Origin of the sequence: Mesorhizobium sp. M1088, from assembly GCF_040318575.1 — a bacterium.
GTDB lineage: Bacteria > Pseudomonadota > Alphaproteobacteria > Rhizobiales > Rhizobiaceae > Mesorhizobium.
Genome location: NZ_JAMYMO010000009.1, coordinates 1 through 53,717, shown reverse-complemented (window position 1 = coordinate 53,717; position 53,717 = coordinate 1). Strand labels below are relative to the sequence as shown.

The 53,717-nt window shown below is 63.4% G+C and carries 65 protein-coding genes and 1 tRNA gene (1 of these 66 running past the window's edge); 25 read left to right on the top strand and 41 right to left on the bottom strand.

What is annotated here, in order from left to right; genetic code table 11:
- From NKH49_RS13965 to gcvA, 7 genes are all read right to left on the bottom strand, one after another.
- Window positions 1-510, bottom strand: partial view of a mannitol dehydrogenase family protein gene (locus NKH49_RS13965; RefSeq protein ID WP_352615073.1) — the start only. The gene continues 969 nt to the left of window position 1, outside the view; only the first 510 of its 1,479 coding nucleotides appear in the window; the start codon lies at window positions 508-510; its stop codon lies beyond the left edge, outside the window.
- Between the two features lie 70 nt (window positions 511-580).
- On the bottom strand, window positions 581-1,351 hold the full coding sequence (locus NKH49_RS13960; RefSeq protein WP_352449477.1) for an L-iditol 2-dehydrogenase: 771 nt from the start codon (window positions 1,349-1,351) through the stop codon (window positions 581-583).
- Window positions 1,348-2,352, bottom strand: a complete 1,005-nt coding sequence (locus tag NKH49_RS13955; RefSeq protein WP_023676991.1) for an ABC transporter ATP-binding protein — start codon at window positions 2,350-2,352, stop codon at window positions 1,348-1,350. Before NKH49_RS13955 ends, NKH49_RS13960 begins: the two co-directional genes overlap by 4 nt.
- Window positions 2,353-2,403: 51 nt before the next feature.
- Window positions 2,404-3,228 (bottom strand): carbohydrate ABC transporter permease, encoded by an 825-nt coding sequence (locus tag NKH49_RS13950; protein ID WP_023676992.1) that lies wholly within the window; start codon window positions 3,226-3,228, stop codon window positions 2,404-2,406.
- Between the two features lie 208 nt (window positions 3,229-3,436).
- Window positions 3,437-4,309, bottom strand: coding sequence for a carbohydrate ABC transporter permease (locus tag NKH49_RS13945; RefSeq protein WP_031195183.1), 873 nt, complete (start codon window positions 4,307-4,309; stop codon window positions 3,437-3,439).
- A 114-nt stretch (window positions 4,310-4,423) separates the two neighbouring features.
- Window positions 4,424-5,734: an ABC transporter substrate-binding protein gene (locus tag NKH49_RS13940; RefSeq protein ID WP_352615079.1), complete on the bottom strand. Its 1,311-nt coding sequence runs from the start codon at window positions 5,732-5,734 to the stop codon at window positions 4,424-4,426.
- Between the two features lie 214 nt (window positions 5,735-5,948).
- Window positions 5,949-6,860, bottom strand: a complete 912-nt coding sequence (gene gcvA / locus NKH49_RS13935) for a transcriptional regulator GcvA (RefSeq protein WP_352578172.1) — start codon at window positions 6,858-6,860, stop codon at window positions 5,949-5,951.
- Between the two features lie 110 nt (window positions 6,861-6,970).
- On the opposite strand from gcvA, the gene NKH49_RS13930 reads away from it, so the two are divergent.
- Window positions 6,971-7,156 carry a hypothetical protein gene (locus NKH49_RS13930; protein WP_023676996.1) on the top strand — a complete coding sequence of 62 codons (186 nt, stop codon included), beginning with the start codon at window positions 6,971-6,973 and terminating at the stop codon, window positions 7,154-7,156.
- Window positions 7,157-7,231: 75 nt separating this feature from the next.
- Here the strand turns inward: NKH49_RS13930 and NKH49_RS13925 are convergent, their stop codons facing one another.
- Window positions 7,232-8,191, bottom strand: coding sequence for a sugar-binding transcriptional regulator (locus NKH49_RS13925; protein ID WP_352926327.1), 960 nt, complete (start codon window positions 8,189-8,191; stop codon window positions 7,232-7,234).
- A gap of 359 nt (window positions 8,192-8,550) precedes the next feature.
- Here NKH49_RS13925 and NKH49_RS13920 point away from each other — a divergent pair, with 359 nt between their 5' ends.
- Window positions 8,551-9,183, top strand: a complete 633-nt coding sequence (locus tag NKH49_RS13920) for an HAD family hydrolase (RefSeq protein WP_352615083.1) — start codon at window positions 8,551-8,553, stop codon at window positions 9,181-9,183.
- 21 nt (window positions 9,184-9,204) lie between these two features.
- Here the strand turns inward: NKH49_RS13920 and NKH49_RS13915 are convergent, their stop codons facing one another.
- The 8 genes from NKH49_RS13915 to ureC form a co-directional block, all read right to left on the bottom strand.
- Window positions 9,205-9,972, bottom strand: coding sequence for a class II aldolase and adducin N-terminal domain-containing protein (locus NKH49_RS13915; protein ID WP_352615085.1), 768 nt, complete (start codon window positions 9,970-9,972; stop codon window positions 9,205-9,207).
- 82 nt (window positions 9,973-10,054) lie between these two features.
- Window positions 10,055-10,696 carry an urease accessory protein UreG gene (ureG, locus tag NKH49_RS13910; RefSeq protein WP_352615087.1) on the bottom strand — a complete coding sequence of 214 codons (642 nt, stop codon included), beginning with the start codon at window positions 10,694-10,696 and terminating at the stop codon, window positions 10,055-10,057.
- Complete coding sequence (locus NKH49_RS13905; RefSeq protein ID WP_352539915.1) at window positions 10,693-11,133, bottom strand: DUF3995 domain-containing protein; 441 nt, start codon at window positions 11,131-11,133, stop codon at window positions 10,693-10,695. Before NKH49_RS13905 ends, ureG begins: the two co-directional genes overlap by 4 nt.
- Complete coding sequence (locus tag NKH49_RS13900; protein ID WP_502907879.1) at window positions 11,130-11,825, bottom strand: urease accessory protein UreF; 696 nt, start codon at window positions 11,823-11,825, stop codon at window positions 11,130-11,132. The genes NKH49_RS13905 and NKH49_RS13900 overlap by 4 nt, the downstream gene beginning before the upstream one ends.
- Window positions 11,812-12,387 carry an urease accessory protein UreE gene (locus tag NKH49_RS13895; RefSeq protein ID WP_352615091.1) on the bottom strand — a complete coding sequence of 192 codons (576 nt, stop codon included), beginning with the start codon at window positions 12,385-12,387 and terminating at the stop codon, window positions 11,812-11,814. Before NKH49_RS13895 ends, NKH49_RS13900 begins: the two co-directional genes overlap by 14 nt.
- Window positions 12,388-12,445: 58 nt before the next feature.
- Window positions 12,446-13,039: a hypothetical protein gene (locus NKH49_RS13890; protein ID WP_352474742.1), complete on the bottom strand. Its 594-nt coding sequence runs from the start codon at window positions 13,037-13,039 to the stop codon at window positions 12,446-12,448.
- A gap of 114 nt (window positions 13,040-13,153) precedes the next feature.
- Window positions 13,154-13,930 carry a hypothetical protein gene (locus NKH49_RS13885; RefSeq protein WP_352615093.1) on the bottom strand — a complete coding sequence of 259 codons (777 nt, stop codon included), beginning with the start codon at window positions 13,928-13,930 and terminating at the stop codon, window positions 13,154-13,156.
- Between the two features lie 8 nt (window positions 13,931-13,938).
- Entirely contained in the window at window positions 13,939-15,651 is a 1,713-nt protein-coding gene (gene ureC / locus NKH49_RS13880; RefSeq protein ID WP_502895709.1) for an urease subunit alpha, read from the bottom strand.
- A gap of 176 nt (window positions 15,652-15,827) precedes the next feature.
- Here ureC and NKH49_RS13875 point away from each other — a divergent pair, with 176 nt between their 5' ends.
- Both NKH49_RS13875 and NKH49_RS13870 read left to right on the top strand, forming a co-directional pair.
- Window positions 15,828-16,211 carry a hypothetical protein gene (locus NKH49_RS13875; protein ID WP_352615095.1) on the top strand — a complete coding sequence of 128 codons (384 nt, stop codon included), beginning with the start codon at window positions 15,828-15,830 and terminating at the stop codon, window positions 16,209-16,211.
- Window positions 16,212-16,337: 126 nt separating this feature from the next.
- On the top strand, window positions 16,338-16,832 hold the full coding sequence (locus tag NKH49_RS13870; RefSeq protein WP_023677007.1) for a hypothetical protein: 495 nt from the start codon (window positions 16,338-16,340) through the stop codon (window positions 16,830-16,832).
- 26 nt (window positions 16,833-16,858) lie between these two features.
- Here NKH49_RS13870 and NKH49_RS13865 read toward each other — a convergent pair whose 3' ends face one another.
- The 5 genes from NKH49_RS13865 to NKH49_RS13845 are packed head-to-tail and all read right to left on the bottom strand — an operon-like array spanning window position 16,859 to window position 19,229.
- On the bottom strand, window positions 16,859-17,164 hold the full coding sequence (locus tag NKH49_RS13865) for an urease subunit beta (RefSeq protein WP_023677008.1): 306 nt from the start codon (window positions 17,162-17,164) through the stop codon (window positions 16,859-16,861).
- Window positions 17,165-17,171: 7 nt separating this feature from the next.
- Window positions 17,172-17,765: a HupE/UreJ family protein gene (locus NKH49_RS13860; RefSeq protein WP_352615150.1), complete on the bottom strand. Its 594-nt coding sequence runs from the start codon at window positions 17,763-17,765 to the stop codon at window positions 17,172-17,174.
- Window positions 17,766-17,800: 35 nt separating this feature from the next.
- Window positions 17,801-18,058 (bottom strand): DUF1272 domain-containing protein, encoded by a 258-nt coding sequence (locus NKH49_RS13855; protein WP_352492190.1) that lies wholly within the window; start codon window positions 18,056-18,058, stop codon window positions 17,801-17,803.
- An 18-nt stretch (window positions 18,059-18,076) separates the two neighbouring features.
- A complete protein-coding gene (locus NKH49_RS13850; protein ID WP_023677011.1) occupies window positions 18,077-18,379 on the bottom strand; it encodes an urease subunit gamma in 303 nt (100 codons plus the stop codon).
- A 28-nt stretch (window positions 18,380-18,407) separates the two neighbouring features.
- The gene (locus NKH49_RS13845; protein WP_502907878.1) at window positions 18,408-19,229 is read right to left on the bottom strand and encodes an urease accessory protein UreD; all 822 of its coding nucleotides are present in this window, start codon (window positions 19,227-19,229) and stop codon (window positions 18,408-18,410) included.
- A gap of 223 nt (window positions 19,230-19,452) precedes the next feature.
- Between NKH49_RS13845 and NKH49_RS13840 the strand changes: the two genes are divergently transcribed.
- From NKH49_RS13840 to NKH49_RS13825, 4 genes are all read left to right on the top strand, one after another.
- The gene (locus NKH49_RS13840) at window positions 19,453-19,707 is read left to right on the top strand and encodes an acyl carrier protein (protein WP_023677013.1); all 255 of its coding nucleotides are present in this window, start codon (window positions 19,453-19,455) and stop codon (window positions 19,705-19,707) included.
- Window positions 19,708-19,711: 4 nt separating this feature from the next.
- Window positions 19,712-20,920, top strand: coding sequence for a beta-ketoacyl-[acyl-carrier-protein] synthase family protein (locus tag NKH49_RS13835; protein WP_352474750.1), 1,209 nt, complete (start codon window positions 19,712-19,714; stop codon window positions 20,918-20,920).
- A gap of 136 nt (window positions 20,921-21,056) precedes the next feature.
- Complete coding sequence (locus NKH49_RS13830) at window positions 21,057-21,761, top strand: glutathione S-transferase family protein (protein ID WP_352615099.1); 705 nt, start codon at window positions 21,057-21,059, stop codon at window positions 21,759-21,761.
- 124 nt (window positions 21,762-21,885) lie between these two features.
- Window positions 21,886-22,185, top strand: a complete 300-nt coding sequence (locus tag NKH49_RS13825; RefSeq protein WP_352926321.1) for a hypothetical protein — start codon at window positions 21,886-21,888, stop codon at window positions 22,183-22,185.
- 43 nt (window positions 22,186-22,228) lie between these two features.
- Here NKH49_RS13825 and NKH49_RS13820 read toward each other — a convergent pair whose 3' ends face one another.
- Complete coding sequence (locus tag NKH49_RS13820) at window positions 22,229-22,849, bottom strand: nucleoside triphosphate hydrolase (protein WP_352474754.1); 621 nt, start codon at window positions 22,847-22,849, stop codon at window positions 22,229-22,231.
- A 76-nt stretch (window positions 22,850-22,925) separates the two neighbouring features.
- A complete protein-coding gene (locus NKH49_RS13815) occupies window positions 22,926-24,032 on the bottom strand; it encodes a hypothetical protein (RefSeq protein WP_352926318.1) in 1,107 nt (368 codons plus the stop codon).
- Between the two features lie 247 nt (window positions 24,033-24,279).
- Here NKH49_RS13815 and NKH49_RS13810 point away from each other — a divergent pair, with 247 nt between their 5' ends.
- Window positions 24,280-25,170, top strand: coding sequence for a D-alanyl-D-alanine carboxypeptidase family protein (locus NKH49_RS13810; RefSeq protein WP_352615103.1), 891 nt, complete (start codon window positions 24,280-24,282; stop codon window positions 25,168-25,170).
- A gap of 33 nt (window positions 25,171-25,203) precedes the next feature.
- On the opposite strand, the gene NKH49_RS13805 is transcribed toward NKH49_RS13810, so the two are convergent.
- Complete coding sequence (locus NKH49_RS13805; protein ID WP_352474758.1) at window positions 25,204-26,010, bottom strand: AraC family transcriptional regulator; 807 nt, start codon at window positions 26,008-26,010, stop codon at window positions 25,204-25,206.
- A gap of 202 nt (window positions 26,011-26,212) precedes the next feature.
- Between NKH49_RS13805 and NKH49_RS13800 the strand changes: the two genes are divergently transcribed.
- From NKH49_RS13800 to NKH49_RS13780, 5 genes are all read left to right on the top strand, one after another.
- Window positions 26,213-27,133, top strand: a complete 921-nt coding sequence (locus NKH49_RS13800) for a zinc-binding dehydrogenase (protein ID WP_352501145.1) — start codon at window positions 26,213-26,215, stop codon at window positions 27,131-27,133.
- 163 nt (window positions 27,134-27,296) lie between these two features.
- Window positions 27,297-27,373, top strand: a tRNA-Arg gene (locus NKH49_RS13795).
- A gap of 257 nt (window positions 27,374-27,630) precedes the next feature.
- A complete protein-coding gene (locus NKH49_RS13790) occupies window positions 27,631-28,620 on the top strand; it encodes a DUF2332 domain-containing protein (protein ID WP_352615105.1) in 990 nt (329 codons plus the stop codon).
- Window positions 28,621-28,894: 274 nt separating this feature from the next.
- A complete protein-coding gene (locus NKH49_RS13785; protein ID WP_352474763.1) occupies window positions 28,895-29,104 on the top strand; it encodes a hypothetical protein in 210 nt (69 codons plus the stop codon).
- Between the two features lie 38 nt (window positions 29,105-29,142).
- Window positions 29,143-29,376 (top strand): hypothetical protein, encoded by a 234-nt coding sequence (locus tag NKH49_RS13780; RefSeq protein WP_352474765.1) that lies wholly within the window; start codon window positions 29,143-29,145, stop codon window positions 29,374-29,376.
- 106 nt (window positions 29,377-29,482) lie between these two features.
- On the opposite strand, the gene NKH49_RS13775 is transcribed toward NKH49_RS13780, so the two are convergent.
- Both NKH49_RS13775 and NKH49_RS13770 read right to left on the bottom strand, forming a co-directional pair.
- On the bottom strand, window positions 29,483-29,797 hold the full coding sequence (locus tag NKH49_RS13775; RefSeq protein WP_352474772.1) for a hypothetical protein: 315 nt from the start codon (window positions 29,795-29,797) through the stop codon (window positions 29,483-29,485).
- 74 nt (window positions 29,798-29,871) lie between these two features.
- Window positions 29,872-30,390: a metallophosphoesterase gene (locus NKH49_RS13770; RefSeq protein ID WP_352615152.1), complete on the bottom strand. Its 519-nt coding sequence runs from the start codon at window positions 30,388-30,390 to the stop codon at window positions 29,872-29,874.
- 257 nt (window positions 30,391-30,647) lie between these two features.
- Between NKH49_RS13770 and NKH49_RS13765 the strand changes: the two genes are divergently transcribed.
- Both NKH49_RS13765 and NKH49_RS13760 read left to right on the top strand, forming a co-directional pair.
- Window positions 30,648-30,977: a hypothetical protein gene (locus tag NKH49_RS13765; RefSeq protein WP_352615107.1), complete on the top strand. Its 330-nt coding sequence runs from the start codon at window positions 30,648-30,650 to the stop codon at window positions 30,975-30,977.
- A 101-nt stretch (window positions 30,978-31,078) separates the two neighbouring features.
- A complete protein-coding gene (locus tag NKH49_RS13760) occupies window positions 31,079-31,627 on the top strand; it encodes a DNA-3-methyladenine glycosylase (RefSeq protein ID WP_352615109.1) in 549 nt (182 codons plus the stop codon).
- A gap of 36 nt (window positions 31,628-31,663) precedes the next feature.
- Here the strand turns inward: NKH49_RS13760 and NKH49_RS13755 are convergent, their stop codons facing one another.
- Window positions 31,664-31,930 (bottom strand): DUF3606 domain-containing protein, encoded by a 267-nt coding sequence (locus NKH49_RS13755; protein WP_352455899.1) that lies wholly within the window; start codon window positions 31,928-31,930, stop codon window positions 31,664-31,666.
- Window positions 31,931-32,063: 133 nt separating this feature from the next.
- Here NKH49_RS13755 and NKH49_RS13750 point away from each other — a divergent pair, with 133 nt between their 5' ends.
- Both NKH49_RS13750 and NKH49_RS13745 read left to right on the top strand, forming a co-directional pair.
- Window positions 32,064-32,618, top strand: coding sequence for an EF-hand domain-containing protein (locus NKH49_RS13750; RefSeq protein WP_352926398.1), 555 nt, complete (start codon window positions 32,064-32,066; stop codon window positions 32,616-32,618).
- 170 nt (window positions 32,619-32,788) lie between these two features.
- Window positions 32,789-33,130, top strand: a complete 342-nt coding sequence (locus NKH49_RS13745) for an antibiotic biosynthesis monooxygenase family protein (RefSeq protein ID WP_352539894.1) — start codon at window positions 32,789-32,791, stop codon at window positions 33,128-33,130.
- A gap of 26 nt (window positions 33,131-33,156) precedes the next feature.
- Here NKH49_RS13745 and NKH49_RS13740 read toward each other — a convergent pair whose 3' ends face one another.
- The 11 genes from NKH49_RS13740 to NKH49_RS13690 all read right to left on the bottom strand — a co-directional run bounded on the left by NKH49_RS13740 (window position 33,157) and on the right by NKH49_RS13690 (window position 45,297).
- On the bottom strand, window positions 33,157-33,990 hold the full coding sequence (locus tag NKH49_RS13740) for an SMP-30/gluconolactonase/LRE family protein (RefSeq protein ID WP_352615115.1): 834 nt from the start codon (window positions 33,988-33,990) through the stop codon (window positions 33,157-33,159).
- Window positions 33,991-34,001: 11 nt separating this feature from the next.
- Window positions 34,002-35,777, bottom strand: coding sequence for a CoA-transferase (locus NKH49_RS13735; protein WP_352836138.1), 1,776 nt, complete (start codon window positions 35,775-35,777; stop codon window positions 34,002-34,004).
- Window positions 35,774-36,562, bottom strand: coding sequence for an enoyl-CoA hydratase/isomerase family protein (locus NKH49_RS13730; RefSeq protein ID WP_352615119.1), 789 nt, complete (start codon window positions 36,560-36,562; stop codon window positions 35,774-35,776). The genes NKH49_RS13735 and NKH49_RS13730 overlap by 4 nt, the downstream gene beginning before the upstream one ends.
- A gap of 2 nt (window positions 36,563-36,564) precedes the next feature.
- Window positions 36,565-37,770, bottom strand: coding sequence for a CaiB/BaiF CoA transferase family protein (locus NKH49_RS13725; RefSeq protein WP_352615121.1), 1,206 nt, complete (start codon window positions 37,768-37,770; stop codon window positions 36,565-36,567).
- An 18-nt stretch (window positions 37,771-37,788) separates the two neighbouring features.
- Entirely contained in the window at window positions 37,789-38,574 is a 786-nt protein-coding gene (locus NKH49_RS13720; RefSeq protein WP_023677038.1) for an SDR family NAD(P)-dependent oxidoreductase, read from the bottom strand.
- A gap of 1 nt (window position 38,575) precedes the next feature.
- Entirely contained in the window at window positions 38,576-39,571 is a 996-nt protein-coding gene (locus tag NKH49_RS13715; RefSeq protein WP_352501149.1) for an ABC transporter permease, read from the bottom strand.
- A gap of 30 nt (window positions 39,572-39,601) precedes the next feature.
- Window positions 39,602-41,134, bottom strand: a complete 1,533-nt coding sequence (locus tag NKH49_RS13710; RefSeq protein ID WP_352615123.1) for a sugar ABC transporter ATP-binding protein — start codon at window positions 41,132-41,134, stop codon at window positions 39,602-39,604.
- Window positions 41,124-42,107: an ABC transporter permease gene (locus tag NKH49_RS13705; protein ID WP_352926312.1), complete on the bottom strand. Its 984-nt coding sequence runs from the start codon at window positions 42,105-42,107 to the stop codon at window positions 41,124-41,126. Before NKH49_RS13705 ends, NKH49_RS13710 begins: the two co-directional genes overlap by 11 nt.
- Before the next feature lie 141 nt (window positions 42,108-42,248).
- The gene (locus tag NKH49_RS13700) at window positions 42,249-43,280 is read right to left on the bottom strand and encodes a sugar ABC transporter substrate-binding protein (protein ID WP_352473034.1); all 1,032 of its coding nucleotides are present in this window, start codon (window positions 43,278-43,280) and stop codon (window positions 42,249-42,251) included.
- Between the two features lie 23 nt (window positions 43,281-43,303).
- Window positions 43,304-44,155, bottom strand: coding sequence for an IclR family transcriptional regulator (locus NKH49_RS13695; protein WP_352615125.1), 852 nt, complete (start codon window positions 44,153-44,155; stop codon window positions 43,304-43,306).
- On the bottom strand, window positions 44,155-45,297 hold the full coding sequence (locus NKH49_RS13690) for an ABC transporter substrate-binding protein (protein ID WP_352615127.1): 1,143 nt from the start codon (window positions 45,295-45,297) through the stop codon (window positions 44,155-44,157). The genes NKH49_RS13695 and NKH49_RS13690 overlap by 1 nt, the downstream gene beginning before the upstream one ends.
- 609 nt (window positions 45,298-45,906) lie before the next feature.
- Here NKH49_RS13690 and cyoA point away from each other — a divergent pair.
- Genes cyoA through cyoD form a run of 4 tightly spaced genes read left to right on the top strand, consistent with a single transcriptional unit; the run spans window position 45,907 to window position 49,911 of the window.
- Window positions 45,907-46,830 (top strand): ubiquinol oxidase subunit II, encoded by a 924-nt coding sequence (cyoA, locus tag NKH49_RS13685; RefSeq protein WP_352539884.1) that lies wholly within the window; start codon window positions 45,907-45,909, stop codon window positions 46,828-46,830.
- A gap of 2 nt (window positions 46,831-46,832) precedes the next feature.
- The gene (cyoB, locus tag NKH49_RS13680; RefSeq protein ID WP_352615131.1) at window positions 46,833-48,839 is read left to right on the top strand and encodes a cytochrome o ubiquinol oxidase subunit I; all 2,007 of its coding nucleotides are present in this window, start codon (window positions 46,833-46,835) and stop codon (window positions 48,837-48,839) included.
- Entirely contained in the window at window positions 48,836-49,486 is a 651-nt protein-coding gene (gene cyoC, locus NKH49_RS13675) for a cytochrome o ubiquinol oxidase subunit III (RefSeq protein ID WP_352615133.1), read from the top strand. The genes cyoB and cyoC overlap by 4 nt, the downstream gene beginning before the upstream one ends.
- The gene (gene cyoD / locus NKH49_RS13670) at window positions 49,483-49,911 is read left to right on the top strand and encodes a cytochrome o ubiquinol oxidase subunit IV (RefSeq protein ID WP_352473039.1); all 429 of its coding nucleotides are present in this window, start codon (window positions 49,483-49,485) and stop codon (window positions 49,909-49,911) included. The genes cyoC and cyoD overlap by 4 nt, the downstream gene beginning before the upstream one ends.
- Window positions 49,912-49,989: 78 nt before the next feature.
- On the opposite strand, the gene NKH49_RS13665 is transcribed toward cyoD, so the two are convergent.
- Complete coding sequence (locus tag NKH49_RS13665) at window positions 49,990-50,187, bottom strand: hypothetical protein (RefSeq protein WP_352615135.1); 198 nt, start codon at window positions 50,185-50,187, stop codon at window positions 49,990-49,992.
- Between the two features lie 46 nt (window positions 50,188-50,233).
- Window positions 50,234-50,701 carry a YbhB/YbcL family Raf kinase inhibitor-like protein gene (locus tag NKH49_RS13660; protein WP_352615137.1) on the bottom strand — a complete coding sequence of 156 codons (468 nt, stop codon included), beginning with the start codon at window positions 50,699-50,701 and terminating at the stop codon, window positions 50,234-50,236.
- A gap of 342 nt (window positions 50,702-51,043) precedes the next feature.
- Between NKH49_RS13660 and NKH49_RS13655 the strand changes: the two genes are divergently transcribed.
- From NKH49_RS13655 to NKH49_RS13645, 3 genes are all read left to right on the top strand, one after another.
- Window positions 51,044-52,237 carry a DUF3182 family protein gene (locus NKH49_RS13655; RefSeq protein ID WP_352615139.1) on the top strand — a complete coding sequence of 398 codons (1,194 nt, stop codon included), beginning with the start codon at window positions 51,044-51,046 and terminating at the stop codon, window positions 52,235-52,237.
- Between the two features lie 99 nt (window positions 52,238-52,336).
- Entirely contained in the window at window positions 52,337-52,708 is a 372-nt protein-coding gene (locus tag NKH49_RS13650) for a SpoIIAA family protein (protein WP_352615141.1), read from the top strand.
- Window positions 52,709-52,725: 17 nt separating this feature from the next.
- A complete protein-coding gene (locus NKH49_RS13645) occupies window positions 52,726-52,941 on the top strand; it encodes a hypothetical protein (RefSeq protein WP_352473044.1) in 216 nt (71 codons plus the stop codon).
- Between the two features lie 39 nt (window positions 52,942-52,980).
- Here the strand turns inward: NKH49_RS13645 and NKH49_RS13640 are convergent, their stop codons facing one another.
- Entirely contained in the window at window positions 52,981-53,304 is a 324-nt protein-coding gene (locus tag NKH49_RS13640; RefSeq protein ID WP_352539878.1) for a hypothetical protein, read from the bottom strand.
- Window positions 53,305-53,717: the final 413 nt, after the last annotated feature.

The window sequence follows — 53,717 nt, the reverse complement described above, 5'->3', positions numbered from 1 at the left end:
GAGAACGAGGCCGAAGACGGTCTTCGGCGTCGCCCCCGGCTCAGCGTCGGCAACGATGTCGGGATGTGTCGGATTGAAGACGCCGGATGCCGGATCGATGAAATAGCCGCCCTCGGTTATGGTCAGGGAAACGATCTTGATCGCCGGATCGGCAAGCCGCTCGACGATTGCGGCCGCATCGCCCGGCACCAGGAAGTCGATCATGACGCCGGTGACGCGCGCGCTCATATGGCCGCTGTCCTGCTCGACCACGGTGGTCAGCCAGTCCTGCTCCTGCAACTTGCCGCGGCCGACCTTCTCGCCTTCGAAGACGCCGGCGCCGACAATGGCCCAGTCGTGGCCGACACCCGAATTGAACAGGTCGTCGAGATAGACGGCCTGGTGCGAGCGATGGAAATTGCCGACGCCGAAATGCACGATGCCGGCCTTGAGCGCGGCGCGATCGTATTTCGGGCCGGCGACCTTGGGCGGCAGCTTGGCGAGGATGGAAGAAGAGAGTTTCACGGTCATCTGCTTTACCCTTTAGCGGGACGGCTCTTCCCCCCGTGGAGGAGACGGGGGGAAGAGCGCCTTCGCCCCCTCAACTCATCCACTGGCCGCCATCGACATTATAGGTCTGGGCGACGATGTACTCGGCCTCATCGCTGGCCAGGAACACCGCCATGCCGGTGAGGTCTTGCGCCGTGCCCATGCGGCCATAAGGCACGGCTTCGCCGACCAGCCTCTTCTTCTCGCCCCTCGGCCGGTTCTCGAACTTGGCGAACAATGCATCGACATGGTCCCAATGCTCGCCGTCGACGACACCCGGGGCGATGGCATTGACGTTGATGCGGTGTTTGATCAGGTCGAGCCCTGCCGACTGGGTGAGCGAGATGACCGCGGCCTTGGTGGCGCAGTAGACGGCAACCACCGCCTCGCCGCGGCGCCCGGCCTGGCTTGCCATATTGATGATCTTGCCGCCCTTGCCGCGGGCAATCATAGAACGTGCGGCGGCCTGCAACGTAAACAGCGTGCCGGCGACGTTGACCGAAAACAATTTGTCGTAGCTTGTCTTGGTGATCTCGACGATCGGCGCCAAGTCGAACAAAGCAGCGTTGTTGATCAAGATATCGAGGCCGCCGGCCCTGGCTTCGACCGCCTTGACGGCCTCATCGATAGACGCGAGATCGGTGACGTCGAGCTTTACCGCGTAGGCATTGCGGCCGATTTCCGAAGCCGTCTTCTCGGCGGCTTCGAGATTGATGTCGCCAATCGCGACCGTCGCCCCTTCGCGCATGTAGGCTTCGGCAAACGCCCTGCCGATGCCGCGCGCCGATCCGGTAATCAGCGCCGATTTACCCCGGAGCCTCATTGCAGCATCGCCTTCCCGTCGGCGCCGAAACGATGCAGCTTGGCCTTTTCCGGCGTCAGGTAGATCGTGTCGCCGTGATGGGCGGCCAACTCGCCGTCGGCACGCACCGTCAGCTGCCCGACACCATCCGCCTGGACGTGCAAAAACGTGTCGGAGCCGAGATGCTCGGCAACCCCGACCGTCGCCTTCCAGTCGCCTGACGTCTTCGAAATGTTCATATGCTCCGGGCGGATGCCGACTGTCTTGGCGCCATATTTGGCGGCCGGCGCGCCTTCGATCAGGTTCATCTTCGGCGAACCTATGAAGCCGGCGACGAACAGGTTCTTCGGTGTCTTATAGAGCTCCATCGGCGAGCCGACCTGCTCGATATTGCCGGCATTGAGCACGACGATCTTGTCGGCCATGGTCATCGCCTCGATCTGGTCGTGGGTGACGTAGACCATGGTGGTCTTGAGCTGGTGATGCAGCTCGCTGATCTCCAGCCGCATGGTGCCGCGCAGCGCCGCGTCGAGATTGGACAAAGGCTCGTCGAACAGGAAGGCCGACGGCTGGCGCACGATGGCGCGGCCGATGGCGACGCGCTGCCGCTGGCCGCCGGAGAGCTGGCCGGGGCGGCGGTCGAGGTAGTTGGTGAGGTTCAGGATCCGCGCGGCGTCCTTCACCTTCTTGTCGATGGTCGCCTGGTCCTCGCCCGCCATCTTCAGCGGGAAGGCGATGTTCTTGGCCACCGTCATGTGCGGGTAGAGCGCATAGGACTGGAACACCATAGCCAGCTTGCGCTTGGCCGGCGCCTCGCCGGTGACGTCGCGACCATCGATGATGATGGTGCCGCCGCTGGTATCCTCGAGGCCGGCGATCAGACGCAACAGGGTGGATTTGCCGCAGCCCGACGGGCCGACGAAGACGACGAACTCTCCGTCCTCGATGACCAGATCGAGGCCGGGGATGATGGACGTCGCCCCGAAGGATTTGGAGACGTTCTTGAGCGTGATGTTTCCCATGGTTTCCTCCCCCGAAGGGCTATCTTTTCGTTTTGCGTCAGGCAATGCCCGCTACTTTACCGCGCCGAATGTCAGGCCTCGAACCAACTGCTTCTGGCTGAACCAGCCCATGATCAGGATCGGCGCGATCGCCAGCGTCGAGGCGGCCGAAAGCTTGGCCCAGAACAGCCCCTGCGGGCTGGAGAAGGAGCTGATGAAAGCGGTGAGCGGCGCGGCCTCGGTGGTGGTCAGCCGGATCGTCCAGAACGCCTCGTTCCAGGCGAGAATGATGTTGAGCAGCATGGTCGAGGCGATGCCGGGGACCGCCATCGGCGTCAGCACGTAGATTATCTCGTTCCAGAGCGATGCGCCGTCCATGCGCGCCGCTTCCAGGATCTCGCCCGGTATCTCGCGAAAATAGGTGTAAAGCATCCAGACCACGATCGGCAGGTTGATCAGCATCAGCATGACCATCAGGCCGATGCGGCTGTCGAGCAGACCGGTATCGCGGAAGATCAGATAGATCGGAAACAGAACGGCGACGGCCGGCATCATCTTGGTGGAAAGCATCCACATCAGGATGTCCTTGGTGCGTTTGCCCGGCGAAAACGCCATCGACCATGCCGCCGGTATGGCGACGAGCAGAGCCAGGATGGTCGAGCCGACCGACAGGAACACCGAGTTCAGGAAGAATTTGAAATAGCCGTTCTGCGCCTGGACCTCGGAATAGCTCTCCGTGGTTCCCGACGGGAACAGGTTGAAGCCCTGGATAGCCTCCTGCTCCGACTTGAACGAGGTGATGATCGTATAGAGGATCGGGAAGAAGATCAGCAGCGCGACGATCCAGGCGGCCGCGGTAGCAATCGTCTTGTGCTGGGTGGTGACTGCACGTGCCATGGTCAGGTCCTCCCTATCGGCGATGTTGGCGGCAGGGTCGACCCCCACTCCGGTTTGCTGCGCAAACCACCTCTCCCCCCGATCGACGGGGTAGAGGAAGAGCGCGGTTTCGATGCAGGCCTTTCCTCTACCCCGGGCAGGGGGAGAGCTGTCCCGCGCAGCGGGACGGAGTGGGGGTGGTTCAGCGCACGTGCCATCTTATCCTCCCTTATTTATCCAGGTTCTTGCCGACGGCGCGCATGGCGAAGAAGGCAACGATGTTGGCGAGAATGACGGCAATGATGCCGCCGGCGGACGCCTGGCCGATTTTGAACTCCAGCAATGCCTTCTGATAGACGAGGAAGGGCAGGTTGGTGGAGGCGTAACCCGGGCCGCCATTGGTGGTAACGAGGATCTCGGCATAGACCGACAGCAGGAAGATCGTCTGGATCAGGATGACGACGGTTATGGCGCGCGACATATGAGGCAGCGTCAAATAGATGAAGCGGCTGATGAAGCCGGCGCCGTCCATTTCGGCGGCTTCCTTCTGCTCGCCGTCGAGCGACTGAAGCGCGGTCAACAGGATCAGCGTAGCAAACGGCAGCCATTGCCAGGCGACGATGATGATGATCGCCAGGAGCGGGTGCTGCCCGAACCAATCGATCGGCTGCCCGCCGAAGAAGCGCGCAATATCGGCGAAAACCCCGTACTGCGGATGCATGATCATGTTCTTCCAGACCAGTGCTGCCACCGGTGGCATGACGAAGAACGGCGAGATGACAAGGATGCGGACGATGCCCTGTCCCCACATCGGCTGATCGAGCAGAAGGGCGAGCAGAATACCGCCGATCACCGTGATCAAAAGCACGCTGACGACGATGGTGAGCGTGTTGAGGATCGACTGCAGGAATGCCGGGTTGGAATAGAACAGCGCGTAGTTCGAAAACCCGACGAAGCCGTCGCGCATCGGATTGAGCGGGTTGTATTGCTGGAAGGAAAACCACAGCGTGAATGCCAGCGGCACAATCATCCAGACCAGCAGCAGCACCACGGATGGCGCCATCATGAAACGGGCAAGCGAACGGGTCTGCTGAGTAGCCATGACGGTCACCCTTCGAGGTCGGCCAATTTTTTCAGCGGTGTGAAAGCTGGCCGCCCGAACTGGGATTCGGGCGGCCGTTGCCGGTCGCCATTGGCAACCGGCATCGGGAGGAGCTTACTTGATGTAACCGCCCTCGGTCATCGTCGCGGTGGCGGCGTCCTGCGCCTGCTTCAAGGCATCGTCGACGCTCGACTGGCCGGCAAGTGCCGCCGAGAAGAGCTGGCCGACGGTGGTGCCGAGACCCTGGAACTCAGGAATGGCGACGAACTGGACGCCGACATAAGGCACCGGCTTGACGGTTGGGTGCGTCGGATCGGCGGAGTTGATCGAGTCCAGCGTCATCTTGGCGAAAGGTGCTGCCTTCTGGTATTCGGGATTGGCATAGAGCGACGAGCGCGTTCCCGGCGGAACGTTGGCCCAGCCTTCCTTCGAGGCGACGAGCTCGGCATAGTGCTTGCTGGTTGCCCAGGATACGAACTTTTGAGCGGCGTCGGCCTTCTGCGTGCCGGCGGGGATGGCTAGCGACCATGCCCACAGCCAATTGCCGCGCTTGCCGAGGCCATTGTCCGGCGCCAGCGCATAGCCGACCTTGTCGGCGACGGTGGAATTCTTCGGGTCGGAAACGAAGGAGGCAGCGACGGTAGCGTCGATCCACATGCCGCATTTGCCCTGCTGGAACAACGCAAGGTTTTCGTTGAAGCCGTTGGACGACGCGCCCTCGGGGCCGTCGGCCTTCATCAGGTCGACATAGAACTGCAGCGTGTTCTTCCATTCGGGCTGGTCGAATTGCGGCTTCCAGTTCTCGTCGAACCAGCGCGCGCCGAATGAGTTCGACATGGCGGTCAGGAAGGCCATGTTCTCGCCCCAGCCGGCCTTGCCGCGCAGGCAGACGCCGTTCACGCCGTTGGCGCGGTCGGTCATCTTGTCGGCGGCCTGCTTGATGAAGTCCCAGGTCGGTGCATCGGGCATCTTGAGCCCGGCCTTGTCCATCAGGTCCTTGCGGTACATGACGAAGGAGCTTTCGCCGTAGAACGGGGCTGCGTAGAGCTTGCCGTCGACCGACAGGCCGCCGGCTATGGCCGGGATGATGTCCTTGACGTCGTAATCGTCGCCGAGCTTGTCGAGCGGCAAGAGCCAGTTCTGCTTGGCCCAGATCGGCACTTCATAGGTGCCGATGGTCATCACGTCGTACTGGCCACCCTTGGTGGCGATGTCGGTGGTGACGCGCTCGCGCAGAACGTTTTCTTCGAGCGTAACCCACTGCAGCTGAATGTCGGGATTTTTGGCAGTGAAGTCGTCGGTCAGCTTCTGCATGCGGACCATATCGCCATTGTTGACCGTGGCGATGGTGATGGATTCGGCATCCGCGGCGAAAGCGAGGGCGCTGGCCGAGAACAGGCCTAGGGTGAACGTGCGAAGTTTCATCAAAATTCCTCCCATAAACCAAGATGAGCATTTGCCTTGGCTGTGAGCAATTACTCACTTGCGATGAATTATGTCAAGACAGATTCGTTGCTGCAGCGCAGCACGCCGGGGTCTCGTGCAGCGGCAAGCCTGGGACGTTTGCGGCATGTCTGACGAAGGATTCGGCCGGGCTGATTGGGCCCGGCGCTTGCTATCGGGCTTGCTGGGGTTCAGCCTACTGGCAAGCGATCTCGCTCAGGATCCAATCGCGGAAGGCGCGGATCTTCGGCACGTTGCGACGTGCCGTCGGATAGACCAGCCAATAGGCGTGGCCGTCGTCACCGACCAGATCAAAGGGCTGGATCAGGCGGCCGTCGGCAAGTTCGGTCTTGAACAGCGCCTTGGTAACGATCGCCACGCCGTGGCCGGCAATCGCGGCATTGGCCTCGTAGGCCTGCGCGCCCATGCTGGTGCCGGGACGCTTGGCCAGTTCCTCGACCGGCAGGCCGGCGGCGGCAAACCAGTCCCGCCACCAGATGTCACCCGGGTCGAGGATCGGCAGCCGCAGCAGGTCGGCCGGCTCCTTGACGCCGCCGATGCTTGCCGCGAGCTTTGGACTAAGGACCGGCGTGAAATCGGCCCTGAAAAGCATATGGGTCTCGACGCCCGGCCAATTGCCGCCGCCGGAGCGGATGGCGATGTCGATATCCTCTCTGGCAAAGTCGACAACCCTGTTCGAAGTATCGACGCGCACCGCCAGCGACGGATGCGCGACCTGGAATGAACCGAGATGCTGCGCCAGCCAGTTGGAGGCAAATGTCAGCAGCGTCGAAACGCAAAGCAAGCCGTCGGCGCCGGTGCGCGCGGCGGCATAGGCGCCGCTCAACAGCGCGAACGCCTCGCTGACCGCGGGCGCCAGGCGCTGGCCGGGTTCGGTCAGCACGATCTGTTTTGGCTGGCGCAAGAATAGGGGCGCGCCGATGCGCTCCTCCAGAAGCTTGATCTGATAGCTTGCCGCCGCCTGCGTCATGCCAAGCTCCTGGGCGGCCTTGGTGAACGAGAGATGCCGCGCCACCGCCTCGAACACCCGGATCGCCTGAAGCGGAGGAAGCTGCGAAACCAGCTGTCGTGAATTGAGCTCCGGCATAAGCCCTCCTTATGGGCAGTGATCGACGTTTGATTGGCGGCACCGGCCGGTCCTACCGATATTCCGTATTGAAGATCAATTACGCCTAGAGATAGCGAAGGCTGACGATCATGACCACAATACAGGAAAAGCTGCTTCTTGCTCCAGCCCATGGCTGGTTTTCACAGTTGGCGCGGGGATTGGCAAGGCACGCGGCGCGGAAACGGGCCTATCTCGACGTCCGGGAGCTGCCGCCGCATCTGCAGCGCGACATGGGCTTTCTCGACGGCAACGATCCTTGCGGCCGGCACCAGTAGTGCCGCTCGTTTTATCGGGGCTTCAGGGGCGTTTCGATTTCCCATGATCGTTTCCGACCGCCAGCGGCTCGGAGATCATGCGCCCGCCAGCAAGGCGGCGGCGGTCCGCTCATCGGTGATGAGGCCATTGACCAGCCGCCGGTTGACGGCGGCGAAGATGCCCGGCAGCTTGCGGTCGCCCATGGCAAGCGCGATCACCAGCGACTTTTCGCGCGACGGCAGCGGTGCCGACGACACCCGATCATTGGTGATGCCCTCGATCATGCGGCCGTCACGATCGAATACCCAGCCGACGATCTCGGCGACGCCGCCGGCCTTCTGCAGCGCCTTTAATTCACCCTCCGAAATGAAGCCGTCCTCGTAAAGCGGCGCCTTCGGGCCGAGATCGCCGATGCCGACAAAGGTGACGTCGGCCTCGGCCGCAAGCGCCAGCGTCGGCTGGATCATCGGCTGGCTGAGCAGCATCTCGCGCTCCTCGGGCGAGGAAGCGATGACCGGCAAAGGCATCGGAAACGAACGCGCCTTGACCCTGTCAGCCATGGTGAAGATGACGTTGTAAAAGGCCGCCGAGCCGTCCGGCGAGATGTTCCCGGTCAGCGATACCACCTTGTGCTGCGGGCATTCCATCGGCGGCAGTTGCTCGATCGCGGCCTTCAGCGTGCGGCCGGTGCCCCTCGCCCATACGAAAGGCACCCGCGACCGCAGCCGCCGTTCGATCTCGGCCGCCGCCGCCTCGGCGACGCCGATGACGGTGGAGGAAGAAGAAGGGTCGCTCGGCACCACCTCGACCAGATCGAGCGCAAAGCGCGATTTCAGCCGTGCCGCAAGGTCGAGGCAATTGGCGATCGGATGGTCGACGCGCACCTTGATCAGCCCTTCGGAGACTGCGAGCGACACCAGGCGCTGCGCCGTCTGCCGCGAGATGCCAAGCGTGGCGGCGATCTGGTCCTGGGTGTTGCCTGCGACATAATAGAGCCAGCCGGCACGCGCCGCGTCGTCCAGCCTGTTGCCGCCGCTGTCCTGCCGCGAATTCAAGTTCCTGCCTCCCAACCCCGCCGAGCATAAGAGGCGGAGCGCAGTAGTTTCGCAGGGAATGAACTTGCGCGCAATTGCCTATTGTAAGAGCAATTGCTTAGTGATGAAACTTGGTGTTTGGAGCAAGTGACAAGTCGACCCAGTCTCGTTGCAACAGCAAGGCTGTCGAGGTTGCACCAATCCCGGTTCTAAAGCGCGTTGCGTTCGATCGGCCTCATGCGACACGTTTTAGGTTGCTTTTTATGCATGTCGTCATCGCAAAACCGCTGCACACTTTGCGCGACATGCATTAGCGGGGACGCGGCGGTTTATCTCGCGCGCTAAACGCTTTAAGGAATTTTTTGAGAATGGAGCCTTGCATGACGCCGAAAGCGGTTTTCTGGGATATGGACGGCACGCTGGTCGACAGCGAGCCGCTGCACGAGGCGGCGCTGATTGCGGCGCTGCACAGCGTCGGCATCGCGCCGCCGGCCGACCTGCATGAGCGCGTGCTCGGCATCGCCGCATGGCCGGTCTACGAAATGCTGCGCGACGAGTTCGGCCTCGACCTGCCTTTCGACGACTGGATCGTGCGCAAATACGATCACTATCTGCCGATGGCCGAAACGCTGACGCCACGCACCGGCGCGATCGAGATTTTCAATGAGCTGCGCGCGCTTGGCGTGCCGCAAGCGGTGGTGTCCAACTCGGACAGACTGATCGTCGATGCCAATCTGCGCGCCGTAGGCCTTTTCTATCCCGGCATGAAGACGGTCAGCCGCAACGACGTGCGTGAAGGCAAGCCGCATGCCGAACCTTTCCTGCGCGCCGCCTGGTTGGCCGACGTCGATCCCGCCGAGGCCGTGGCGGTCGACGACAGCGTGACCGGCGCCACGGCGGGGCTGGCAGCTGGGATGAAGACGATCTTCTGGCCAGAGGTGCCCATGGAGGGGCCGCCGGGGGCGATTGTCATCAACAGCGCCGCTGAATTGCGGGCCGAACTCGGGCTTTAAGCCAGCCCGGCGGGACCGCCCTCAACTCCGGTAGGCAGGCTCCTGCTCGTCGAGGATCGCCTTCAGTTCGGAAAGGTGGCGCTCGGCCTGGCCGGGATAGTCTTCCTGTTCCCTTGCCGCTTTCTCCGCGATCTCATCCGACAGTACCCGCAGCGGCCGACCTGTCCACAGCGCCTTGATATAGGTTTCGGCGGCGCGCTCGAAATAGAACATGCGGTTGAAGGTGTCGGCGACGCTGTCGCCGATGACCAGCACGCCATGGTTGCCCATCACCATCACCTTGACCTTCGGGTCGACAAGCAACTGGGAGCAGCGCTCGCCCTCTTCCTCGAAGGCCAGCCCGCCATAATGAGCGTCGACGACATGGCGGTTGAAGAAGATCGCCGAGTTCTGGTCGACCGGCGGCAGCGTCGAGTCGGCGAGCGAGGCAAGCACGGTGGCGTGGATCGAGTGGACATGCATGACGCAGCGCGCATGACGCACGTTGCGATGGATGGCACCATGCAGGCCCCACGCCGTCGGGTCGGGCGCATTCGGGCCGATAAGCGTGTCGGGATCATTGGCGTCGATCAAAAGCAGATCGCTCGCCTTGATGCGCGAGAAATGCACCTGGTTGGGGTTCATCAGGAATTGCGAGCCATCGTCGTTGACCGCCAGCGAAAAATGATTGGCCACCGCCTCGTGCATGTTGAGCCGCGCCGTCCAGCGGAAGGCGCAAGCGAGATCGACGCGCTCCTCATAGAACGGCAGGTTGGTCAGCACTTCCTTCTGCAGGCGGGCGATGCTCATCGTAACCTCCGTGAAGAGGCGAGGATGCCGCGCGACTGGAACGCGCGCAACCGGTTTCGTTTGGTGCAGGCGAACGCGATTGCTATGCCGCCGTGCTGGTGGCAGTGCCAGCTCTCAGCCCGCCATGCTCGACGATGAAATCTATCACCTCCTGAAGCCCTTTGCCGCGCGACAGGTCGGTGAAGCCGAACGGCCGTTTGCCGCGCATGCGGGCAGCGTCGCTTTCCATCACGTCGAGATTGACGTTCACATAGGGCGCAAGGTCGCTCTTGTTGATGACCAGGAAATCCGACCGTGTGATTGCCGGCCCGCCCTTGCGCGGGATCTCCTCGCCCTGGCAAACCGAGATGACATAAAGCGTCAGGTCGGCCAGGTCCGGCGAGAAGGTGGCGGCGAGGTTGTCGCCGCCCGATTCGATGAAGACGATGTCGAGATCCGGGAATTTTTTGGTCATCTCGGCGATCGCCTGCAGATTGATCGAGGCGTCCTCGCGAATGGCGGTGTGCGGGCAGCCGCCGGTCTCGACGCCGATGATGCGATCCTCAGGGAGCGCCTGCAGCCGGGCCAGCATCATGGCGTCTTCCTTGGTGTAGATGTCGTTGGTGACGACCGCGATCGAGAACTCGTCACGCAGCGCCTTGCAAAGCTTTTCGGTGAGCGTCGTCTTGCCCGAGCCGACCGGACCGCCGATGCCGACGCGAAGAGGACCGTTGGGTGATATCATGCGGGGAACTCCGTGAGGGCAAGAATGGCAAAGCCAAGCCCGATCAGCAGGCACAGCGGCGAATAATAACGCAGATCGAGCCGCGCGAAAGGCTGTTCGGGCGTCAACCGGCGCCACCACGGCGTGAAGCCGGCAATGCCGCGCGCCAGGAAGACCAGTGCGATGAGCAGCGCTGTGGCGGCAAGCCCTGCCTTGGGAAAGGGCGTGGCAAACACACCTTCGAGCGCCATGGGCCACAGTGTCGCCAGGCCCAGGCATGCGGCAACGGCGAAGCTGGCGAAGGGTGCCGGCATCTCGTCGACGCCGCGAAAGCCGATGACCGCGCGAGCGCAGGAGGCGGCGTCCCTGCCCGGCCAGATGCCGCCAATGCCCCAATAGACATGCAGTGCTGTGATCAACAGCAGGACGAGCGAGAGGGCGAAAGCGAGGACGATCATGAGCGGAACAGCCGCGAATACTGGGTCTCGTGCTTCATCGCCGTGACGTCGGAGATGAAAGCGCAGCCGCCGAGATCATCGAGGGTCGAGCCGGCAGCGCGGTCGGCCGTGGCCAGGGCAAGCGGTTCGAAGGCGGCCAGTAGCGTCATCGCGGCACTCTGGCCAACGATGCCAAGCCGGATCGCAGCCTGGACGAGATTGGAGAAGAAGGCCTGCAGAAAGGCCGCCAGGGCGTCCCCCAGCGCAATGCCGTGATCGCCGGCAACGGCGCCGACGGCAACGCAATAGGCACATTCGGCCGGCAGGCGATCCAGCACCTGGCACGGCCAGGCGAAGGCCGCCTTCATGAAAGCAGCGCCCTGCAGCATGGTCTCGGCATGGCGCTCGCGCGAGCCTGCCAGAGCTTCGGCAAGGGCGACGATTTCATCGAGATCGCCGGTTTCGCGCGCCCTGTGCCAGCTTTCGGCAAACAGCACCGCATCATTCCAGCCCGAACCCATCTCGACCAGCGTTTCCAGCCACGCGGCGAGCTCTTTGCTGTCGGCAACCAGCCCGGCATGCACGGCTTGCTCGAGACCATGGCTGTAGGAAAAGCCGCCGACCGGGAAGGAAGGCGACAGCCACGCCATCAGCCGCAACAAAGCAATATTGGAAGGCTGGGCAACGTTGGAAGGCTGGTCAGTCATGGTCATGGTCGTGCGAATGGCTGTGGGAATGCGATTCGGTATGGGTATGGGAATGCGCTTCGGCATGGCTGTGCGCATGCGCCTCGGCGTGAGAATGGCCATGGCCGGAATAAGCGCCGCGCACCGGCTTGAATGGCTCGGAGACGTCGCTCACCGTGGCGCCCAGCCCTTCCAGCATCGCCTTGATGACATGGTCGCGCAGGATGAGGATTCGGTCAGCCTCGATGCTTGCCGCGAGATGACGGTTGCCGATATGCCAGGCAAGTTCGGCCAGATGGATAGGGCCGCCGGCACGGATATCGTAGAGCGGCTCCTCGGCCGCGATGATCTCGATGTGGCGGCCATCCTCCAGCACCAGCCGGTCACCATGGTTCAAGGTCACCGGTTCGGGCAGGTCGACCAGCACTTTGTCGCTACGGGCCGTTTCGATGGCGCGACGGCGCAGATGCCGCTCGTCATGAGCAAGCACCGCACTGTCGTATGGCGTCGTGGTTCCGGCTTCGCCTGCGGCCAGGGCGGAGACGGCGCGCGGGAATTTGGTGAAGTCGGTGCGGATGTCGAGCTTCATGTAAAAACTGCCTCTCAAAAAAAAGCCTAGCCTATGCCGTCCGCCGCCCCAATGGGGCTCAGACGATCGTGTCGAAGAGCCGCAGGATGAACGATATCTGATAGACGAGCGCGCCGGCGACAAAGGCGATGTGAAAGCGGCGGTCGCGCAGCAGGATCGCAATGACGCAAAGCGCGACAAAAACCGGCGTGCGGATCAGGTATTCGACGCCAAAATGGGCGAAATGCTCCGGCCCTTTCAGCAGCGTATCGATCACGTCGAGCAGATAGGTCGCCGCCAGCAGGCCGAAGAACCAGGCCCGGCGCGAATAGAAGAAATCCTCATAGCTGGTGTAGTCCAGCATCGAATCCGGAAACAGCAGCGCGCAAAGCAAAAACAGCGTGACGGCGTAGAAGATGATGAACAGGTATTTGCCGAAGGTCCAATTCTCGATCTGGAACAGACCGAACTCCCACCACCAGAAATGCACCAGCATCAAAAGCACCGACGCAACCCAGGCGAGGTGCACGGGATAGAGCCGGTACTGGCCGGGATGCTGGACGATGCGGGCGAGCCCCGACAGCAGCCGTGTGACGCCAAGGCCGATCACCATGCCCAGGACGATGCGGATATGCGGGAAAATGTCGTGGGCGTAGGGGAGTTGCTGGTCCATAGGCCTGGCGCGGCATGTTCTACATTTGGCGTTCTAGATTGTGATCTGAAAAGTGAAAACCGGTTTCTGCTGCGCTGACCTGCCGTTCGAATCTTGAGTCCGTTGAGACCTTGGCTATTGGTGCGCCGCAAGCAGATCGGATGAAATGGATGGCGTCTGCGCCAGATACTTCGTTGCCTTGCGAAAATAGGCCAACGGCCCGGAATCCAGATACTCGCGCGCGTCCTGTATTCCCTGACCGCGCGCCTGGATGAACAGCGCCAGCGCAAAGGCGCGTTCCGCTGGCGACAGATAGCCTTGTCGCTCGAAGGACCAGCCTTGCGTGCCGGTGGCGGTGTCGCGGTACTGAGTGAAACTCGCCGCAGTGTTGGAATTGAAGATACCAAAGCCGAAGAAGGTGACCGCGAGATCGGTTGCGAACTCCTCCATCTCGGTGCCGCCCGGCGGTTCTTCAGGCACCGAGAACAGCAATGGATGACAAATCTCATGCGCGAACGTCGCAATGAGCTTCATGGGCTTGGGAACGATCGCCGGATTGTAGGTGATTGTCATGGCACCGCCCCGGGACACGGAGAAGGTCCCGGCAGGCTCCCGCGGCGCGTCCTGAAGGACCTGAAGCGGTCCCAAAACCGGATCGATTGAATCTTCCTGTGGCACGAGATTGAAGCGGGTCGCATCGATGCCAAAATATGCCGCCACCTGCCCGAAATAGTGCGATGCAGCGGCGTGCCCCTGTTCTTCAGAGGGGGTGAAAAATGCTCGTGTTGGCAAGATCAGCGAACGTTTGCGCAGCGCGGCTGCCCCGCCGAAATGCCTGAGCAGCCAACCCCAGCAATCGAGCTGCCACTCCTCGTCGTCGGCGTCCAGCGGGGAGCTTGTGCGCCAGAACACGCATCACCTCAAAACAAAAAGTACCTTTGCGCCATCGGTAGCACGGTTGCTGGCTCGCAGGTCAAGAGTTCGCCGTCGGCCCGGACCTCATAGGTTTCGGGGTCGACCTGGACATGCGGCGTGGCGTCATTGAGCACCATCGAATGCTTGCCGATGCCGCCGCGGGTGTTTTCGACCGCGACCATCTGCTTGTCGACGCCGAGCCTGCCGCGCAGGCCGGCGTCGAGCGCGGCCTTCGAAACGAAGGTCACCGACGAATTGGTCATCGCCTTGCCGTAGGCCCCGAACATCGGCCGGTAATGCATCGGCTGCGGCGTCGGGATCGAGGCGTTGGGATCGCCCATCGGGGCGGCGGCGATCATGCCGCCGATCAGCACCATGTCCGGCTTGACGCCGAAAAAGGCCGGATTCCACAGCACGAGGTCGGCGCGTTTTCCCACCGCCACCGAGCCGATGTCCTTCGACAGGCCATGCGCGATGGCCGGATTGATGGTGTATTTGGCGATGTAGCGGCGGACGCGGAAATTGTCGTTGTCGCCGGTCTCCTGCGGCAGCGAACCGCGCTGCCGCTTCATCTTGTCGGCGGTCTGCCAGCAGCGGATCGCCACTTCGCCGACACGGCCCATGGCCTGGCTGTCCGACGAGATGATCGAGAAGGCGCCGATGTCGTGCAGAATGTCTTCGGCGGCGATGGTTTCCTTGCGGATGCGGCTCTCGGCAAAGGCGATATCTTCGGGGATCGACGGCGACAGATGGTGACAGACCATCAGCATGTCGAGGTGTTCGGCCAGCGTGTTGATCGTGTAGGGGCGTGTCGGGTTGGTCGAGGACGGAATGACGTTAGGCAGGCCGCAGACCTTGATGATATCAGGCGCGTGGCCGCCGCCGGCGCCTTCGGTGTGGAAGGCATGGATGGTGCGGCCCTTGATCGCCGCGACCGTGTTTTCGACGAAGCCGGACTCGTTCAGCGTGTCGGTGTGGATCATTACCTGCACGTCGTAATCGTCGGCAACCGACAGGCAGCAGTCGATTGCAGCCGGCGTCGTGCCCCAGTCCTCGTGCAACTTCAGCGAGCAGGCGCCGGCAAGCACCATCTCCTCGAGCGCGGCGGGCAGCGACGCGTTGCCCTTGCCCGACAGGCCGATATTCATCGGGAAGGCGTCGAAAGACTGGATCATGCGCGCCAGATGCCACGGCCCAGGCGTGCAGGTGGTGGCCAGCGTGCCGTGCGCCGGGCCGGTGCCGCCGCCGAGCATGGTGGTGATGCCCGACATCAGCGCTTCCTCGATCTGCTGCGGGCAGATGAAGTGGATATGCGCGTCGAAGCCGCCGGCGGTCAGGATCTTGCCCTCGCCGGCGATAATCTCGGTGCCGGGACCGATGATGATGGTGACGCCGCCTTGGGTATCCGGATTGCCGGCCTTGCCGATCGCGGCGATACGGCCGTCCCTGAGGCCGATATCTGCCTTGACGATACCGGCGGTGGCATCGACGACCAGCGCATTGGTGATGACGGTGTCGACCGCGCCTTGCGCGCGCGACACCTGGCTCTGGCCCATGCCGTCGCGGATGACCTTGCCGCCACCGAACTTCACCTCCTCGCCGTAAAGAGTGAGATCCCTTTCGACCTCGATGAACAGCTCGGTGTCGGCGAGCCGGACCTTGTCGCCGACGGTCGGGCCGTACATCTGCGCATAGGCGGCGCGGGTGATTTTAGCCATCAGCAATTGCTCCCGAAATACAGCCCGAAAATACCGCTTGTCGAAGCCGGGCCCCACATCGCCATCCTATGGTCACGCAATGACCCGCTGAGCGACACTTTCCGATCCCATTTAGCGTTTGAGGTGGCCGGGCCACCCCAAAACCACAATTTGCCAATCGATGGAAAGGAACATCCATGCACAAAACGACCCTTCTGGCAGCCGCCGCCACGCTGGTGCTCGCAACCGCCGCCAGCGCCCAGCAACAGCCCGCGCAGCAGCCCAGTCCGGCGCCGGCCGCGCCTGCTCCTGCCACGCCCGGGGCGCAGCCGCAGGCGCCCACCATCCACGCGATCAACGTCGTCGATATCAAGGATCTGCCCGCGGACACTCAAGCCAAGGTCAACGAGGTCATCGCCAAGCGCAGCGATGCCGACCTGCAGAAACTGCGCGGCTCGATCGACGCGACACCGCAGGTCAAATCCGCGCTCGAAGCCAAGGGGCTCACCTCGGCGCAGGTGATCGCCGCCAGCATGAGCACCAATGGCGCGCTGACGCTGATCACCAAGAAAGCGAGCTGACGAGACGAGGCGGCGGGCCGGCGCCCGGCCAGCCCGCCGCGTCGCAAAGGGAACCTTCACGGGGGACGTTGCGTTTCGGTCCTGTCGCCCTGACACGAGCCTCGAAAAGGACCCTGAGAACGAGCGATGGCGATCACCACCTTCTCCGACACCAGATGGCTGCATGGGATTGCCGCGACCGCGTTTCTGGCAGCCAGCATTCCGCACGCCGCGCTGAACGCGCAGAGCCTCGACAGCGCCGAGACCGTCAACCGGATCGTCGGCTCGGAGGTCGGCCAGGAAGAGACCCAGACAAATGCGGAAGCCGGCAAGGTCAGTTCGGCGATCGACCGCACGCGTGAAAACATCGCCGCCGTGCGCAAGACATCCAAGCTCGACAAGGTCGATATCGTGTTTCTTACCGATGCCGCGCGCACCGAAGGCGGCCCGCCGCCGGCGATCGAAAACAAGGTCAGGCAACATCGGGACGACATCGCCGAGCTGCGCAAGGAGATCGAGGCGAACGCATTGCTGTTCAACGCCATCGATTCGCGGCGAGTGCAAACCGAGGACGTTCTGGCGGTGGAATTCGACGATCCGGGAAAGGTCGTCATCTATGCGGCGGCCAAGCCGCCCGGCTGAGCCGAAACTGCTCGACGCCTTCGATCTCACAGCGCGCCCATGATCTTCTGCTGAAATCCGTAGACCTCGCGCTTGCCGCCGAACGGCACCAGGGTAACGTCGCGCTCTTGGCCGGGCTCGAAACGCATGGCGGTGCCGGCAGCGATGTCGAGGCGCATGCCGCGGGCCTTGTCGCGATCGAATCTCAGTCCCTCATTGGTCTCGAAGAAATGATAATGGCTGCCTACCTGGATCGGCCGGTCGCCGCTGTTGGCTACCTTCAAGGTGACCGTCGCCAGACCCTTGTTCAGTTCGATCTCGCCGCTTGCCGTGATGATTTCGCCGGGGATCATCGCGGCCTCACACGACGCCGAAAGCGAGGCCGGCGCCAATCGCGGCACAAGCGGCGCCAGCGGCGCGGGCAAGCCCGCGGAAGCGCCAGCCGAGGCCGAGACCGGCCGCGATGCCGACGGCGTGGAGCAGTGCCGTGGCAACGGCAAAGCCCGCCATATAGCCGAGTCCGCCGGCATTCTCAGGCACCTCGGTGCCATGGGCATAGCCGTGGAACAGCGCGAACAGGCCGATGACGGCGACGCCGGCCGAGACAGGAAGATCGACGGCGAGCGCAACCAGCAGCCCGAGTGCCACGACGGACGCCAGTATCGCCGGCTCGACGAAAGGCATCGGCACATGCAGCATGCCAAGCACGCCGCCGGCCAGCATGACGCTTACGAAGGCCAGCGGCCATGCCCAGATCGCTTTGTCGCCCTTGAGCGCGGCCCATAGCCCGACGGCAATCATCGCCGTCATGTGATCGAGGCCGGAGAGCGGGTGGGAGAAGCCGGCGGTGAAGGACCAAACCGTGCCGACGCCGACATGGGCATAGGCTGGCATTGCTGCCGCCAGCAACAGGACCGCCGACAGCGTTGAGCGTTTCATCGTAGCGGGGATCATCGGCGTGCCTTCCATCTTTGAGATCATCATCCCTCTCACGCTGCCTTGCGGGCCGGACCGCAGCCCTCTGCCTTGAGGACGCGCTTGGTGGAGGCCGGATATTTCTTCAGCAGCGCTGCCGGACGGATCGGGCGGGCCGAGAAGTTGCCGCCGCAATTCGGACAGGCGCCGCCGAGCACGTTTTGTGCGCAGTCGGCGCAGAAGGTGCATTCGAAGGTGCAGATCACCGCATCCGTCGCGTCGGGCGGCAGATCCTTGTCGCAGCACTCGCAGTTGGGACGCAGCTCAAGCATTTCCTCTCCTTGGCGGTGTTATCTGATCGGCTCGTGCACGGTCACCAGCTTGGTGCCGTCTGGAAACGTCGCCTCGACCTGCACATCGTGGATCATTTCTGCAATGCCTTCCATCACCTGGGCCCGGGTGACGACATGGGCGCCGGCCTCCATCAGCTCGGCGACCGCGCGGCCGTCGCGGGCACCCTCGACGACGAAATCGGTGATCAGCGCGATCGCTTCCGGATGATTGAGCTTGACGCCGCGTTCGAGCCGCTTGCGGGCCACGATCGCCGCCATGGCGATCAGCAGCTTGTCTTTCTCCCTCGGCGTCAGATTCATGCTTTTCCCTGCGGTGGCACAATCGAAATCAGAGTGACCATAATTTGGGCAGGCCCGCCCGTCCGTTGAGCAATTCGACAAGCGGCACCAGCCGCTTGCGGAGCTGGTAGCCGTCCTCAGCGAACAGCCTCGCAAGAAGCTTGCCAGATTTCCGCACGCTCCAGAAACTGACGCCGCCCTGGCCGCCGACTATGCCCCGGGTCGGCTCGAGCAAAGCCTCTGCCCGTGGCGACACCATCAGCAGCGTCGCCACGGCGACGGCACCGCCGGCCGCTGCGGGACGGTTCAAGGTGGCCGCAATGTCCGGCCCGATGCGGAACTCCTCTGCATGGACCAGCGCCCCGTCCTGGCGGACGCGCCAGCGGTCGTGGAAATGGCCTTGCGAAGCCCGTTCACCCATGGCCAGGCGGCCGAAGACGGTAGCCTCCAGGATCAGCGCCTCGGCTCCGCTGGCAAGCTCCACGTCAAGGCTGCGGGCAAAGGCCGAGCGGTCGAAGACAATGGTTTCCTGTGGCAGCCAGGCAATGTGGCCGTCTTCCCCGACAGTCAGCTGCACCCGCACTTCGGCGCGGTCGGACGCGGCGCGATAGATTTTCTCGCAGGCCTGCGTTGTTATGGTTGCGGAGGCGCCGGCACCGACATCGACCTCCCAGGCGAGACGGTCGCCACCGGTCAGCCCACCGGCGGTGTTGATCAGGACGGCTTCGAGCGGATCGGCCGAGACCGCCGGCATGCGGATCTTGGCCGAACCGTCCTGGTACAGACGCCGAAGACGCGTGCGGCCCCCGTTCCAGTCGCAGCCAAGCCGCGCGACGCCGGCAACACGCTGGGCCGCCGGCACTGAAGTCAAGCTATATGCGATCGTATCCACGACGCCAACGTTAAGCACTGCGGCGGCTTTGTCGATATATAGCTTGTTGCTTGACAGCGTTTCGGTTTCTATAGAGGGAGCCACCTTGGTACGGTCACCGGCGCCTGGCGGGGGTAAAAGGCGACGATGACGACGTAATCGAGGACAAAAGGGGCGCTGATCAGTTGGCGTCGGGAAACGACAGAGTTGGGGAAGAAACCGAATGGCTGACCAGCTGGCAAACGATATCATCGCCAAGATCAAGGCTCATGCCGAGCCGGGCGGCGAGGAAATCACCACCAGTACCGAACTGACCGCCCTTGGCATCCATTCGCTGGAACTGACGGAGATCATCTTCGATCTCGAGGAAGAGTATGGCATCGAAATCGAGATGAACACTGTCGATGCCTGGAGCAATCTGAAGAATGTCGGCGACATGGTCGAGGCGGTTCGCGCGCTGATCGCGAAAAAAGCCTGACTGAATGCACAAGCGCGTCGTCATCACGGGCATCGGCGGATTATGCGGGCTCGGCACCAATGCATCGGCAATCTGGAATGAAATGCGCGCCGGCCGTTCGGCAATCGGCGCGATCGACAATCCGCTGCTGCATGATCTGAAGGTCAAGGTCGGCTGCGAAATCAAGGCGCTTCCCGAGCACGGCATCGACCGCAAGCAGGTCGTGTCGATGGACCGCTTCAGCCTTCTGGCGACGATCGCCGCGCGGGAGGCGGCACAGCAGGCGGGATTGAACCCGCACGCGGCCAACACCTACCGGATGGGCACCATCGTCGGCGTCGGCGTCTGCGGCTGGGAGGCAATCGAAGAGAACTATCGCGCCATCCTGCTCGAAGGCAAGAACCGCGCCGGCATCTTCACCGTCCCGAAAGTAATGCCGGGCGCTGCAGCCGGCCATGTCAGCATGAATCTTGGTCTGCGCGGGCCGGTGTTCGGCATCACCTCTGCCTGCTCGTCATCCAACCACGCCATTGCCTCGGCGGTCGATCAGATCAGGCTCGGCCGGGCCGACGTCATGGTCGCCGGCGGCACCGATGCGCCGCTGGTCTGGGGCATCCTCAAGGGCTGGGAGGCCCTGCGGGTATTGTCGCCGGACACCTGCCGGCCGTTTTCGGGCGACCGCCAGGGGCTCGTGCTCGGCGAAGGCGCCGGCATGGTGGTGCTGGAAACATATGAGCATGCCATGGCGCGCGGCGCCGCCATCCTTGCCGAAATCGCCGGCGTCGGCCTTTCCGCCGACGCCTCCGATATCGTCGCGCCAACCATCGAAGGGCCTGAGGCGGCGATGCGCTTCTGCCTCGTCGATGCCGGGCTCAATCCCGAGGACGTCGACTATCTCAACGCGCATGGCACCGGCACCAAGGCCAACGATCAGATCGAGACGGCGGCGATCAAACGCGTGTTCGGCGGCCATGCCTACAAGCTTTCGGTGTCCTCGACCAAATCGATGCACGCCCACTGCCTCGGCGCCTCCGGCGCGCTGGAAATGATCGCCTGCGTGATGGCGATCCGCGAAGGCATCGTGCCGCCGACCGCCAATTATCGGGAAGCCGACGCCGACTGCGATCTCGACATCACGCCGAACGTGGCGCGCGAACGCACTGTGCGCACCGCGATCAGCAACAGCTTCGCCTTCGGCGGCACCAATGCGGTGCTGGCGGTAAAGGCCGTGTGACCGCACCCCTTGCGGGTCCTTCACCGGGGCCGGCGAAACTTTCCATGCGCATATTGATCGCGCCAGGCGTCGCGCCTAACTCTCTGCGACCCGCCATGACCGTGCCGCTCGGCGCGGTCCCCTACCAGGAGTTTCGATGACCGATCTGTCCGCGTTTCCGATTGCCAGGCGCTGGCCGGCGAGCCACCCCGACCGCATCCAGCTTTATTCGTTTCCGACGCCGAACGGGGTGAAGATATCGATCGCGCTGGAGGAACTTGGCCTGCCTTACGAGCCGCATGCCGTCGATATCGGCAAGAACGAGAGCTGGACCCCGGAATTCCTGTCTTTGAACCCGAACGGCAAGATACCGGCGATGATCGATCCGGACGGCCCGGGCGGCAAGCCGATCGGCTTGTTCGAATCCGGTGCCATCCTGCTTTACCTCAGCGACAAGACCGGCCAGCTGGTCCCGGCAGACGCGACGCTGCGTTATGAGACGATCCAGTGGGTGTTCTTCCAGATGGCTTCGATCGGGCCGATGTTCGGCCAAGTCGGATTCTTCCACAAATTCGCTGGGCGCGAAATCGCCGACAAGCGCCCGCTGGAACGTTATCGCGACGAGTCGCGACGGCTGATCGGCGTCCTCGAAACGAGGCTCAAGGGCCGCAACTGGATCATGGGCGACGATTACACGATCGCCGATATTTCGATGCTTGGGTGGGTGCGCAATCTGATCGGCTTCTACGAGGCGCGGGAACTCGTCGGTTTCGACGATTTCCCCAGCGTGGGCGCATGGCTGGAGCGTGGCCTCGCCCGACCGGCGGTGCAGAGGGGCCTCACCATTCCGGCCAGAAGCTGATCTTACGTCGATTCCGCTCGGCTATTTTGCCTTGGTCCGGGGCTTTGAGCCGCCCTTGCCGACTACGGAAGCAGCAAGCGACGCCGCACCTTTGGCGGTGGCAAGCACGGCACCGGCGGCGACATTGGCCGTTGCTTTAACAGTGCGCATTGCGCTGCCTGCGATCGATCCTCTGCTGCTTGCCGATCTTTTGGGCTTGGGTGCAGCGGCTTTGGCCGCGGCAGGCATCACCTTTTTCGGCGCCGCCTTGCCAAAGCTGGGCTTTGCCGCATCCTTGGAGCGGGCCGCTGCTGCCGGGCCGGCGCTGGTTTTCACTCGAGTGGCTTTTGATCGTGTTGCCCTGCCCTTGGCGGGCGCAGGCTTTTTTGCCATGGTTTCCATCGAACCGTTCCCTCATGCGGCACAATTGCCGTGTTCGGGATAACGGCCTGAAAGTGTTAAGGTTCCGGCCCAATAGTCCTTACAGATCAGGCCTGTTCACCGACCACCAGGTCAGCGGGCCGCCGACGAGCAAGCACGCGATCAATGTTCGGCATGTCGTTGGAAGCAATCCAGGCGCGCGCGTCCTCGTCGGAGCGGCCGTGCTCGTGCCATCGCTCCAGCAGTCGGCGCTCGAGCTCGGCGCGCGGCACATCGACGAAGATCGAGAAGTCGAACAGCGGCGCCAGCCGCGTCCAAGGTTCTTCGTCGAGCAGCAGATAATTGCCTTCGACCAGGATGAATTTGGCGTCGGCGGCGATGATCGCAGCGGCGGCGCGCGACAGCTCCATGCTGCGGTCGAAGACCGGGATGGCGATATCCGGCTCGCCGGCGCGGATGCGCTTCAGCAGCGCTTCGAAGCCGGCAAAATCAAAGGTTTCCGGAGCACCTTTTCGCGCGCGAAGGCCGCGTCGATCGAGAACGACGTCATCGTAATGGAAGCCATCCATCGGCACGACTTCCGCCGTGCCTTCCGGCAGCAGGTCGTGCAAGCCTGTCGACAATGTCGACTTGCCGGCGCCGGGCGGACCGGCAATGGCAACGATGAAGCGCGGTGCCTTGCCGGCGCGTTTGAAAATGACAGCAGCGATGTGGGCGATTTCTGACATTGGCATCCATAAGATGGTCCTGGCGCATTTTGGCGGCAGTTTTTGAAAATTTCAAACGCCGGCTTGTGCCAAGCCTTCAATCGGGCCTGGATTGGCCGATCCGCAGGAAATCGCGGTCGAAGCCGATGTCGCGCACGGCACCGTCAGCCGCCAGGATGCGCATGCGGCCCGGCGAGGTCGTGACGTCGTGCGGCGGCTCGCCGGATGGCCATGGCAGTGCGCCGATGACATGGCGGAACGAAAAGCGGCGCCCTTCGGAAAGGGCAAAGGCGGTCGCCACGCCTTCGCGCTTCAGCCAATTGTCGCCGAGCGATGCGGCGTGGCCGACGGCCGTGCGGCCGTCCTCGATGCCGAGCACGCCGCGGTGGCGGCCACTCCATGGCGCATAATCGCGCCCGCCATTGCTGACCCACAGCATGGTGACCGGCAGTTCGGCCGGGTTCTTCAGCACCAGCACGAGATCGGCTTCCGCCTGGCGCGCCAGCGCCGTCCAGCCCGGCCCGCCATGATCGGCCTCGACCAGCGTCACGAAGTCCTCACGCAGCTGGTCCATGCGATAGGCGGTCAGGTCAATCGTGCCGCCGTTGGCGACGGGAAAGCGCGTCAGGTCGGCGGTTCGCGCCGGGTAGGCGAGCAACGAGCGGCCGCGGGCCGGATCGGGCTCCGGCGCCTCACTCGGCGTTGCGGCAAGGCGCTTGGGCGAGAAGGCCAGCCTGCCGCCGGCCGTCATCACCGTCATCGGGTGGTGGGCGACGGGAATGGCGCCGGCGCCGCCGGAAAAGACGTGCTCCTGATAGAGAAAGGGATGATCGTCGCGCAAGGTCAGGATCTTGTCGACGGTTGCGCCCATGACCGGGCGCTGCAAGCGGAAGACGGCGCGCCAGCCGTCGGCCGTTGCCGCGCTGTCGACCACGTCCCAGCGGCTATTTGCCGGCCAGCCATGCAAAGGTGCCGCTTCGACGTCGCTGATCGAGAACGGCGCGCAGAGGAAATCGCCGGACAGGTGGACCGTCCCTTCAGGCAGGTCTTTCGGCAGCATCTCGCGCGGCTCGCCGACCCAGGGTGCGCGATGCAGCGGCTTCAGCCGGCGGCCATCGATATCGACCGTCATGTCGGCGAGATGGCCGACGGCAAGATCGACCGATACCGAAATGCCCTTCGCCGTGATCGTGACCGTATCCATGTGCACCTACCGATTCAGCCCGATTCTGCCAGCCCGATTCTGGCGGCCCGATTCTGTCGGCGCCAGCAAAGCCCACTCGCCGCCGGTTGCGCAAGCGCGGTGGCCGGCAATTCACATCAGGCGGCGCCACGTCGGCCTGTGGACAGGGCACCGTTCGAGGGCCAGACCGATATTAACCAAATGGACTGTGCCTTTGCGTTAAGATAGCTTCGCCTCGTCTCAGAAACTGCCTGCCTTCGGAACTGACTTGTCCGCCTTCCGGTTCTTTTCGTCCATCCACAAATGCGTCGCTGTGCTGGCGCTGCTGCTGTTTGCTGCCGGCTGCACGACTGTCACGCCGCCCGACAGCGTGCTGGCGGTACCGGCGCCGCCGCAGAAATATGCCGCCATGGTCATCGATGCCGGCACCGGCAAGACGCTGTTCGAGGTCAACTCGACGGCGCCGCGCTATCCGGCGTCGCTGACCAAGATGATGACGCTCTACCTCCTGTTCGAGGCGCTGGACCAGGGCCGCATCAGCAAGGAGACGCAAATTCCGGTGTCGGACAACGCCGCCCGGCAGCCGCCGACCAAGCTGCGGTTCAGGCGCGGCGAGACCATCGACGTCGATTCGGCGATCCGCGCCATCATCGTCAAATCGGCCAATGACGTGGCGGTCGCCGTTGCCGAATATCTCGGCGGCAGCGAAGAGGCGTTCGCCGGCATGATGACCGCCAAGGCGCGCCAGATCGGCATGAGCAGCACCGTGTTCCGCAACGCCTCGGGCCTGCCGGACGGCGACCAGCACACGAGCGCGCGCGACATGGCGGTGCTCGGCATGGCGCTGCACGCCCGCTTCCCGCAGCATTTCCACTATTTCTCTGAAAGCGACTTCATGTTCCGCGGCAGGCTGGTGCGCGGCCACAATGACATGCTCGGCCGGGTGCGCGGGGTCGACGGCATCAAGACCGGCTACATCAGGGCTTCGGGCTTCAACATCGTCACCTCCTATAATGCGGACGGGCACAGGCTGATCATCGTGGTGATGGGCGCCGACAGCGCGCGCCAGCGCAACGACCACGTCGAGGCGCTGATCCAGCGCAGCCTGTTGCCGACCTCCGAGGCAAAGACGCGGCTGCTGTATCCCGAGGAGCAGTGATAGTTGAAGTCCGAGTGTTGACCGCGTGCGGGTTCAGGCGACAAACGCAGAGCCGCCGTTTTGCGCGACACTGCTGAGATACTTTGCCGGCGGCTTGCCAAGCGCTTTCTTGAACATGGTGATGAAGGCGGTGACCGATTCGTAACCGAGATCGGCCGAAACCTGCTGCACGCTGGCGCCGGAGGCCAGCTCGCGCATTGCGACGATCAGGTGCAGTTGCTGGCGCCAGCGCCCGAAGGTCAGCCCTGTCTCCTTCACCACGAGACGTGCGAGACTGCTCTCGCTGAGCGCGACGCGACTGGCCCATTCCGCCAGGGTGCTGCGATCGGCAGGATCTTGCGCCAACGCCGCCGCGATGCGCCTCAAGCGCGGCTCGGACGAGATCGGCAAATGCAGCTGCTGGACAGGCATGCGCGGCAGTTCGGTGAGCAGAGCCCTGGTCAGGAGCTCGCCCCTCGCGTCATCGTCCTCAACGCGATCCGTCAGCTCTATGATGAGCTCGCGCAGCAACGGCGTGATCGAAAGCGTGCAGCACCGGTCCGGCAGGTCGGCAGCTCCCGGTTCGATATAGACGAAGAAAATCCGGGCATTGGCGGTCGCGATATTGCTGTGCTCCATGTCGCCGGGAATCCACACCGCGCAATGCGGCGGCACCATCCACAGACCGCTGGGGACGCGACATGTGACGCCGCCGCCCAGCGCGAAGACGAGTTGCCCCTTGCGGTGGTGGTGGTCCGGCACCTCCGCCCCGGTTTCGGTAACGTCAACGCGCACGGCGATTGCCGGGGCGAGGACGTCATCCGGATCGAAAGGCCAGGGGTAGCGGAGCGGCTGTCTCACATTGACTGTTTTTAGCGATCGACTGCCAAGATATCTAAATTACTCAAACAGGAAAGTCGATAGTTTAGGGATGAGTAACTCAGAAGCCGACAGGCGGACTTCCATTTAGTCATGCCCTGCTTGCGTTCTGAACGTCGGACCAACAAGCCCGGCGCACGAAAACAGGCTGGCGTCCGCCACGCAGCAAGAAGGGACGATACCAATGCTCGCCTTGGTCACATCTTCCGACAGCGCCACCGGGTTGCGGCTCGCCGAGCTTGGTGAGCCCGAGCCCGCCCCGCATGAGGCGCTGGTCTCGGTCCGGGCAGTCTCGCTGAACCGCGGCGAACTGCGCTTGCTCAACATCCGTCCGAACGGCTGGGTGCCTGGCCAGGACGTCGCCGGAATTGTCGAGCGCGCCGCGGCCGACGGCTCCGGGCCGGCCGTCGGCGCCCGGGTTGCGGCTCTGGTCGACGAGGCCGGGTGGGCCGAACGGGTCGCCGTTCCGACCGACCACCTCGCCGTCCTGCCGGACGACGTCAGCTTCGTCTCCGCCGCCACTGTTCCGGTCGCGGGCACGACCGCGCTGCGGACCCTGCGCCTCGGCGGCGACCTGGCCGGCCAGCGGGTCCTGATTACCGGCGCAAGCGGCGCGGTCGGCCGTTTCCAGATCCAGATCGCCCGCCAGCAGGGCGCGTCGGTGGTGGCGGTCGCCGCTGAACGGCATGCCGACGATCTCCGCGGCCTCGGAGCCGAGCGGGTCGTCGAAACGATCGAGCTGACCGAAGGACTGTTCTCGCTGATTACCGAATCGGTGGGCGGCGATAGCCTCGCCCACGCGATCGAACGGATCGCGCCCGGCGGGACCGTCGTCATGTTCGGCTCGAGCCGCGGCGAACTCACGCCCATCGGCTTCCGCCAGTTCGTTCCGGGGCACGAAGGTGCGCGGCTGCAGACCTTCGCCTACTACGCTTCTGGTCCGGAGGTAGGCGCCGACATCGCCTCGCTGCTCGCGCCGATCGCAGCCGGCCGGCTCGAAACGCGGGTGGTCCTCACCGTGCCGTGGCGGGACGTCGGTCAAGCCCTCGACGCGCTGCGGCAGCGCAGCATCAGCGGCAAGGCGGTGCTTACCGTGACCGAATGAGCAGGCGGTGGCGGCGGACGGGACGGTGTCTGTCTCCCCCGGGCTGCTACGGCAGTTTGAGCCCGCTGGCGATTGCCCGTTGAAGCCGGCGCCTGCTTCCGCTAAGAAGCCGTGGCTGGCCGGTTTACCGGCTGGTTCGTTTTTGGGATCACCGATCCTGAAAGCACCCGTAGCTCAGCTGGATAGAGCGCTGCCCTCCGAAGGCAGAGGTCACAGGTTCGAATCCTGTCGGGTGCGCCAAATCTCAAATTGTCCAACCCGGAGACATGGGTTGCGGTTTATACCGGAGACATGGTGGACCGCATCCCTGGGTGAGACACCAATTAGGGACAGTTCCCCAGATTTTGGATTGCGTACGACCTCATAACGCAACGGTTAAGTAGGCGACCGCGGCAAGTCCGCTGGGGTCAAGCCTGTGTAAAAACGCCGTGGCCTGGTCCAATCAGATCCGTGGATCGTGTATTGTGATGGGACGTCGGGACCGAGGATCAGCGGATATGGACGAGGAGGGCTTGGCCGAGATCTCAGCCCGATATATTCGCTTCGCCGGTACGGAAGCTCGCGGTCGCTCGCCGCTCTACGAGGAGTTGGCTCGGGCAGTCGCTGGGGATCGGGAGGCGCTCGGTTTCCTGTCGACTCTTCCGGACCTAAAGCGGCAACCGAACCTTCTACTTGCAGCGGTGCGTCACTTGTTCGGCACGCCAACAGGGTGGACCGAGCTTCGCCAGGCGCTTCAGGCTAATCCCGACGCTATCCGCTCGCTCATGCTCGAGCGCTCAACGCAAACCAACGAGCCGGGAAGATGCGCCACCCTGCTCCCCGTCCTGGCGCGTTTGCCGCAGCCGCTGGCCCTCATCGAGGTCGGGACCTCCGCAGGGCTCTGCCTCATGCCCGACCTCTACGGCTATGACTACGGACGCAAGGTGATCCTCGCACCTGCAATGGCCTTGGAGCCGCCTGTCTTCCGATGCCTCGCTAGCGAAACAACGCCATTGCCGACGGCCTTGCCGCAAGTCGTCTGGCGGGCTGGATTGGACCTGAGCCCGATAGATGCTTCGGACGACTCGCAAGTCGCATGGCTTGAGACACTGGTCTGGCCGGAACAGACAGCACGGCTTGCCAATCTGCGGGCGGCCCTAAAGATCGCTGCCACAGTCAAGCCTCGGGTGGTGAAGGGCGACCTGCGCGGGAGCGACCTCGTGCAACTCTGCAACGAAGCGCCAAACAACGCTACACTCGTCATCTTTCACACAGCCGTCCTCGACTATGTCTCCGACCTTGGTGACAGAGAAGCTTTCGCCGAGCAGGCGATGCGTCTCTCGCCTTATTGGGTATCGAACGAGTTCCCTCGCGTCTTCCCGTCCATCGCCACACGCGCCGGAACAAGCTGGCCGCCTGGCCGCTTCCTCCTATCTGCGAACGGCTCCCCTGTAGCTTGGACTGACCCGCATGGCGCCTCGCTCGAATGGATCGCGGACGAGGCGTAGGCTATAGGTCGTGGATTGCCGTCCTTGGCCAGAGACGCCATCAGTTCTCAGTTTCATCAATGCTCGTCTGCCACTGCTTGCGTCTTGAATTCGCGGCAAGCGCCCTTCGGACTTGCTACCGGGCGGTTGAACCCAGGAACAGCGCGTTGGGCGCGCGAAGACCGCATCCGCAGTCGGGAACCACAGCTATCGGCAAGCCGTTTACGCTGCAAACCCGCCTGTCGATCCTCAGAGCCGGGCGAGTTCTCCGAGATCCACAAATTGGAGATTGATCATGACTAGCGCTGCCGACCGCGATCCGCGCCACCACACGCAGAAAATGCAGAAAAAGTTGGAGGAGGTGAAGCAGCACCTTCGCGAGGACATCGAGAAGGTCGATGAGCCGCAGCTGAAGGCGATGTTCGAGACGTCCGCCGAGGTGATCGGCGGTCTCCAGAAGGCGTTCCAGGACTATGAACAGAAGAATGAACCCGCTTGGCGTTAAACGGCTTCTTTGCGGGTAGGTTTCAAAGGAGCGCCCCCGTGCCTGCACCACCTGAAATGGATGTCGTCCTCGAAAAGCTGCCTTTGAGGATCGGCGCCTATATCCCCGACGACTTGCTGGAGGACTGGTTTGCGCCGGGAACCGGCATGAACCCGGTCAGCAAAGAGGCGCTTGCCACCGCCAAGAACTATGGCTGGCGCTTCGAATGCGAGTTCAAGCATTACCCCGACCGCAAGGAGGGCGTGTTCTGGAAGTGGGTGCCGGCGATCTGACCGGCGCTGGACGGTTCATCGTTCCGCGGAAACGCAGAACCTGTCTATCTTATTGTTTGACGCAAATACCGGACGGAAAACCGCTTCACACTTTTCCTGGAATTGCTCAGCCTCCGCCTATCGGCGTCATCACCTTGCCGGTTCCGCCGCATTCGGGGCAGGTGCGGCCGTCGATCATGCCTGACCCTGCACAGCGGCGGCAAATATTCTCGCCAGCGCCTGGAGTGCCTGCGGGGACTTCGTCCGTGTTGGTCTGAGCGGCTTGCCGGGGGTTGCCCTGCAGCTTGTTTCTCAGCCGGGCGACCCAGCCTTCGTCGACCTCGAGCGGCCTGCTGCTGTCGTCCGGCAGGCCTTCGCCGGATTGGCCGATGGTTTCATTGCGCGGCCGGTCGTTCGCGCCTGTCGTGATCTTCTGAGCCATTGCGTTTTGCCTTTACGCCTTGCAATTTTCGAACGCCTCAGCTGCGCAGAGGTTCCGGTTGCGGCCAGCCGCTTTCAGCCGGGTTTTGCTCGCGCCGCCCTTCGGCCGCGGCTGGCAAGGATGGTGGTCAGCGTGACCGGACGAAAATCCCAGCTGTCGACGCCGACGTCATACTGGCGCGTGACCGGGGTCAGCCTGCCGTGGGAATGGCCATGCAGGTCGATCGATTTCCTGCCGATCTGGTTCCAGGTGCGAAAAGGGTAGTGACAAAGGATCAGCAGACTGCCGTCGAGCGCCAGCTCCTTGTAGTGTTGCGTGCTCGCCCAACCTGTGGCCTCGATGGTGGCCGCAGCATCGTTGTTGCCGATGATCAAATGCTTGCTGCCATGAAGAGACGCCAGAAGCGACGACACGAACGCGGCCGATCCCCTGGCAAAATCGCCGAGATGCCAGACCTCGTCGTCCGGCCCGACAGTCTCGTTCCAGAACGCAACGAGCGACCGGTCATGTTCCGCCAGCGAGCCGAACGGGCGGCGGTCGATGCGCAAAATGCGCGGGTCGCTGAAATGCGTGTCGGCGGTGAAGTAGATCATGCGCTGGAGCCTGTTTCGAACTGCCGATCTGGGCGCGTGGCGCACCAAGTCCATGTTGCTCTCCCGATGCTTGCTCAACCCGCTCGATCGCCGGTTGTTCCTGGAAGCAGGCCCAGGCGGTTTCCGCTCGTTGGCACTTTGAAACGGGGGAACTTTGAACCGGGGAACTTTGAACCGGGGAATTTTGAAACGGGGGAACTTTGAAATGAGACGCAGGTTAGAATGCTTGAGGCCGATGCTCTGAAAGGACCTCGACGATGACCGACGCAGCACCTCTTGGGCGAAGCCCGGCTCAGGCGCGGGGCGATATCGACGCCGGGCGCGAAGGGGACAAGACCCCGGGCATCGATCCGGCTGCGGCTCCCATGGAAACGGACGCGGAATCCGCCGGCAACGCTCCGCCGAAGAGCCCTGCCGCGCGCCATGAAACGCCGAAGTTTACCAACCAGGCGAGCTATGCCAATGCGATGCGCCCGCTGACGGATGAGCCCGACGTCCAACCGAGCAGATATGGGCCAGTCATGGTGATTGCCGCCATCGTCGTGCTGGCCGCTGCAGTTTTCATCGGCGCGGCCATGCTGCGCTGAATACAGCCGTTCCAGACCCGCGGCGCAGTGGCTGGACATTTTGCTTCCGGTCCGAGAATTTGTTGTCGCGCCAGGTCCAGGCGCGATCAGTCCGGTGCACGTTGGCTACGAACCATCAATTCTTTGCCCGTGACGCCACCATCGTGGCGCGCGACATGATTGGCGCCTCGCTGCTTTTGCACGGCGTTGGCGGCAGCATCGTCGAGACCGAGGCCTATCGCCCGGATGACCCGGCTTCGCATGCTTTCGGTGGCAGGACGGTGCGCAACGGCGCAATGTTCGGCGCCCCGGGCAGCGCGTATGTCTATCGCTCCTATGGCCTGCATTGGTGCCTCAATGCCGTGTGCCTGCCCGGCAGTGCCGTGCTTATCCGCGCAATCGAACCGCGATTAGGGCTGGAGGTGATGCGGGCCAATCGCCGCGTTGACGATCCCCGGCTGCTTTGCTCGGGACCGGGCCGCCTTTGCCAGGCGCTGGCTATCGACAAATCTTATGACGGGCTGCCGCTGGACCTGCCGCCATTCGAATTCAGGCCGCCGAGCGAAGCCGGCGCCGTTCTGACAGGCCGCCGGATCGGCATTTCCAAGGCTGTCGATGCCGAGTGGCGGTTCGGACTGCGCGGCTCGGACTATTTGAGCCGCAAGTTCTGATGCCCGCGGCAGCGGCAGAGCAGTTGCCCCCCGGCATCACTCGTCGGGTTTGCCGAGATGCATGGGTGTCGCCTGCTGGCGGGCTTCCCTGGTCACCTCGTCGGCTCCGGCAGGTGAAATCCCTCGCAATGCCTTCGCAGCTACGGTCAGGCGCCCGCGATCATTGCCGAAGCTCTTGATCAGCTGGCGGACCTGGTCGGCCGTGACGCCGTTCTGTTGGGCAAAATACTCGACTTCACGGTCGTCTTCCGCAGCAACGCGGTCGCGCTCGCGGAAATCTCGCTTGCTCTTATCGTCGGCCATTTTTTCCTCCTGGTGGAGCTTTGCATCAATGGCAACGTGAGCAAGCGGCTTTCGTTGCCGCGACCAGGCGGACTTTTGCGCCGTCGAGCCGGACTGCCCAGGAACCATGAGGCGAGCAGCCGGTTTGGCTTGGATGCAGCGGCCCACAATTCACACGATGGAGATTACGATGACGCTCGCAAGCAAAACCACTGTAATTGCTGCGGCGCTGGCCATGTTGGCCGCGCCGGCATTCGGCCAGACGAGCCCACCTGCGCCCGCCGCGCCGGCGCCGGATCGTGGCGCCGAACAGTCGCCCGCAATGAGCGGGCAGAGCCAGGATGCCATGCGCGATATGATGCGCCAGATGATGACTGAGATGCTGGAGGAGAGAATGCAGGAAGATCGCGCGCCCCGGGAGGAACGGCGAGGTCCCGACCGCTGGCATCGCGGCTACAGGATGGGCCCGCCTGAGCGAGGGTGGGAGATGGGAGGGCGCGGCGGCATTCCACGCGGGATGCATGGCGCGAAGATGCGAATGATGTTCGCCATAGTAGATGCGGACGGCGATGGCGCGCTTTCTCAGAGCGAAGTCCAGGATTTCGTCGGGCGAATATTCAACGCCGTCGATGAGGACGGTGACGGCAGCGTCGACATGCAGGAAATCCGGTCCTTCTTCCACGGAGGCGGCGCCGAGGATCAGGAGTAAGTCTCCTACCGGTCGGCAGGAGGCCTGTCTGGGGCAGCGCGAGCTCGTCGGCCGGGGAGGATAAAAAGTCGCCGGCAACTGGATACCAGGCTGCCAGCCGGGGAGATGCGTTCCTTGGCTGGCCTTGCCGAACGCCGCGGACCAATCAGACCAGCAGGAATTCATTGGCCATGACAGAGAAAGCTACAGAGAAATCCCCGACCATCGCTCGTATCTGGCGCGGCAGAACCGTGCCTGAAAAGGCGGATGCCTATGAGAGTTACAATTACGAGGCCGGCATCAAGCCGCTGATCGAGAAGGCCCTGGGCGTTCAGACCTTTCGCGAGGACACGACGACCCATTCGGAATTCGTGACGATCTCCTATTGGGAAAACGTCGAGGCGATGGCGGCGCTCACCGGCGGCGATCCGACAAAAATCCACCATCTCGAGCGGGACGAAGAGTTCCTGATCGAGCTGCCGTCGCGGGTGCAGGTGTTGCGCATCCGATCGAGTCACGGGCGGCTGGGATAGGGCAGCGCCGCCCGGTTCGGCCCGATCTAGGAAATCGCCGTCAAGTCGATTTCGGTGATGTGCCAGCGGCCGAGATTTGCGGTGTAGAGCTTGTCGCCCTTGAAGGCAATGTTGGTTGGGTGGGCGAGCGTCGTTGCCGCCGGATCCTCGATCAGCACCTCGAGCCCGCTGTGTTTTCGCCAACGATAGATGCGGCTGGGCTCGTAGCATGAGATGAACAGCGACCCGTCCGGCGCCAAGGCGACGCCATCGGGAACGTTGCTCACGCCGTCCACGACGAGTTGGCGAGGTCCTGCCGTGCCGTCGGCACGGATTGGCACATAGCTGAGGCAGGCCGCATGGCTTTCCACGACGTAAAGCCCATCGCCACCCGGCGCCATCGCCATGCCGTTGGCGAAGGCCATGGTCTCGCTGCACCACAGGCCGCCTTCGCCGGTCTTCAAATCGTAGCGAAAAATGCCGGAGCGGTTGTCTTCGCCGAGGCTGTCCGACACGTAGAGCCAGCCGCGTGTCTCGTCGACGATCGGATAGTTCGGCACGCGGATGCCGGCCGAGGCGAAGCGCTGCATACCAGCCGTCGCGGCATCCCAGCGAAAGATCGCCGAATGTCTCAAATCGCATGCAAAACAGTTTCCCGCGCTATCGAAGGCGATGCCGAGCAGAAAGCCCTCCGTACCGCCCATGCGTTCGACCGAGCCGCCATCGGCGGCCAAGCGCAGCAGGTCGCCGGTTTCGGTGCCGCACCAGATCGAGCCGTCGCGATGGATGGCCACGCCTTCCGGATGGGCGATGCGCGGGCTGGTGAAGATGCCATCGAAGAAGACCCTCGCGGCCGACATTTCGAGCAACGGCTTTGCCATGCGCACCCCCTTCAATCCGGTGCAGTATGCGACCGCTGTGCGGCGATGCAGCGCTCGACCATCCGCCGGTCGGTGGCCAGGATCTCGGCGATCAGGGCGCTGCGCTCCCTGGCGCTGACGAATTCGAGGCGCCGCAGGCCGAGCGGGTCGATGCGGTTTCGCAGGATGTCGAGCGTCTCGTTTGAGGGTAGCGCAACTTCGCGGCAATCGGCATCGAATGTCAGGGCAAAGCCGGTGGCATCCTGGAGCTGCTGGCGCGTCACGCACGGCATGGTCTCGATGACGGCCAATTGCCGGCTCTCCCCGTCGAGCCGAAACACGCAAAGGTCGGTGAACACCAATGCCGCGCCGGTCCGATAGCCCATCGGCTCGCGTTCGGCCTCAGTCAACAGGCCGCGCGCCGAGCTGGCAATCTCGACCGTCTCGACCAGCGACTGCACGGAATGGCGGGGGACGTAGAGCAGATAATCGCGATGCATGTTGGCGACGTCGGCCATGCCGCCTTGCCCGGGCAGCCGGATAAGGCTGCCGTCACGCTTGCGCAGCGCAATGGTGTTGACGCGCCCACGGCGGTCGACCTGCGCGGCACCGACGATCTCATGCGTCACCGCGCCGGCCTGGTAATAGGTCGAATAGGTGTCGTCGCCGCCGGCATGCGCCACCGCCGTCTCGCAATCGAGGCTTTCGATCAGCGACAGGATCATCGGGCTCGGTGCTATGTCGAGATGGCCGCAACTCATGGTGGCGATGATCATGTCCGGCGCGTGCGTCGCTTTGGCCAGCCGGTAGGCGACATTGGCGAGCGGCGACACCGCGCCGGCACTTGCAAAGCTCTCATTGTCAAGCTCAGCGGCGATGCGGGCGGCGATGATCTCGTCGATGGACGCCTCCTTGTTGCCGTGCACGAGCCTGGGCATTGCGAGGACTGTTTCAGCGCGGACTTTTGCAGCATCTTGAACCCGCTCCGGCACGCCTTCCGAAGGCATGCTCAGGCTGTCCGGCAAAGGTATTTCCTTGGCCGCGAACGCCCCCGCCAACGCTTGATAATCCGTCACATAGAATGGCAGGCAGGAGGCGGGATAGGCGCCGCCTGGTGCCAGCGCGATCGCCGACACCTGGTTGCGGGTCAAAATGCTCTGCCGACCATCATGCCGCAGCGCTCCGACCGGGACGATCTCCTCAACCGTGACCAGCACCTCGCGCGCCGCGCCGGCCATGGCGAAGTCGAGCGCCCGTGGTCCGATGATCTGGACATTGCCGCTCTCGTCGGCACGCTGGGCATGGACGACGAAGGTATCGAGCCGCAAGGCCGGGATGATCCCGGTCGTGATTCCCGCGATCGGATCGGGCGCGGCGATCGCACCCGGCACGCGCGCCAGCATGTCCGAACCCTCCGGAAGCTGAAACGGCATCAACGGCAGGTTCTGCTGCCCCGCCCGCAGCGCCTGGATCATGGCCAGCGCCGTCCAGTCGCGGACCGGCACGGCATTGGTCTCGGCGGCCGCGCGGAAGCGCGGCGGCAAGCCAAAAATATCGAGGCTGGAAAAGCAGATATCGACCTCCGCCACGGCATTCGCTTCGAGAAGCAGTTCGAGCGGCAGGCCGCCGGCCCAGCAGACATAGCGAAGATCCTTGACGCCCAAGCGGGCGATGGCCCGCAACAAGGCGATCGGCAGCCGGGCAAAATGATGGCCACCGACACCGAAGACGTCGCCGCCGCCGACCATCGCGGCCAGGCCCTCGACATCGGTGAAGCGCGGCCGGTTCGGCTTGACCAGGGAGATCATTGCCCGGCCTTCTTCGGCCGCGTCGCGCTCTTTTCAGCAAATTCCTTGACGCGCCGCTGGCCGATCTCGCTGCGGTACAGGCCACCCAGGACATCGCGCTCCATGGCAAGGCCGTCGGCCAGATCGCCCGACACGGCGTGCACGGTCAGCGCTTTCAGCCCTTCGATCGCTGCGGCCGGTTCGGCGGCGATCATCTCGGCGAGTTCCCGCACCCGCGGCATCAGCCTTTCGGCATCGACGATCTCGTTGACCAGACCGGCGCCGACGAACTCGGAAGCCGGCACGATGGCGCCGGTCATCAGCAGAAAATTGGCGCGGTTGCGGCCGAGCTTCTGGACGCTGCGCTGGGTGCCGCCGCCGCCGGGGACCAGCCCGAGCTTGATCTCGGGCAGGCCGAGCTTCGCGAACTGGTTGGCGATGACGATGTCGCAGCACAGCACCAGCTCCATGCCGCCGCCGAGCGCAAAGCCGTTGACCGCGGCGATGACCGGCTTGCGGTTGTTCTCGACCGCCGCATACATGCGCGTGCCGGCAGCCTGGAAGGCATCGAACTCGATAGCTGTCTGGGCGGCATATTCCTTGATGTCGGCGCCGGCCATGAAGCCGCGCCCCTCGCCGGTCACCACGATCGCGCCGACCCCGTCATCCCGCGACAGCGCCTCGAAAACCTCGGTGATCTCGCTCTGCATCAGCCGGTTCATGGCGTTGAGCTGATCGGCGCGCCGGAAGGTAACGACCGCGACGCGCCCAGATATTTCCAAGGTGAGTGCCTGGTAAACGCTCATCGTCAGGCAGCATCCACGGTCATGTCGCCGGATGCCTCAAGTGCTGCAATCTCGCCGCTGGAGAGGCCGAATTCGGCCAGTATCTCGCGGCCATGCTGGCCGACCAGCGGCGCCGGCCGCTCTATGGTAGCCGGCGTCTCACTCATCTTGACCGCCGGCGCGACCACCCTGACCCTGCCGCCGCGGGGATGATCGTAGCTGGTGATCATGCCCAGGTGCTTGACCTGCGGGTCCTCGGCTGCGCGCCTTATGTCCTTCACCTCGGCACACCAGATGTCGGCTGCCAGCAGCCGCGCCAGCAGGTCCTGCGTGGCAAACTTCCTGGTTTCGGCGTTGACCTTGTCGAACACCTCGTCGCGCCTGTCGAACAGCGTCTTCAGATCGTCGTAGACAGCAAGCTGCGGCGCCTCCAGCACTTCATACAGCGTCTTGAACGGGCTCATGGCGATCGACACATAGCCGCCGTCCTTCGCTTCATAGACGCCGAACGGCGCCTGCATGCCGGGGTGGCCGATGCCGGAATTCGGGCGCACGAAATCCTCACCGAGATTGAGCACGGCGACATATTCCTGATTGAGATGCGCCAGCATGCCGGCGAGCAGATTGACCTCGATCTTCTGGCCCTTGCCGGTCTTCTCGCGATAGTAGAGCGCCGACAGGATGCCGTAGACCATGTTCATGGCGCCGATCTGGTCGGCCAGGCCGGCACCGGCCGGAACAGGAGCCTGATCGCCGCGGCCGGTGTTGGAGATCAACCCGGACAGCCCCTGGATCAGCATGTCCTGGCCGGGGCGCTCGACATAGGGGCCTTCCTCGCCATAGCCGGAGCCCGAGCAATAGATAATGGCGGGATTGACCGCCCTGAAATCCTCGTAGCCATAGCCGAGCCTGGCGAGCACGCCGGGGCGGAAATTCTGCACCACCACATCGGCCTTCTCAGCCATGTCCATGATGATGGCATGCACCTTGCGACTTTTCAGGTTGAGCGCGATGGAGCGCTTGTTGCGGTTCCAGGCGAGGAAATTCGGGCTTTCGGAGCCGCCGACCCATTTGGCGAAGAAGGTCATGCCGCGGAACATGTCGCCGGCGCCGGCACGCTCGATCTTGATGATGTCGGCGCCCATGTCGCCGAGCAGTTGCGTGGCGAACGGCCCTTGCAGCAGATGGCTGAAATCGAGAATGCGGACGCCTTCGAGGGCTTTGTTCATTTCATGTCTCGTTGGTTGTCAAAGCAGGTCGGGTACGTAGCGGGGTGCCGCGGTGAGGCCGCCGTCGACGCGCAGGTCGGTACCGGTGGTGAAGCCGGCGGCGTCGGAGGCCAGATAGACGGCGGCTTCGGCCACCTCGGACGGTTTGCCGATGCGGCCGAGCGGATGCATCTTGACCCAGGCCTTGGCGAGATTGCCGCCGATCTCCTTGACCAATTTGTCGTTCATCGGCGTGTTGATGGTGCCGGGCGAGATCGAGTTGACGCGGATGTTGAGCGGGCCGAACTCGACCGCCATCTGGCGCGTCATCGCCATCACCGCACCCTTGGCGCCGGCATAGGCGGTCCAGCCGTCGAGCCCGATATGCCCTTGTGCCGAGGCCATGTTGATGATCGAGCCCGATTTCTGCGCGATCATATGTGGCAGCGCATATTTGCAGCCGCGGAACACGCTGGTAAGGTTGACCGCGATCAGCCGGTGCCACTGCTCGTCGCTCATTTCGTGAACCGGCATGCCGCCGATGGCGATGGCGGCATTGTTGACGAGAATATCAAGATGGCCGGTCTTGCCGACGGCTGCGTCGATCAGGGCGGCGATGTCGGCCTCCTCCGCCACGTCGCAATGGATGTAGTCGGCGCGGTGGCCGGCGGCGCGCAGCTCGGCTGCGAATTTTTCACCCTTCTCGTCGGCGATGTCGCCGAGGAAGACGTGCGCGCCTTCCCTTGCCATCGCCTCGCTGATCGCGTGGCCGATGCCGTCGGCGGCGCCGGTGACGATTGCGGTTTTCCCTTTGAGACGATCCATATCAGCCTCCAATGGCGCGCCGGCGCTTTGCTTCGTCGAAGGCGACGGCGGCAATGATGATCATGCCGGTGATGACCAGTTGCCACTCGGTCGGCAGGCCGAGACCGCGCAGCCCGTTGGACAGGAACTGCAGGATCAGCACGCCGAGCGCCATGCCGGTCAGGCTGCCTATGCCGCCGGCAAGGCTCACCCCGCCGAGCACGGTGGCGGCGACGACCTGGAACTCGAAATTCAGCCCGGCCGTATGCTGCGCCGAACCGACGCGGGCTGCCAGGATGATGCCGGCTACCGTCGCCAGCAGCGCGCTGATGATGAAGCAGGTGAACTTGACGCGGCGCACGTCGTAACCCGCCAGCCGTGCCACTTCCGGATTGCCGCCGACGGCATAGATCTGCCGTCCGAACGGCCGGTGCTGCATCACGTAGGCGAAGACGGCGAGCAGGACGATGGCGATGACAGCCGAATAGGGAACGACGTTGAACAGGCGGCCGTCCGACAGCGCGATGAAGCTGTCGAGCGCGGCGTCGTCTGGAATAGCACGCTGGCCGGTATAGAGATAAACGCCGCCGCGCATGATGAACATCGTGCCCAGGGTCACGATCAGCGAGTTGATGCCGGCATAGGCCGTCAGATAGCCATTCACGACGCCGATGATCAGCCCGAACAGCAGCGCGCCGCTGATGCCGAGCAGCAGAGAATTCGTGTCGTTCATGATGATGATCAGCGGCAGTGCGATCGTCGCCAGCAGCGAGCCGATCGAGATGTCGACCTCGCCTGATATGAAGACGATGGCGCAGCCGATGCCGGCTGTCAGCGCCAGCGAAGCCTGACCGAGCACATTGGTGATGTTGCGCACGGAGAAGAAATTCTCGGCGGTGAAGGAAAAGAACGCGATCACCAGGATGAGGCAGAGGAGCAATGCCAATTCCTGCCGCGCGACGAGCCGCGCCAGCATGGACGGCCCAGCTTTCATGGTGTCGGTGCTTGCCAGGCTCATCGCTTGGTCCCTTTGCGAAGCGTCATCGTCTTAGCCGATTGCCGCATTGAGGATGTTCTCCTGCGTGGCCTCGTCGCGAGGCATGATCGCGGTGAGGCGGCCTTCGCACATCACCGCGATGCGGTCGGCAAGCCCCAGCAGCTCGGGCATTTCGGACGTCATCATGACGACCGCCAGGCCTTCGCCGGCGAGCCGGTCGATGAGCGCAAAAATCTCCGACTTGGCGCCGACGTCGATGCCGCGGGTCGGCTCGTCGACGACGATCACCTTCAAGCCTCGCATCAGCCAGCGCGAGATCAGCACTTTCTGCTGATTGCCGCCGGACAGGTTCTTGACCTGCTGGAACAGGCTGGGCGTCCGGATGCGGAAACGGTCGACATAGTCCTGCACCGCCTTGCGTTCGCTGACCTTGTCGACGAAGCCCATTCTGGCGAAGGCGCCGAGTGAGGCGAGGCTGGCATTCTGGTAGACCGGCAACTCGCCCATCAGCCCCTCGCTCTTGCGGTCCTCGGTGAGCAGGCCGATGCCGAGCCGGACGCCGGTGTGCGTTTCGTGCGGCAGCAGCCGGCTGCCATCGACCGAAATGGCGCCGGAAGTGATCGGGTCGTAGCCGACGATGGCCTTGGCGAGCTCGGTCCGGCCGGCGCCCATCAGGCCGAAGAAGCCGAGGACTTCGCCGGCATGCGCCTCGAACGACACATCCTTCAGCTTCTTGGCGGTGCTGAGTCCTTCAACGGAAAGCGCGACCTTGCTGCCCGGCGCGCCGCGCTTGCGCGGGAACAGGTTTTCGATGCGCCGGCCGATCATGTCCTGGATCAGCGTGTCGTTGGTATGTTGGCCGATCGGCCTGGTCGAGACGTGGCGGCCGTCGCGCAGCACGGTCACGGTGTCGGCGATCTCGAAGACCTCGTCGAGCTTGTGGCTGACATAGAGCACCGCGATGCCCAGCGCGGCCAGCCGGCGGATGACGGTGAACAGCAGCGAGACCTCGTTAGGCGTCAGCGAGGAGGTCGGCTCGTCCATCACCACGACGCGGGCCTCATGGGCGAGTGCGCGGGCGATCTCGACCATCTGCTGCTGGCTGACCGGCAGCGATCCCGTGCGCGCCGCCGGGTCGACGTTGAAGCCGATACGCTTGAACAGAGCGGCCGCATCGGCACGGATCTTCTTCCAGTCGATCGAGCCGCCTTTGCCGGTCGGATAGCCTTCGAGGAAGATGTTTTCGGCGACGCTGAATTCGGCGATCAGCGCGATCTCCTGGAACACCACCTTGATGCCCTCTTTCAGGCTATCGCGCGGCGACTTGATGTCGGCCTCGCGGCCGCGCAGGCGGATGGTGCCGGCATCCTTGCCGTAGACCCCGGCCATGATCTTGATCAGCGTCGACTTGCCGGCGCCGTTCTCGCCCATCAGGGCATGGATTTTGCCGGGTTCCAAGGTCAGATCGACATTGTCCAGCGCCATCACGCCGGGAAAACGCTTGCCGATGCCGCGCATCTCCAGCGCCGGCACGCTTTTGTCGACAGCCACGGTTTCGCCGGGGTGAAGGAAATCAACCGACATTGGCTCTGTTCCGCACGATGTCGAGATAGGTCGCCAGGATGATGACGATGCCGGGCACCACCATCTGCAGGTCCTGGTTCCAGCCGAGGATGATGATGCCGTTGTCGATGACCTTCAGCACCAGCACGCCCAGCAACGTGCCAAGCAGCGAGCCGCGGCCGCCAAGCAGGCTGGTGCCGCCGAGGATGACGGCGGCAATCACCGTCAGCTCGAAGCCGCGGCCAGCGGTCGGCTGGCCGGCATTCATCAGCGACGACAGGATCATGCCGGCGACGCCGACGCACAGGCCGGTGACGACGAAGGCGAACAGTTTCAGCCGTTGCGAGCGCACGCCGGAGAGACGAACCGCGCGCTCGTTGGCGCCGACAGCGTAGAGATAACGGCCGAGCGTGGTGAAGCGCAGCGTTGCCGCGGCCAGCGCGAAAATCACCGCGGCAACGACCACGGGCAGCGGGATCGCGCCGATATAGCCAGCGCCGAGATCGGTGAAGCCGGCAAGCCGGTGGTGGTTCTGCACCGCCTCGCGGGTGAACAGGTAAACGCCGCCCTGCAGCATCATCATGGTGCCGATGGTGGCGCTCAGCGAGTTCACCTTGAGGCTGGTGACGACGAGGCCGTTGAAAAGGCCGACCGCGCCTGAAAAGACGAGCGCCGCCAGCAACCCGAGCGTCAGGCTGTGCGTTGAATTGAGCACGGCCATGCCGATGCAGCCGACAAAAGCCAGCGATGCACCGACCGACAGGTCGACTTCCGCAGTGATGATCAGCATCGTCATGCCGGAGGCAACGATCAGCACCAGCGCGCATTGGCGCAGGATGGCGATGATGTTGGCCTCGGAATAGAATTGCGGCGCGGCAATCGAGATGGCGATGCAGAGCACGGCCAGGATCACGCCGAGCACCAGCTGGCTGCTGCCCAGCAGCTGGCCGCCGATGAAACGCCTTGGCGCAGAGGATTGCGTAAGCTCGCTCATGTCCATTTCATTTCCGGGCCCGTATCGGTGCCGTCGCCATCTGGAAACTGCCGGCCAAAACAGGACGGTTGCCCTGTTTTGCCGTTCGGCATATCCGATCCGCCGCCCTTCCCGCCGTGCGGGAAGGGCTACCCGGAATCCTTACTTCTTCAGATCGGCGGAAGTTTTCATGCATTTTTCCGGTGGCTGAAGCGCATTGACGGCATCCCATTTGATTTTGCGTGTGGTGCCATCGTAGTCGTAGAACTTCTTCCAGTCGTCGCCGTTCATCGGCGCGGTCGGGCTGACGATGTGTTCCGGCACCTCTTCGCCATTGAAGAGCTTAACCGCTGCATCGATGGCGGTGTAGCCTTCCTTTTCCGGGAACATCGCGGCCTCGATGCGGTAGGACGGCTCGTTCTGCATCGCATTGATGAAGGCGAGGCCTTCGCCGCCGGTGCCGACAGTCAAGAGGCCGTCCTGCGACTTGCCGGCCGCTTTCCAGGCCTGAAGGCCGCCGAGCGAAGAGGAATCGTTGATGCCGTAGATGATGTTGATGTCGGCGTTCTTGGCAAGAGCCGCCGAAGAGACTTCGAGCGCGCGATCGGGATTGCCGCCGCCGTCGAGGTCGTGGACCATGACCGCGTCGGGGATGATGGTCTTGAGGCCATCCATGAAACCCTGTGACCGCAGCACGGTGGCGGACAGCAGCGGCAGGCCGACATTCATCACCTTGGCTTTGGCTTCGAGCTTTTCCTTGGCGTATTTGCCGGCTTCGACGCCGGCGGTGTAGCCGGTGTCGTAGTCGCAGATCGCGACCATTGTGGTCATGCCCTTGACCGGATTGCCTTCGAGCACGACCGGAACGTTGTTGGATTTCGCCTGGCGCAGCAGCGGCACGACGCCTTCCTCGTTGACGGGCGTGATGATCAGGACGTCGACGCCCTTGGCCATGAAATCTTCGGCGGCGGAGACCTCCTTGGCAACGTCCAGATTGGCGTCCTGCACCTCGAGCTCGATACCGAGTTCCTTGGCGCGGGACTGCATGCCCTTGATGACGTTCTGATACCACTCATGCGTGGCGTAGTTGGTGACGTAGCCGATGCGCTTCGGCATGTTTTCGGCGTGTGCCGCGGCGGCGCTCAGAGCAAGCACCGCCGCCGAGGCAAACAGCATCGATTTGGACCAGTTCATGTTTCTTCTCCCTGTATTTCTTGTCAGTTGCTGAACGGATAGTCCCGCCGTTCCGGGTCGGCACGTGAAGAGGCGGCAGCTTCGCCCGCGCCCAGCGCCGACGATATCGCCTCGGCCGCCGCCTTCGTCCGCTCGAACACAGTGCTGCGATCGAAGCGGGCGGCCTTTTGCGGCAGGAAGGGGACGGTGAGCGCGGCAATGACGGCGCCGGTATGGTCGCGCACCGGCATCGAAATGTTGGTGCAGCCCTCGACAGCCAGCGAGGCGCGCATTTCATAGCCGAGCCTTGCGACTTCGTTCAGCCGCGCTTCGATTTCCGCCCGGCTGCCTTGGCCTTCGCCTGCAGCGACGATCCGTTCGACGATGCGGTCGCGCTCGGCGCGGCTCGAATGCGCCAGCAGCACCGCGCCGGAGCTCGTTTCGAGGATCGGGAAATGCGAGCCAAGGGCAACCGAATAACGCATCGGCAAAGGCGAATCGATCTGCAGCACGACCAGTGCGCTCTCGCCTTCGCGCACGACCAGATGGCAGCTCTGGTCGGCATTGGCGGCGAGGCCGCGCATCACCGGCAGCGCGCATTCGACCAGGCGGTTCACCGGCGGATGCATATGCGCCAGTTCGAACAGCTTCAGCGACAGGCGGAAGCGGTCCGATTGCGTCCGGAAAATGTAGCCGCGCTTCTCCAGCAGCAGCAGGATGCGGTAGATCTCGTGAATGGAGCGCCCCATTCCGGTGGCGATCTCGGTCTGGGTCAGCGGCTCGCCGCTGGCAGCCATGAATTCCAGTATGTCGAGCGCCTTCTCCACAGCGGGCACCCGATAGCCGTTGCGGCCGCTTTCGCCTTCGTCGACGATCTGGGCAATATCGGCGGCCATTACGCGACGCTCCGTTGCGGCTGGCCATGCCTGGTCTCGCGATAGAGCCGGTTCAGCCGATCCGCGAGCTCGGCCGCCTGCAATTCGCCGGCGATCGCCGCCGCGGCATGAGGGGCGCATTGGCGGAAGAAGCTGATGAAGCCCGGATGGGTCGGGCGCAGATAAGAGGCTTCGATCGTCGCCAGCGTCGAGGCGAAGAAGCCGCCCGAGAGCGCGTTGACCTCGGTATCCTGCCACGCCGCCAGCGACCCCGGCTGTCCGCCGGATTTCACATAGTCGCCGCGCTGATAGCCGGGCGAGCACAGAAATAGCGCGTAATCGATGGCTGCCTGCTTGTGTTTCGATTGGGCGCTGACGCCGATGCCGGCGCCGCCGAGCAAGGCGCCGGCGGATCGCGGCGTCGGCACGTCGGCGAAGCGCAGATACGGCCTGTCTGCCCTGGAGGCGTAGTTCACGTAGCCGAAGGCGAACGGCACGTAGACCACGTCGTCATGCGCAATCATGTGATCGTAGCAACGGATCGGGTTCCATTTCGGCGAGTTCGGATGCGACAGCGCCGCAAGCTGGCGCAATTGCCCGACGGCCCGCTCGATTTTTTCCCCGGCGATGAACCCGTCGCCGTCTTCCCGGGGCCCACCGAGCGTCAAAAGCAGGCACATGGCGTCAGTCGGCACCAACGGCAGCCCAAGCCATTTGCCGTCCTTCAAGGCGCGCCGGCCGAGCTCCAGCACCTCGTCATGGCTGCGCGGCAGCGGTCCGTAGCGCTCCAGGAGATCGGGGCGATACGAGGCAACCTGACAGGCGGCGTCGATCGGCAACGCCCATTGAAGCCCGTCCCTTGCGTAGGATTGCCAGGATGCGCCGACCGAATCCCGTTCGAAGCCGTGGCGCTGCTCGGCCGACAAATCGAACGGCACCATCAGCCCGCCTTCGGCAATATCGCCGATGAACGGATGGTCGAACACGACAAGGTCATAGGCGCCGAGCACCGGACCAAGCGCGCCCTCGCCGAACTCATAGAGGCTGCGGCGGTCCCATTCGATCTCAAGACCGGGATTGGCGGCACAATACGGCCCGATGCTGGCGTCGAGCGGACCCCAGCAGCGTCGGTGATCCCACGCGAGGCCCCGCAGTCTTGTCATGCCGAAATTCCTCCCAGAGGCGGCCATGCGCCGGCCCAGCCGATTAGTAGCAACTATTTTCACCTAGACAAGTAGTTTTTACATACGCAAAGCCAGTCCTCGCTTCCGCTTGGCGAGAAAGCCGCCCAACCATCCCTGGTGCGCATCGCGTTGCCGCCGGCCTGCAACCAAAGGCTGCGACGGATCTGGCTTTTTGGAACTTTCGCGACGAACATTCGTTCGGTTGGCGCAACCATCTTGAGCAGCATCATTGGAATCAGCAGCCACGTCGCAGGGAGCGGACTAAATGGACCAACCGTGGGCGGGGCCATGAACCGGTTTACCGCCTTGGCATTCGCCACGTTTCTGGCGATAACTTCGATCTGGGCACTGTTTCTGATTTCTTAGGATTTGGCTCTGGTTGCTTGGGATTTGCCGCTGGTTTTTAGGATTTGGAGGGTTCTCGACAGGTTGACCGCTTAACGATGACGTCCGCCGCGTGTGGTTCTGCCAGCCGGAGCCCCGTGCGTGAAGAAACTGTCGCCAGGAGCACACCGGCGCGCACATTCGGGGGTTGGCAGCCACGCTGCCTGCAACGTTCCATCGGTTTTCAGGAAACGGCGAGATGTCATGCTGCTGAGGGCGATCGTTCGAAATTGTGCCGCCATCCGTGTTGGCCGCGTCGGCGCGACGATGCTTGTTGCCGCGCTGCTTGCCGGCTGCCAGGGCGGCGTGCTCGATCCGCAAGGGCCGGTGGGGGCGGCGCAGCGGACGATCCTGCTCAATTCGGTCGCTATCATGCTGGCCATCGTCATCCCGACGATCGTGGCGACGCTCGGCTTTGCCTGGTGGTTCCGGGAAACCAACACAAGAGCGCGGTACCTGCCGGAATGGGCCTATTCCGGACGCATCGAACTGGTAGTCTGGTCGATCCCCATCCTCGTCATCCTGTTTCTGAGCGGCATCATCTGGATCGGATCGCATGACCTCGACCCAATGAAGCCGTTGGATTCCCAGCAAAGGCCGTTTGAGGTGCAGGTCGTCTCGCTCGACTGGAAATGGCTGTTCATCTACCCCGAGCAGAATGTCGCGAGCATCAACCAGCTTGTGGTGCCGGCGGGCAGGCCGGTGCATTTCTCGCTTACCTCGGCAAGCGTCATGAATGCGTTCTTCGTGCCTCAGCTCGGCGGCATGATCTACACGATGAACGGCATGACGACGCAGCTTCACCTGCAGGCGGATCAGCCGGGCGAATTCTATGGGCGGTCGGCCCATTTCAGCGGTGACGGTTTTCCAGGCATGCAATTCGTGCTGCATGCCGTCGCGGCCGATGCCTTCGAGGCGTTCGTCAATTCGGCGCGAAGCCAGGGACAGGCACTCGACAAGGCCAGCTACCAGGAACTGGCCAGACAGAGCATCGACGTGCCGCCTTCGACCTATCGCTCGGTCGAGCCGGACCTTTTCCACGAAATCGCGACGCAGGGCGTTCCACCCGCGCCCGGCCCCCAGGCCGGTCGCCCCGGGCCGAGCGTATCGCCCAAGGCAGGAGGCTGACAATGCTCGGAAAATTGAGCTGGGACGTCATTCCGTTCGATCAGCCTCTGCCGATGATCGCCTCGGCGGTCGTCGCCCTGGCAATCCTCGGCGTGCTGGCCTGGGTCTTCCTGGCCGGCCATTTCCCCTATCTCTGGCGCGAATGGATCACCAGCGTCGATCACAAGCGGATTGGCGTCATGTACACGCTGCTGGCGCTGCTGATGCTGCTGCGCGGCTTCAGCGACGCCGTCATGATGCGGTCGCAGCAGGCCCTCGCCTTCCAGGCGCCCGGCTATCTGCCGCCCGACCACTTCAACCAGGTCTTTTCCGCCCACGGCACCATCATGATCTTTTTCGGGGCGATGCCGTTCGTCATCGGCCTGATGAACCTGGTCGTGCCGCTGCAGCTCGGCGTCCGAGACGTTGCCTTTCCGACGCTCAACTCGGTGAGTTTCTGGCTCACCGCCACCGGTGCGCTGCTGGTCAACATCTCGCTGGTGATCGGTGAATTCGCGCGTACCGGATGGCTGCCCTATCCGCCGCTCAGCGAGACCGCCTATTCGCCGGGCGTTGGCGTCGACTATTATCTGTGGGCCGTGCAGATCGCGGGCGTCGGAACGCTGCTCACCGGGATCAATTTCGTCACCACGATCCTGAAGATGCGGTCGCCCGGCATGAGTTACCTCAGGATGTCGATGTTCTGCTGGACCTCACTCGCCGCCAGCCTGCTCATCGTCGCCGCCTTCCCGATCCTCACCGCCACGCTCGCGATGCTGACGCTCGACCGCTATTTCGGCTTTCATTTCTTCACCAATGAAGCTGGCGGCAACATGCTGATGTTCGTGAACCTGATCTGGGCCTGGGGCCATCCCGAGGTCTACATCCTCGTCCTGCCGGCGTTCGGCATCTTCTCGGAGGTCATCTCCACCTTCTCCAGCAAGCCGCTGTTCGGCTACCGCTCGATGGTGGCCGCGACGCTCTTCATCTGCATCGTCTCCTTCATGGTGTGGCTGCACCACTTCTTCACGATGGGCGCCGGCGCCGACGTCAACGCCGCGTTCGGCATCGCCACCAGCATCATCGCTGTCGGTACCGGCGTGAAGATCTATAACTGGATGTTCACCATGTATGGCGGCCGCATCCGCTTCGCGACGCCAATGCTGTGGTCGCTGGGCTTTATGGTGACATTCGTCATCGGCGGCATGACGGGTGTGTTGCTGGCGGTGCCACCGGCCGATTTCCTGCTCCACAACAGCCTGTTCCTGGTGGCGCATTTCCACAACGTCATCATCGGCGGCGTGCTGTTCGGCGCCTTCGCGGGATATACCTACTGGTTTCCCAAGGCATTCGGCTTCCGGCTGCACGAAGGCTGGGGCAAGCTGGCCTTCTGGCTGACGCTGATCGGGTTCTACGCCACCTTCGTGCCCCTCTACACTGTCGGCCTGCTCGGCATGACCCGCCGCATGCAGCATTTCGACGTGCCGGCCTGGCATCCGTGGGTGCTGGTTGCCGGCGTCGGCATGTTGATCACCACCGCCGGCGTGGTCGCGCAGATCGTACAGCTCGTCGTCAGCATCCGGCAGCGCGCGGCGCTTCGCGACGCCACCGGAGATCCCTGGGACGGCCGCTCGCTGGAATGGGCCACGCCCTCGCCGCCGCCGGTCTTCAACTTCGCCGCGCTTCCGCATGTCGAGGGCGAAGAGCCCTACTGGAGCATCAAGCAGCGGGCACGCGAGCAAAACCGGCTGCGCGACGAGCCTGACTACGAGCCGATCGAGATGCCCCGCAACAGTCCCACCGGGTTCATCTGCGCCTTCTTTGCGACCGTGATGGGTTTTGCCCTCATCTGGCACATCTGGTGGATGGTGGCGCTCGGCGCGCTCGGTGCTTTGGCCACCTTCGTCGTATTCGCGTGGCGCGACATCCCCGAATACGTCATTCCTGCCGCCGAAGTCGCCCGGATCGACCGCGCCAACCGAAGTGCGCGCCGCGAGGCGCTGGCCACTTACACGGGGCCAAGGCCATGACCGCGATCGACGTTCGAGAGCGTGACCCCTACCGCCTCCATGGCGGGCACGGCCATGCACCCGGCCACGGAGACGGCGGCCCGGCACCGATCCGGATCGTCGTGGGCTACGGCTTCTGGATCTTCCTTCTGAGCGACATCGTGATGTTCTCGGCCTTCTTCGCGGCCTATGCGGTGCTGGCGGGCAAGACGGCGGGCGGACCAAGCGGAGCCGAGCTGTTCGACCTGCGCAACGTCGCGATCGAGACGGCCGCTTTGCTGTTGTCGAGCTTTACCTGCGGTCTCGCCAGCCTTGCCGTGACAGCGCGGCGAAGCTCCTGGTTCTATGTCGCGATGACTGTCACCTTCGTGCTCGGCGCCAGCTTCATCCTGCTCGAGTTGCGCGAGTTCGCGCATATGGTTGCCAGCGGTGCCGGACCGACGCGCAGCGCTTTCCTGTCGGCATTCTTCACGCTGGTGGGATGCCATGGCCTTCACGTGACGGCGGGGCTGCTGTGGCTGCTCACGATGATGGCGCAGATCTTCGCCAAGGGATTCCGCGACGATATTCTTCGGCGTTTCATGTGCTTCAGCCTGTTCTGGCACGCCCTCGACATCATCTGGGTCGCCCTGTTCACGGTGGTCTATCTCCTGGGAGCAAGTCGATGAGCAATGCGGACGATCGCCACGCGCAACGGCGCGACACCGATGGCCTGGAGCGCTACGACATCGATACGGCGCCGGGTGACGAATACCTCGGCGACACCGAGGTCGGATCCGGGCTACGCGGCTATGTGATCGGCCTCGGGCTGGCAACGCTGCTGACCATCGCCTCGTTCTGGTTGCCCGGAACCAACCTGATATGGGCACCCGGCATTCCGGTGGCGCTGGTCGTGCTGGCGATCGCCCAGATGGGCGTGCATCTCGTCTTCTTCCTGCACATCACGACGGGACCGGACAACACCAACAACGCCCTGGCGCTTGCCTTCGGCGTGCTGATCGTAGTTCTGGTGATCGGCGGCTCGATCTGGATCATGGCCAATCTCGACCACAATTTGATGCCGATGAATGCGATCATGAACATGAACCGCTAGCGATTTGAGGCGCAGCGCAGTGCCTCCAGCCCGGCCTTGCCCGCCGCTTCAGACGCGTTGCCGGATGACGGACCGGTATCAGCTGCGCTGGCTGGAGTTTTGATTTTTGCGATCCTGCGGCGATATCGCGCCTTTCGAGGCCTTTGAGCCGCCGCCCCACTCCTGGGCTTTCCGTGCCTGATCGCCTGCTTCCTTCGGTGCCTCGGCCTTGTCGCTGCCGCTGGCTTTCTTGCCGGATATGGGTTGGTCGACAGGGTTTGATTTGTTGTCCATCATGCTTCTCCGTCTGTGCCGAACCAGGCGACGGGGTGGCGTGGCGTCCTCAAGCCCGTTCGAACGTGCCGACGAGCTCGGCCTCTCCCACGACGTGCGGCTCGGCCTGTTTCAGCACGTCTTCGACGGCAGCCTTCTCGCCGAGATGAAGCGTCTCGGCGTCGAGTGCAAGAAGCCGGAAATGGTAATGGTGGAGCCCATGCCCAGGCGGCGGCTGGGGGCCGTCATAATGAGGATTGCCGAAATCGTTGACGCCGTGTCCGAGGCTCTCGGTCTTGGCGCCGGCGGTCGTGCCTTCGGGAAGAAAGTTGCGCTGTGCGTCGATGTCGTAGACCGCCCAATGACGGAACATGCCTGAAGGGGCGTCGGGGTCCTCGACGGCCAGGACGAAGCTTTTGGTTCGTTGCGGCGCGTCCGTCCACTCCAATGGCGGCGAGACGTTGCCGCCGTCGCGGGAATAGCGCGGCGGTATTTTTTCGCCATCGGCAAAGGCAGAGCTTTTGAGAGTGAAAGCCATGGTCTCCATCTCCCTGTCTGAGATTCCCTCATAAACAGCTACGAGCCGCCGAGTTCCGGTCGCCGCCCCGGTCAAACCCAGGGCTATCGCAGATGGAAAGCCGAGGCTTTCGCTCTACGACGTACCCCCACCCCTAACCCTCCCCACAAGGGGGAGGGAGACTTCCGTTGGCGCTGACCTCGGCAAATTTGCCTGCCTTTCGGCGCCAAAAGGGGAAGTAAGGGCATGCGGCAGCGTTCCCTCCCCCTTGTGGGACAGTCAAACCGGATTGCCGGCCGTTGGCCGGAACATTCGCCGAGGAAGCGGGTTTTTCGGTTCGGACGCATCGCCGCGGAAACGGCAATGGGCTCGGCAATGGACGAAGGGCGCGACATGACCGGGCTAAGCGGTAAGCAACCAAGCGGGGCGAAAGGTGTTGTGGTCGCATTCTCCGTGCCGGGCGGCGAGACCATCTATGCCCACGAACGGGAAACCGTCGCTGCCGTCGCGCGCACGATTGCAGCGTTGAAGGGATTTTCCTTCCGCGAGGGCCTGCGTGACGGCGGCGGTGACAGTCGCCGAGTGTATTTCGTGCCGGACGACAGCCTGCTTGCCGTCGATGCGGTCCAACTGGGCATCAACGGGCCCGACGACCTCTTCGGCGGCGTGGTGCCCTGGCGCCTCGCAACCACCAAGGCCATAACCCACGAGCTGGTGGACGGGTCGGCGGCACGGCCAAAAGAATGGCCAGCCGGCTTCGGCAGAGCCGTCGGCGCTGCCGTACTGCCCGGCTATACCGCATTTTCACGCGATGACGCGCTGCGCGCAGCGGAACGTCTGCTGCAGCTAGGGCTGGTCCGGTTCAAGCCACCGCGCGCTTCGCGGGGCCGCGACCAGCACACCGCCGCGACCGTTGCCGACATCGAAAGGCTGCTGGAACGATATCCATCCTCCGACCTGAGGGAATACGGCCTTGTTCTCGAAACGGAGCTTCGCGACATCGTCACGCTGAGCATTGGCAGAACGGCGATCGACGGAACATCGGTCGCCTATTACGGCGTGCAGCGAATGACGGCCGACAATGCCGGACAGCCCGTTTACGGCGGATCCGATCTGGTCGTCGTGCGCGGCGGATGGGAGGCGCTGGACGGGCTGCGGCTTTCTCCGGCGCTAAGTTTGGCTGTGGCGCAGGCGAGGATCTACGACGCCGCGATGGATGGCTATCCCGGATTCTTTGCCTCACGGCGCAACTACGACATCGGCCAAGGTGTCGATTCCTCGGGCATCTGGCGATCGGGAGTGCTGGAAGCCAGCTGGCGGATCGGCGGCAGCAGCAGCGCCGAGCTTGCGGCGATGGACGCCCTGAAGCGCGACCCCGACGTGCAGATCGTGCATGTCTCCGCCGTCAAGCAGTTCGGCAGCACTGCCCACCTGCCGCTGAACGCAGCGATCCATTTCCACGGGGAGGACCCCGAGGAGGGTCAAATCACGCGTTATACCGTCGTCACCCAGGCGATCCGAGGGCCGGTCGGGGAGGCCGGCCGATCGTCGTTCTAACCATGTCAGGTTGAAGCCAAGCACGCCTCCGGCAGGGAACATCCGCCAATGGCCCGAGTTTGTTTCGGGCAGGCAGCAAGTCAGAGACCGGAGGAAAAAATGATCGAGATGATTTCCGCTCCCCAGAACGTAGCCGCCTTTCGTGTCACCGGCACCGTGACGGCGGACGACTACGACAAAGTCATCCCGGCAATCGAAGCGAAACTGAGCGACCATAAGGACATCGGCGTCCTGACCGATCTTGCCGATTTCGAGGACATGACGGCTGGCGCCTTGCGGCGCGACCTGCAGTATGGGCTGAGCAAACTTGGCGAGGTCCACCGCTTCAAACGTGCCGCCGTGATTTCCAACAAGCAGTGGATCAAGGCAGCCACGGAAATGACGGACGCGCTGTTTCCGCAAATCGAGGCGCGGGTGTTCCCGGAGGACGAAAAAGCCCAGGCCCTGAAATGGGTGGCAGGCGTACAATAGCGGTGTTGGGGAGTGCCATGCCGTTCGACAAACGACAGGATCCGGAAGGCCTCTGGGAGGTCTATGACAGCGAGAGCGACGAAGCCGTCGTGGTCGGCGGGTTGCCGCTTTCCGGTCTCGACGAAAGCGAAGCCGATGAAGCGATTGAAAAGCTCAATCGGGGCGATCTGACGTCGGACAACATCCCCGAGACGGTTCGGTCAGGGTGGCCTCCGACCAAGGACGGTTTGTGATGACAGCCTGACGGACGTCACCGAGGACCGGTCGCGGATCTACGACGAGGCCTTGACCCCAAGCTTGCGGGCTTTGTCCTCAAATTCGTCGCGAATATCCTCGATCGTCGGCAGATGCAGGCGCCGCAGCTGGGCGTGCAACTTTTTGGCGGCATCTGAGCTCAGGTCGCGCTTGAAATTGGTCGCGACCTCCTCGGCCGAGCCGTAATGGCGATAGCGCTCGATCTCGGTCTTCGTGGCTTGCTGGACGTGCTCGAGCGTCTTGCGTTCGGCATCGGATTTTCCGTCTGGTTTGGCCCGCATGACCGGATTGAACGCTTTGCTGATAACGAATTCGACCAGTTCCTGCTGGGCGTGAGCCATGATTGTTCTCCCTCGAAGAAGGGCTGTCCGAGCCTAGAACGGTTCATCGGGGGAAACGCTGAACCGATCACTCTTGTTTTGACGCAATTCCGAACGGAAAACCGTTTCACACTTTTCCTGGAATTGCTTGTCTTATGACTTTCGCTGCCGAATGGGTCAGAAAGGAACGCTGAGAGAGGGTAGCCGCCCTCCCTCAGCGGCGAGGGTCGGATCGGTGGAATTGCTGACCGTTTGACGGGTCGAGCTAGAGTCGGATCGCCCTCGTCTTTCCCTTGAGGCCTGAACGGATACCCGGAGTTCGGCTCCGAATGACAAGCACAGGACAAGTGAAAGATGACCAACGATACCATCGGGATCGACATATCGAAAGACCATCTCGACGCCCACAGGCTGAGCGACGGCGCGAGCCGGCG

Coding starts and splice junctions, on each gene's coding strand:
- NKH49_RS13945 (WP_031195183.1), bottom strand. CDS start 4,309: ATGGCTACTCAGCAGACCCGTTCGCTTGCCCGTTTCATGATGGCGCCA.
- NKH49_RS13955 (WP_023676991.1), bottom strand. CDS start 2,352: ATGGGAAACATCACGCTCAAGAACGTCTCCAAATCCTTCGGGGCGACG.
- NKH49_RS13870 (WP_023677007.1), top strand. CDS start 16,338: ATGGCGATCACCACCTTCTCCGACACCAGATGGCTGCATGGGATTGCC.
- NKH49_RS13850 (WP_023677011.1), bottom strand. CDS start 18,379: ATGAATCTGACGCCGAGGGAGAAAGACAAGCTGCTGATCGCCATGGCG.
- NKH49_RS13640 (WP_352539878.1), bottom strand. CDS start 53,304: ATGGCTCACGCCCAGCAGGAACTGGTCGAATTCGTTATCAGCAAAGCG.
- NKH49_RS13750 (WP_352926398.1), top strand. CDS start 32,064: ATGCAGCGGCCCACAATTCACACGATGGAGATTACGATGACGCTCGCA.
- cyoD (WP_352473039.1), top strand. CDS start 49,483: ATGAGCAATGCGGACGATCGCCACGCGCAACGGCGCGACACCGATGGC.
- NKH49_RS13930 (WP_023676996.1), top strand. CDS start 6,971: ATGACCACAATACAGGAAAAGCTGCTTCTTGCTCCAGCCCATGGCTGG.
- NKH49_RS13835 (WP_352474750.1), top strand. CDS start 19,712: ATGCACAAGCGCGTCGTCATCACGGGCATCGGCGGATTATGCGGGCTC.
- NKH49_RS13665 (WP_352615135.1), bottom strand. CDS start 50,187: ATGATGGACAACAAATCAAACCCTGTCGACCAACCCATATCCGGCAAG.
- NKH49_RS13705 (WP_352926312.1), bottom strand. CDS start 42,107: ATGAGCGAGCTTACGCAATCCTCTGCGCCAAGGCGTTTCATCGGCGGC.
- NKH49_RS13770 (WP_352615152.1), bottom strand. CDS start 30,390: ATGATCTACTTCACCGCCGACACGCATTTCAGCGACCCGCGCATTTTG.
- NKH49_RS13745 (WP_352539894.1), top strand. CDS start 32,789: ATGACAGAGAAAGCTACAGAGAAATCCCCGACCATCGCTCGTATCTGG.
- NKH49_RS13840 (WP_023677013.1), top strand. CDS start 19,453: ATGGCTGACCAGCTGGCAAACGATATCATCGCCAAGATCAAGGCTCAT.
- gcvA (WP_352578172.1), bottom strand. CDS start 6,860: ATGCCGGAGCTCAATTCACGACAGCTGGTTTCGCAGCTTCCTCCGCTT.
- NKH49_RS13920 (WP_352615083.1), top strand. CDS start 8,551: ATGACGCCGAAAGCGGTTTTCTGGGATATGGACGGCACGCTGGTCGAC.
- NKH49_RS13830 (WP_352615099.1), top strand. CDS start 21,057: ATGACCGATCTGTCCGCGTTTCCGATTGCCAGGCGCTGGCCGGCGAGC.
- NKH49_RS13785 (WP_352474763.1), top strand. CDS start 28,895: ATGACTAGCGCTGCCGACCGCGATCCGCGCCACCACACGCAGAAAATG.
- NKH49_RS13790 (WP_352615105.1), top strand. CDS start 27,631: ATGGACGAGGAGGGCTTGGCCGAGATCTCAGCCCGATATATTCGCTTC.
- NKH49_RS13855 (WP_352492190.1), bottom strand. CDS start 18,058: ATGCTTGAGCTGCGTCCCAACTGCGAGTGCTGCGACAAGGATCTGCCG.
- NKH49_RS13715 (WP_352501149.1), bottom strand. CDS start 39,571: ATGAGCCTGGCAAGCACCGACACCATGAAAGCTGGGCCGTCCATGCTG.
- NKH49_RS13895 (WP_352615091.1), bottom strand. CDS start 12,387: ATGAAGCTCGACATCCGCACCGACTTCACCAAATTCCCGCGCGCCGTC.
- NKH49_RS13900 (WP_502907879.1), bottom strand. CDS start 11,825: ATGACCATGACTGACCAGCCTTCCAACGTTGCCCAGCCTTCCAATATT.
- NKH49_RS13650 (WP_352615141.1), top strand. CDS start 52,337: ATGATCGAGATGATTTCCGCTCCCCAGAACGTAGCCGCCTTTCGTGTC.
- NKH49_RS13730 (WP_352615119.1), bottom strand. CDS start 36,562: ATGAGCGTTTACCAGGCACTCACCTTGGAAATATCTGGGCGCGTCGCG.
- NKH49_RS13815 (WP_352926318.1), bottom strand. CDS start 24,032: ATGGATACGGTCACGATCACGGCGAAGGGCATTTCGGTATCGGTCGAT.
- NKH49_RS13960 (WP_352449477.1), bottom strand. CDS start 1,351: ATGAGGCTCCGGGGTAAATCGGCGCTGATTACCGGATCGGCGCGCGGC.
- ureC (WP_502895709.1), bottom strand. CDS start 15,651: ATGGCTAAAATCACCCGCGCCGCCTATGCGCAGATGTACGGCCCGACC.
- cyoA (WP_352539884.1), top strand. CDS start 45,907: ATGCTGCTGAGGGCGATCGTTCGAAATTGTGCCGCCATCCGTGTTGGC.
- NKH49_RS13820 (WP_352474754.1), bottom strand. CDS start 22,849: ATGTCAGAAATCGCCCACATCGCTGCTGTCATTTTCAAACGCGCCGGC.
- NKH49_RS13940 (WP_352615079.1), bottom strand. CDS start 5,734: ATGAAACTTCGCACGTTCACCCTAGGCCTGTTCTCGGCCAGCGCCCTC.
- NKH49_RS13875 (WP_352615095.1), top strand. CDS start 15,828: ATGCACAAAACGACCCTTCTGGCAGCCGCCGCCACGCTGGTGCTCGCA.
- NKH49_RS13890 (WP_352474742.1), bottom strand. CDS start 13,039: ATGGACCAGCAACTCCCCTACGCCCACGACATTTTCCCGCATATCCGC.
- NKH49_RS13800 (WP_352501145.1), top strand. CDS start 26,213: ATGCTCGCCTTGGTCACATCTTCCGACAGCGCCACCGGGTTGCGGCTC.
- NKH49_RS13775 (WP_352474772.1), bottom strand. CDS start 29,797: ATGGCTCAGAAGATCACGACAGGCGCGAACGACCGGCCGCGCAATGAA.
- NKH49_RS13695 (WP_352615125.1), bottom strand. CDS start 44,155: ATGGCCGCCGATATTGCCCAGATCGTCGACGAAGGCGAAAGCGGCCGC.
- ureG (WP_352615087.1), bottom strand. CDS start 10,696: ATGATATCACCCAACGGTCCTCTTCGCGTCGGCATCGGCGGTCCGGTC.
- NKH49_RS13720 (WP_023677038.1), bottom strand. CDS start 38,574: ATGGATCGTCTCAAAGGGAAAACCGCAATCGTCACCGGCGCCGCCGAC.
- NKH49_RS13690 (WP_352615127.1), bottom strand. CDS start 45,297: ATGACAAGACTGCGGGGCCTCGCGTGGGATCACCGACGCTGCTGGGGT.
- NKH49_RS13700 (WP_352473034.1), bottom strand. CDS start 43,280: ATGAACTGGTCCAAATCGATGCTGTTTGCCTCGGCGGCGGTGCTTGCT.
- NKH49_RS13915 (WP_352615085.1), bottom strand. CDS start 9,972: ATGAGCATCGCCCGCCTGCAGAAGGAAGTGCTGACCAACCTGCCGTTC.
- cyoC (WP_352615133.1), top strand. CDS start 48,836: ATGACCGCGATCGACGTTCGAGAGCGTGACCCCTACCGCCTCCATGGC.
- NKH49_RS13725 (WP_352615121.1), bottom strand. CDS start 37,770: ATGAACAAAGCCCTCGAAGGCGTCCGCATTCTCGATTTCAGCCATCTG.
- NKH49_RS13655 (WP_352615139.1), top strand. CDS start 51,044: ATGGGCTCGGCAATGGACGAAGGGCGCGACATGACCGGGCTAAGCGGT.
- NKH49_RS13740 (WP_352615115.1), bottom strand. CDS start 33,990: ATGGCAAAGCCGTTGCTCGAAATGTCGGCCGCGAGGGTCTTCTTCGAT.
- NKH49_RS13865 (WP_023677008.1), bottom strand. CDS start 17,164: ATGATCCCCGGCGAAATCATCACGGCAAGCGGCGAGATCGAACTGAAC.
- NKH49_RS13905 (WP_352539915.1), bottom strand. CDS start 11,133: ATGATCGTCCTCGCTTTCGCCCTCTCGCTCGTCCTGCTGTTGATCACA.
- NKH49_RS13645 (WP_352473044.1), top strand. CDS start 52,726: ATGCCGTTCGACAAACGACAGGATCCGGAAGGCCTCTGGGAGGTCTAT.
- NKH49_RS13860 (WP_352615150.1), bottom strand. CDS start 17,765: ATGATCCCCGCTACGATGAAACGCTCAACGCTGTCGGCGGTCCTGTTG.
- NKH49_RS13710 (WP_352615123.1), bottom strand. CDS start 41,134: ATGTCGGTTGATTTCCTTCACCCCGGCGAAACCGTGGCTGTCGACAAA.
- NKH49_RS13755 (WP_352455899.1), bottom strand. CDS start 31,930: ATGGCCGACGATAAGAGCAAGCGAGATTTCCGCGAGCGCGACCGCGTT.
- NKH49_RS13950 (WP_023676992.1), bottom strand. CDS start 3,228: ATGGCACGTGCAGTCACCACCCAGCACAAGACGATTGCTACCGCGGCC.
- NKH49_RS13765 (WP_352615107.1), top strand. CDS start 30,648: ATGACCGACGCAGCACCTCTTGGGCGAAGCCCGGCTCAGGCGCGGGGC.
- cyoB (WP_352615131.1), top strand. CDS start 46,833: ATGCTCGGAAAATTGAGCTGGGACGTCATTCCGTTCGATCAGCCTCTG.
- NKH49_RS13660 (WP_352615137.1), bottom strand. CDS start 50,701: ATGGCTTTCACTCTCAAAAGCTCTGCCTTTGCCGATGGCGAAAAAATA.
- NKH49_RS13735 (WP_352836138.1), bottom strand. CDS start 35,777: ATGATCTCCCTGGTCAAGCCGAACCGGCCGCGCTTCACCGATGTCGAG.